The organism is Haemophilus sp. UMB1048 (genome assembly GCF_030218125.1).
GTDB lineage: Bacteria > Pseudomonadota > Gammaproteobacteria > Enterobacterales > Pasteurellaceae > Haemophilus_D.
Genome location: NZ_JASOPB010000001.1, coordinates 115343 through 173013, shown reverse-complemented (window position 1 = coordinate 173013; position 57671 = coordinate 115343). Strand labels below are relative to the sequence as shown.

The following is a 57671-nucleotide window of genomic DNA, read 5'->3' as shown; positions in this document are numbered from 1 at the left end:
GAAAGTAGGGATTCAATGTGTTATCCATCCGGGTGGATCAATGCGCGATCAAGAAGTCATTGATGCAGCAGATGAACATAATATGGTGATGGTATTAACTGGAATGCGTCATTTTAGACATTAATTTATATCGTAACTTCGCTCAATGAGCGAATTACTTTTTTACTTATTCCTCCCCCCCTCTTTCGCAAAGAGGGGGCTGGGGGGAGATTTAAACGATGCTAAATATACTATGAGGTTAAAATAACTTCTGCCAAATCTCCCCTCCCCCTCTTTGCTAAAGAGGGGGGTTAAATTCAAAAAGATACAAGGAGCATTATGAACATCCTCATCATCGGAAATGGCGGGCGTGAACACGCCTTGGCTTGGAAAGCAGCTCAATCTTCACTAGCAGATAAAGTTTTTGTCGCACCAGGCAACGCGGGTACCGCATTAGAGCAAAAAGTAGAAAACGTGAATATTTCTGCAACAGATATTCCCGCATTAGTGAAATTTGCTCAAGATAAGCAAATTGGATTAACCATTGTTGGCCCTGAAGCACCGCTAGTGATTGGGGTAGTTGATGCATTTCGTGAAGCTGGATTGAAGATTTTTGGTCCAACTAAAGCAGCTGCACAATTGGAAGGTTCAAAGGCATTCACTAAAGATTTCCTCGCTCGTCACAAAATCCCAACGGCAGAATATCAAAACTTCACCGAAGTAGAACCTGCCTTGGCGTACTTGCGTGAAAAAGGTGCGCCAATTGTCGTCAAAGCAGATGGTTTGGCGGCGGGCAAAGGCGTAATCGTTGCAATGACATTGCAGGATGCGGAAGAGGCTGTGCGTGATATGCTTTCAGGTAATGCCTTTGGCGAAGCGGGTAGCCGAGTGGTGATTGAAGAGTTTTTAGATGGCGAAGAAGCAAGTTTTATCGTCATGGTAGATGGTAAAAACGTCGAACCTATGGCGACTAGTCAAGATCATAAACGCGTGGGCGAAAATGATATAGGCTTAAATACTGGCGGTATGGGTGCGTATTCGCCTGCGCCAGTGGTGACACAAGAAATTCATGATCGCATTATGCGAGAAGTGATTTATCCAACAGTTAATGGCATGGCAGCGGAAGGCAATGTTTACACAGGTTTTCTGTATGCTGGATTAATGATTATGCCGAATGGTCAGCCGAAAGTGATTGAATTTAACTGCCGTTTTGGCGATCCAGAAACCCAGCCGATCATGCTACGTCTTGAATCAGATCTGGTAGGATTTTGTCTTAAAGCTTGCGATGGTAAATTGAACGAAGTGAAATCCCAATGGAATCCAAAATCTTCCTTAGGGATTGTTTTGGCGGCTGAAGGCTATCCAGGCGATTATCGCAAGGGCGATGAAATCACCGGTTTGCCACAAAGTGCGGTCGAAAATGAGAAAGTTTTCTTAGCGGGAGTTGCAGAACAAGAAGGCAAGTTAGTCACGAACGGCGGTCGCGTGCTTTGTGTTACTGCATTAGGCGAAAGTGTATTTGAAGCACAACAAAAAGCCTTAAAACTCGCTGAGCAAATTCAATGGTCTGGACGTTTTTATCGTCGAGATATTGGTTATCGTGCTGTTGAACGTGAGCAGCAAAAATAACTACATTTAATGTTAAGGAATCGCATGGATTATAAAAATAAAGAATTATGTCGTCTTCGCACAATCAGTTTTTTTCTAACATTACATAAAGATAAATCGCAATGGGAAAGCGCCCTTTATTCGGTGAAACGTGATGTGGATTTGTTATTACCCGCTGTGCAGAAAGCAGGTTATACCTTGCAATCGATTCGAGTGATTACCAATCCCTTTGGTGAATATTTGAATTTAACCAATTTGCAGACAGCAAAAGCTGATTTGCAGTATTTAACGGAATTATTGAATAAATTTAATGAAAGTGGAATTCGTCTTCGATTTGCAATAGGCGCGGCGAGAAATAAAGAGGAAATTGCTTTATTGCCAGAGTTAATCGCGGCTTATGGCGACTTGTGTAATGCTTGTGTCAACGTGCCATTAGATGAAAATGGTGTGTTAGATAATGAACTCATTGAGCAATCTGTTTATGCCGTACAAAAAATTGCAAACATCACACCACGTGGTGAAGGTAATTTTAACTTTACGGTGAATTTTAACTGCAAGCCATTTATTCCTTATTTCCCCGCCGGTTATCATCTAAGCCATTTACCAAATAGTTTTGTTATTGGGTTCGAAACACCCGATTTATTAGTCGAAGTATTAAAATCTGTACCCAAATCGCCTCATAATCAATTTTATGCTGATTGCTATCAAGCTATGTCGCAAGCCCTGCAATATCATGTAGATCAAGTATTAGAGATGTTAAGTGCGGTCAAATTATCAGGTGAATTTGAATTTGCAGGCATTGATAGTTCGGCGGCACCATCGAAAAATTGTGCATCCATGACAAAAATTTATGAATTAATGGGATTGCCCTATTTTGGTGCGGCTGGTTCAGTAGAGGTTTCAGCTTTACTGACAAAAGTGTTTAAATCAATCCAACGTGTGCCATTGGTTGGGTTTTCTGGATTGATGTTGGCGGTGACAGAAGATTTAGGTTTAGCCGAAGGTACACAAAAACACTATTTTGATATCCGTGCTTTACTGACTTATAGTGCAGTATGTGGTATCGGTTTAGACACGGTTCCAGTGGCGGGAAATGTTAAGGCAGAAAGCATAGCGGCTATTATGCGCGACACTGGAACGATGGCATTTCGCTTAAATAAACCCCTCACTGTGCGTTTATTTCCCATTCCGAATAAGGTTGCAGGTGAAATATCTGAATTTGAGAGTGATGATTTATGTAACTGCCGCCTTTTACATATTCCTGATTAAACGAAAATTTCCCTATTTTGTTGTGATCAATGTTATCCCTACTGTCAATAAAAGGAGTATCTCATGAGAAAATTAATATTAGGTAGCCTTGTTGCTGCATTATTAACAGGTTGCTCGGGGGCTTCAAATGTCTCACAAAGTTCAACATTAGATGGCGAGTGGATTTGTCATACTATCCCGACACAAGATAAACAAACTTACGAGCGCTTAGATCACTTTGTCTTAAAGCCAGATGGAACAGGCGCCTTGCGAGGCATTTCCTACATTGAATTGGATAAAGAGACGACTATTCGTTATTTAACAAAAGGCAAGGTGAAATGGCAGAACCAAAATAATGTCTTGAGTTTTGATTTTGTTAATCGCGCGATGGTGCCTGCGCACAGTAACAATGTGGCGAAAGCTATCAAGCAAGATAAGAAATTACAAAAACAAGAAAAAGAGCAATTGGCTGCGTTTTATAGCAAATCAGGCGATCACGTGAATATGCCAATTGAACTTAAACAGAATGGCAATCAACTTATTTTAGATAAGGATTTTGCGACTTGCCGACGAGTCACAGAGAATGACAAAGATATTCAGTTATTGAATCAGTGGTTTGTGAAGAAATAAATGCAATTATTTTAAGCTTGATAAAAAAACAAGCGCGATTTTAACCTCACTTTATTTTTGTAAGTGCGGAAATCAACTTAATAAAAGGAGTATTACTATGAGAAAATTAGTATTAGGTAGTCTTGTCGCTGTATTGCTATCGGGATGTGCAACAGCGCATCAGCAAACTGAACAGGAAAAAGCATTGGTGGGTGATTGGATTTGTCATGTGAAACCAGCCGCCAAGGCACCTTTGCCAGTTGAGCATTTTGATTATGTCACTTATCGAGCGGATCAAACTGTGCTTCTACGCGGTATTTCACAGATTGATACAAAAGAAGGTTGGATGCGTTATTTATTGCAAGCCAAAGCCAAATGGCAGGCAAGTGATGGTAAATTGAGTTATGACTTTACCGATCGTCTATTTAAAACTGCCCATTCACCGCAAGTTGCGAAAATCATAGAGCAAGTTCCAGAGTTTAAAGACTATGAGAAGGAATTTGTTTCACCTTGCGATCGTTGTGGTGATCATTTGGATATGAAGATTAAAATGAAAAGTCCAACAAGGATGACAAATTTTAATACTTACACGAAAGAAACCAGCCAATGCCGTAAACTTAGTGCGGGCGAGAAAACAAAAGAAGTTAAATTAATTGAAAAATTAGTGAAAGAAAAAGGCTCGATTTAGATAAATGAATGTTTTTCATTGTAATAATGAAAAATATGGTCGAAATTTTTGGTTAAGTTTTTGCCTGGAAACAGGTAAACTATACACAAATAATTCAAACAACGAGGAAAACACAATGTTTAAAAAAAGTATGAACATCGCTGATTACGATCCGGTTCTATGGCAAGCCATTCAGGACGAAAATCGTCGTCAAGAAGAGCATATCGAGCTTATCGCGTCTGAAAACTATGCAAGCCCACGCGTAATGGAAGCGCAAGGTTCACAGTTTACGAACAAATATGCAGAAGGCTATCCAGGTAAACGTTACTACGGCGGTTGTGAGTACGCAGACATTGTGGAGCAGTTGGCGATTGATCGCGCGAAAGAGTTATTTGGTGCTGATTATGTGAACGTACAACCACACTCAGGTTCACAAGCGAATGCGGCAGTATATGGTGCATTAATCAATGCGGGTGATACTATTTTAGGGATGGATTTAGCACACGGTGGTCACTTAACTCATGGGGCGAAAGTGAGCTTCTCCGGTAAAATCTATAATTCTGTACTTTATGGTATCACCGCTGACGGTTTAATCGACTATGAAGATGTGCGTCAAAAAGCGTTAGAACATAAACCAAAAATGATCGTGGCAGGTTTCTCTGCTTATTCTCAAGTAGTAGATTGGAAAAAAATGCGCGAAATCGCGGATGAAGTGGGCGCGTATTTATTCGTTGATATGGCTCACGTTGCGGGCTTAATCGCAGCAGGTTTATATCCAAACCCATTACCATACGCACATGTTGTAACAACGACTACCCATAAAACTTTAGGTGGTCCACGTGGTGGTTTAATCCTTTCTTCTTGTGGTGATGAAGAGCTTTATAAACGCTTACAATCTTCAGTTTTCCCTGCAAACCAAGGTGGTCCATTGGTTCACATTATTGCGGCGAAAGCGGTATGTTTCAAAGAAGCATTAGAGCCTGCTTATAAAGAATACCAAGCAAACGTGATTAAAAATGCGAAAGCAATGGTAGAAGTGTTTAAACAACGTGGTTATGACGTGGTTTCAAATGGCACAGAAAACCATTTATTCTTAGTCAGTTTCATCAAACAAGGCTTAACAGGTAAAGCAGCAGATGCAGCACTAGGTAAAGCGAATATCACCGTTAATAAAAACTCCGTACCAAATGATCCACAAAAACCATTTGTGACCTCTGGTATTCGTGTTGGTACACCAGCTGTGACTCGTCGAGGCTTTAACGAGCAAGACTGTCGTGAACTAGCCGGTTGGATGTGTGATGTATTAGATGCATTAGGCAAAGAAAACGAAGAGCAAGTGATTGCAGCAACCAAAGAAAAAGTATTGGCAATCTGCAAACGTCTTCCTGTTTACGCAAGCTAATTTTTAATCATTGTTAAAAGAAACGGTAACATCAGTAAAGGATGTTGCCGTTTTTTATTTCAATTTTTCTATTCTCCACTGAGAGATGGAGAGCTAATCGCTTGATATTATAGTAACTATTTTTCTGAGCAATTGAATAGTTGAATAAAATACTATATTATTTGGTAGCTCAACTAAACGATAAATATATTAATTCTTCAGCCTAAAGAGCCTGGGTAAAAACCAGTCTCCATTATGCTTACTTAAATTGCCACGATAGTGGTTTAACGGTGCTGAGCCTATTATCCAATTTAGTTGAAAATCTGACCGCACTTTTGTACTCAACTGAAATACATTTATCTCTCCAAAGGAAATCCATGCTTAAAACATTATTTAATTTATTTCGAAAAACTGATAAAAACAGCCTTGAAACATTACAGCAACGTGTAGAACAAGGGGATGCTGAGGCAATGTATCAGTTAGGACGTTTTTATCATATTGGAGAGGTGGTAGAAGCTGATTACGATAAAGCGATGACGTTATATCACCGCGCGAATGCATTGGGTTATCCATTGGCGGCAAGTAATATTGGCGCACTTTATGATGATATGGGGGAGCCTGAAAAATCAGTGGAATGGTTTGAGCAAGGCATTCGTCAGGGCGATAAACGAGCGACAATCAATTTGGGACGATTCTATCTTTTAGGCATTGGCGTGGAGCAAGACACATTTAAAGGCATGCAAATGCTAGAGAAATATGACAATAATGGGCTTGCTTCATACCTCTTAGCACAGGTATATGATGGCGTTATAGGATATGACGTTCCAATTAATTATCCTAAAGCATTGGAATATTACTTGCTTGCTGAGAAGAATAAACAAGATTTAACCAATGAAGATTTAATGACGCTTTATAATAACCTTGGGATACTCTACAACGCTCACGAGGATATTCCAACCAATTATGTTGAAGCGCAAAAATACCTAACCAAAGCTGCTGAAATGGGGTTTCCTAATGCAATGTATGGTTTAGCAAATTTACACGATTTTAAAGGGGATAAAAAGCAAGCCTTCAAATGGTATTTAAAAGCTGCTGAAAATGGCTTAATTGATGCCTATTACTATGTTGGTAATGCTTATAAAAGAGGTGAGGGGGTTCAACAAGATAGCCAGAAAGCCTTGAAATGGTTAGAGCTAGCAGCAGAATACCAAATGAGGGATGCGGCTTGGGAATTGGCTGAGATTTACCAGGAAGGGCTAGGTAATGTGCCACAAAATTTAGAAAAAGCTCAAGAGTTTTATCTACTTGCAAAAGAATCAGGAGAGAATGTCGAACGTTCAGTGCAACAGCTGCAAAGTCGTCTTGCTGTGCGTGATGATTTTGATGCATTACTTGAACGAGCGAAAGAAGGCAATCTTGAGGCGCAAAAGGATTTAGCGATGGCTTACGTTCGAGGTGATGAAATTGAACAGAATTATGAAGAAGCCTTTAAATGGTATAAAGCTGCCGCCGAACAAGGCGATGCAGATGCACAAAATAGCCTTTATAACCGCTATGCAAAAGGCGAAGGAGTTGAACAAAATAGCGAAGAAGCGATGAAGTGGCTACATCGTAGTGCCGATCAAGGTCATGGGCTGGCTTATTATAATTTAGGGTTTGAATATAGTTCAGGTGTTTTAGTCAAAAAAAATGAACTAGAAGCGATCAAATGGTATAAAAAAGCAGTAAAAAAAGACGTCACAGAAGCTTATTATCAACTCGGATTTCTTTATACTTATGGCGATACTATTAAAGAGGATTATAAGTCTGCACGGGAATATTATGAATTGGCGGGCGGAAGCTGGAACGGTGAAGCACAAAATGAATTAGGTATCCTTCACTTTAATGGGCTAGGGACACCAAAAGATGATGCAAAAGCCTTTCTTTATTTCCAACTTGCTGCTGAAAACGGCAGTCCGGAGGGAATGTACAATTTAGGTGCGATGTATGACAATGGCTTTGGCACAAAACGCAACCGCAAATTCGCCACCCAATGGTTTAAAAAATCCTGTGAAGCTGGATATGAAAAAGCATGCGAGATGCTATAAAAATAGAGCTTACTTTATGTTTATCCGTACAAAAGGATAGGCGTAATATATGGTCAATGTGTTAGAATTAACTATTATTTTTATTGTTTTTTGATCTTCTAGTTTACGCATAATGCTGATTCAGCTTTTATTTGTAATGTTAGCGGCGGTAAATATCGTCGCTTATTTTTTAATGTGGAAAGATAAAGTCCGCGCGGTTCGTCACGGCTGGCGAATTTCTGAAAATACCTTTTTTCTATTAAGTCTTCTTGGTGGGTTTATTGGTGTTTATTGCGGGATGAAGCGCTTTCGCCATAAAACCAAACATTTCAGTTTCAAATTTGTTGTTATTCTCAGTGCCTTTATTTGGCTAGTCTTAATGCCTTATTGGTATTTCTTTCTTGAGTAGTTTTAAATTCAGAATGACTTTCGTTATTGAGAATAAAAAAGCCTAGAGAATATCTCTAGGCTTTTTAGCATGTAATTAGATTATTTAAAAATGAGGCGTCTTTTTCTGCTTTTCTTCACTTGTGAAATAGTGATTAATCCCAACACAAGGACATAAACAGCAAAAATAAACACGAGCCATTGCACCATAGTAATACCGAAGAGTGACCATTGACTTTCATTACAGCTACCTGTCGGATTGAAGACTGCGGGTAGCCATTTATGGAATGGTAACGTTTCCGGAAAGTTAGGTATAAATTCACATTGTTTCCACGGTGCAGGGTTCATTTGTAAATCAAGGTGACGGATAGATATCATTAATCCTTTAATTGCACTAAATAAACCCACAATAAGAGCAAGAATGCGGATAATAAGCGAACTTGGGGCTAAGGCGCCGATAAGACCAGCGACGAATAAACCCACAACAGCTAAACGTTCATAAACACAAAGTACGCAAGGTTGCAAACCCATGCCGTATTGAAAATAAAGTGCGGTCGATTCTAAGGCAAATGCGGTAAATGCCAAAAAGATCCACGCTGAACGTTTAAGGGATAATTGCTTAAAAAAGTCGAGCATTCTTTCTCCTTATGCTTCACTAAATAGGAAGAATTAAGCCAAGGTTCGCAAGCAAAATCGTCATTTCAGGTAGGATAAATTCGATTGCAAGGAAACCGACTAGCGTTAATACGATAGTGTAAGGCAATGCCATGTAGACCATTCTACCATAAGAAAGTTTAATTAACGGTGCAAGCGATGATGTTAATAGGAACAAGAATGCGGCTTGACCGTTTGGTGTCGCAACAGAAGGTAAGTTTGTCCCTGTATTGATTGCGACCGCAAGTAATTCAAATTGGTGTGGTGCAATTGCTCCAGCTGTAAGCGCATTTTTCGCCTCATTAATGTAAACCGTTGCAACGAATACGTTATCAGAAATTGCAGAAAGTAAACCGTTGAAACCATAGAATAGGGCTAACTGGGTTTTCTCTTCTGCACTTAATACGAAGTGGATAATTGGACCAAAGAGTTTTTGATCGATAATCACCGCAACGATAGAGAAAAAGACCACTAATAACGCAGTGAAAGGTAAGCTTTCTTGGAATGATTTACCAATAGCGTGCTCATCGGTTACACCAGTAAAGGTAGTCGCAAGAATAATCACACTTAAACCGATTAGACCTACCGCAGCCAAATGGAAGGCTAGACCTAAGATTAACCAAATCGCGATAAGACCTTGAACAGAAAGACGTACTTTATCTTGTTTAGACATTTTTTGTGTATTTTCACGATCTAAATCAGCCAAGATTTTCCATACTTCTTCTGGTAATTTTTCGCCATAGCCGAACACTTTAAATTTTTCCACTAAAACACAAGTGAGTAATCCACAGATAAATACAGGGATGGTTACTGGCGCCATACGGAAGAAGAATTCAATGAAGTTCCATTTTGCTTGTTCTGCAATAATCAGGTTTTGTGGTTCACCCACCATAGTCATTACACCACCGAGCGCGGTACCTACACCTGCATGCATCATTAAGCTACGTAAGAAAGAACGGAATTTTTCGAGCGTTTCGTGATTTTTAATTTTGTTATCATCGGAAATATCAACTGCATCTTGTAGTGTCTTACCTGATGCGACTTTGTGATAAACCCCATAGAAACCCATGGCAACACTGATGATTACAGCCACAACGGTAAGCGCATCTAAGAACGCTGAAAGAAATGCTGCACTGAAACAGAATGCTAAAGAGAGGACGATTTTAGAACGGATACGGACTAATAATTTGGTGAATACATAAAGCAAAAGTTGCTTTATAAAGTAAATGCCAGCCACCATGAAGATTAAAAGTAAAACGACTTCAAAGTTTGCCATGATCTCGGCTTTAACGTGTTCAGCATTCGTCATGCCGATAGCAATAGCCTCAAAGGCTAATAAACCACCTGGCTGAAGGGGATAGCATTTTAATGCCATCGCAAGGGTGAAAATAAACTCAGCAACGAGTACCCAGCCCGCCACAAATGGGCTTACCCAAAAGAATAAAATTGGGTTAATTACCAAGAAGGCAATAATAGTTAATTTATACCAATCAGGGCTCGAGCCCAGAAAGTTTTTCATAAAAGCTTGTGTGTAAGTCATATTGAACTCCGTTTTTTTATAGTCCTATCATTGTAATATATACTGCTTTAAAGGATAATAGACCAGTTAAAGATTTATTCAATAAATCACATTTTTTTGATCTTTTTAGGATTTTTTATATTTATTTCATACTCATGCAAACTGATAATACCCTTTTACGGGCTCAAAGCCCAGCCGCTCTTGCCGAAGAATATATTGTTAGAAGTATTTGGGATAATGTATTTCCCGCAGGCACTAACCTTCCTTCTGAGCGTGATTTAGCTGATAAAATCGGCGTAACACGCACCACATTACGTGAAGTATTACAGCGTTTGGCTCGTGATGGCTGGCTTACCATTCAACACGGCAAGCCGACAAAAGTCAATGATATTTGGGATACAGCTGGTCCAAGCATCATTGAAACCTTAATTACCTTAGATCGCCAAAGCGCGCCGTTAATTATTGAAAATATGTTGTCATTGCGTAGTCGCATGTCGGAATCTTATATTTATGAGGCAGTAAAAAATTCACCTAAAGCCTCTGTCGCCTTGTTCAAAGGAATGGATGCTTTAGAGAATACCGCTGAAAGCTACATGGAATTTGACTATGCTTTATTTCGTCAATTTACGGTTATGGCTAATAAACCTTTCTATCGTTTAATTTTCAATAGCTTGCGTGGGGTTTATCATAAAATTGGTTTGCTATTCTTTAGTGACGAAAAACATCGTCAAGTGACACATGATTTTTATGTAGAATTGCGTGATATTTGTGAAAGAGGTCAATCCGATTTAGTGGTGGAATGTATTCGTAAACACAAGCAAGTGACTTCCGCTTACTGGCGAGCCATTTTAGAAAGCTTGCCAAAAGATTTAGCAACAGAATAATATTAAAAGTGCGGTTGAAAATGACCGCACTTTTTCCTTATATCAAAGACTCAATATTATGCGTATTCCAAGAATTTATCACCCAGAATCCCTTAAAAATCAATCTACTTGCCAACTTTCAGAGGATGCAGCTAATCACGTAGGGCGTGTACTGCGTATGACTGAAGGTGAGCAAGTTGAATTATTTGATGGAAGTAATCATATTTATCCAGCAAAAATTATTGAAGCAAGCAAAAAAGCCGTTAAAGTAGAAATTCTTGGGTGTGAATTAAGTGATAAAGAGTCTAATTTACCGATTCATTTAGGGCAGGTTATTTCCCGCGGTGATCGAATGGAATTTACCATTCAAAAGTCCGTAGAGTTGGGCGTGAACGTGATTACACCATTATGGTCAGAACGCTGTGGCGTGAAGTTGGATGGTGAACGTATGGATAAGAAAATCCAACAATGGCAAAAAATTGCCATTGCGGCTTGTGAACAATGTGGCCGTAACGTTGTGCCAGAAATTCGCCCGTTAATGAAATTACAAGATTGGTGTGCAGAAAATGATGGCGCGTTGAAATTGAATTTACATCCAAGAGCCCAATATTCAATTAAAACCTTGCCTTCTATTCCAAAAGAAGGTGTTCGTTTGCTTATTGGTTCAGAAGGCGGTTTATCACCTCAAGAAATCGCTCAAACTGAACAACAAGGATTTACTGAAATTTTATTAGGAAAGCGTGTGTTACGTACAGAAACAGCCTCTTTAGCGGCGATTAGTGCGTTGCAAATTTGTTTTGGAGATTTGGGATAATGATGGATTTACAAGGGCAATTTTTAATTGCGATGCCACAGTTGGAAGATTATTTCCAAAATACCGTGGTGTATATGTGTGAGCATAATGAGCAAGGTTCGATGGGTTTAGTGATTAATCAACCCACCGATTTAAGCATTGCTGAACTGTATTCAAAAATGAATTTTATGATGAAAAATGACCGCACTTTTAGCAATGAACTTGTGCTTGCAGGGGGACCGGTACATTCTGAGCGTGGTTTTATTTTGCATAAGAAAACTACGAAAGAATTTGAGCATAGTTATAAAATTACCGATGAGATGTTTCTGACCACTTCGGCAGATATTGTGGAAACCTTTGGTTCAGAGGGTGCACCCGAAAAATATCTTGTTGCGCTCGGTTGTGCAAGTTGGACAGCAGGACAGTTAGAACAAGAGATTGCAGATAATGCCTGGTTAGTGGCACCAGCTTCAGACACCATTTTATTTGAAACGATTTATGAAGATCGTTATCCTGCCGCGAATCAATTATTAGGGATTAATCCTCATAATTTTGTCTTTTCACAAGTGGGGCACAGTTAATGGCCATCACAGCAATCGCGTTTGATTTTGGCACAAAAAGCATTGGTTGTGCAGTCGGGCAAAGTATCACGGGTACGGCGCAAGCCTTACCTGCATTTAAAGCGCAAGATGGCATTCCAAACTGGGATGCTATTGAAAAATGCTTAAAAGACTGGAAGCCTGATGTTATTGTGGTGGGATTGCCTTTAAATATGGATGGTACCGAGCAAGATTTAACACTTCGTGCGAAAAAATTTGCCAACCGCTTAAATGGTCGTTTCGGTATCAAAGTAGAACTGCAAGATGAGCGCTTAACGACGGTTTCTGCGCGAGATGAAATTTTCCAGCGTGGCGGTTATCGCGCTCTCAATAAAGGCAAAGTAGATGGGATCTCTGCTTGCTTGATTTTAGAAAGTTGGTTCGAAAACTATTCAGAATAAGCTAAAAACAAACCGCACTTTAAGGTGCGGTTTGTTGTATTTATGAGATCCAAATTAGACTCGCCATTCGACCTGTTTTGCCATCTCGACGATAGGAAAAGAAGGTCTCTTTTTCAGTAAAGGTACAATGTTCACCACCGTAAATTTGGGTAATCCCTAATTTGTTGAGGCGTTGTGTGGCGATTTGATAAAGATTGCCGAGGTATTTTCCTGATTCATTCGGATCGGGTCGAAAAGCCGTTTCTGCAATCGGGTCAAACGCCATAAATTGCTCAATCACTTCTTTGCCAACCTGGAATGCATTTGGTCCAATAGCAGGCCCAAACCACGCAATAATCTCTTCGGGGGCAGATTGGAAACATTTCACGGTTTCTTCTAATACACCATCGCAGAGTCCGCGCCAGCCTGCGTGTGCCGCAGCCACTTCAGTCCCTTGCTTATTGGTAAATAAAACCGGTAAGCAATCAGCTGTCATCACCAAACATACTTGGTTAGGTTGATTGGTGTAAACCGCATCAGCCTCTAAATCATTGCCCTCATAAGGCACCGTAATCACACGAGTGCTATGTGTTTGAGTTAAAAACAACGGGAAATGTGGCAGATTAAATTTTTCGACCAATAAAGTGCGGTTAGTTTTGATCGCACTTTTATTGTCTTCGACATGATCACCCAAATTGAAGCTATCGAAAGGCGGCAGGCTTACGCCACCTTCTCTTGTGGTTGTAAAAGCTTGGATATGTGGTGGAACATTCCAGTTTGGAACAATAGTTTTCATCTTAATAATCCAATTCGTCTTTATGTTCGAGGTAATCCGCTTTTAAGGCATGAAGTAATTCGACAAAGTCATCCGGCAATGGCGCATACCACTCCATCATTTCTCCCGTAATCGGGTGAGCTAAACGCAGCATAACCGCATGTAAGGCTTGGCGTTTAAAATTGCGTAGCACTTCAGTAAAGGCTTCGCTTGCATTTTTAGGTGGGCGAGGGCGGCCTCCGTAAGTTTGATCACCCAATAGTGGATGCGCAATATGTGCCATGTGTACACGAATTTGGTGAGTACGACCCGTTTCTAAACGTAAGCGTAAACGGGTGTAATTACGGAAGTTTTCCATAATGCGATAGTGCGTAACCGCCGGTTTACCCATTGGGTGAACCGCCATCAATGTGCGTTTGGTGGCGTGACGAGCCATTGGCTGATCTACTGTGCCACCTTTGGTCATAATACCACTTGCGACGGCTTCGTATTCACGAGTGATCTTACGTTTTTGTAAGTCACGTACGAGTTTGGTTTGTGCAGGAATGGTTTTAGCGACAACCATGAGACCCGTTGTGTCTTTATCTAAACGATGCACAATCCCTGCACGTGGTACTTCGGCAATAGGTGGATAGTGATAGAGTAGCGCATTAAGCACGGTACCATCTGGATTACCCGCACCAGGGTGAACCACGAGATCTTTAGGTTTATTAATCACGATAATATCGTCATCTTCATAAACGATATTGAGTGGAATATTTTGTGGCTCAAAACGGTTTTCATCTTCCACTTCTACCGAAATTTCAATTTGCTCTCCGCCATAAACTTTTGCACGGGGAATATCGGCAATTTCACTGTTCATTTTTACCTGTTTTGCTTCAATCCAGGTTTTTAAACGCGAACGGGAATATTCTGGGAACAACTCTGCGAGGGTTTGGTCTAAACGCTGTCCCATTTGTTCGGGCTGAACTTCAGCCGTTAAGGTAATTTGTGGCATAAAAAATCCATCTAAAAATTTAAAAAGTTGGCTTATTGTGTAATGTTCTATACAATATTCGTTAATTGTAACTTATTTATTGATTTTCGTAAAAATTAAGGAAAAAAGAATGCGTAAAATAAAATCTCTCGCGCTTATTGCACTTACCTCATTTGCTATTGCAGCTTGTAGCAGTGGTAATAAAGAAGTGGAGCAAGCTTCTGTTGATGAGCTTTATGCAAAAGGCGCGGCTGCATTACAAGAAGGAAGCTATTCTGATTCGATTCGTTATTTAAAAGCAGCGACAGAGCGTTTCCCTGGTAGTACTTACCAAGAACAAGCAATGCTTGATTTAATTTATGCAAACTATAAAACACAAGATTACACAGCAACGTTGGTAACCGTAGATAACTATTTACACCAATTCCCACAAAGTCCAAACCGTGACTATGCAGTGTATATGGCGGGTTTAACAAACTTAGCAACGGCTGATAACATGATCCAAGATTTCTTTGGCATCGATCGTGCAACGCGTGAAACGACTTCAATGAAAACTGCGTTTTCTAACTTCCAAAGCTTAGTGCGTGCGTTCCCAAATAGCCCATATTCACAAGATGCAGTAGCACGTATGGCGTATATTAAAGACTCATTAGCACGTCATGAATTAGAAATTGCGAAATTCTATGCAAAACGTGATGCATGGGTCGCGGTATCAAACCGTGTAGTGGGTATGTTGCAACAATATCCGGATGCAAAAGCGACTTACGAAGGTTTATTCTTAATGAAAGAAGCATACGAGAAAATGGGTTTACAACAATTAGCGAACCAAACTCAGCAAGTTATCGATGCGAATAAAGATAAACAATTTGCGGAAGTGAAAAAACCGGAAGAATCTGATTTAACTCAACCGGTTAAAAAATAATTCTCGTCCCTTGTGGGACGAGCTTGAATAAGCAAAATTATTCAAATAAAGGCTAGTCAAACTAATCAAATTGAGCTAGTATAAATTTAAAAGATTTCCTGGGGTGTTCGTGGATGGGTTATGTCCCTGAGCCGATACTTAGAACTTTATAAATCGGTTTCCCGCCATTGGTGTGTAGGCTTGACCTTTGACTTTGTCATTGGACTAAAGAAACCTAAAAATGGCCTTACCGGTTTCCTTGGACCGTCGGGTTCAAGGACTACTACTCGTAGCGGCACTCTGGGACCTTCCTTTAAAATCCATTCTTTCCAATCGAATGAAATCAACACAGCAAACGCTTCGCAATCAACTCCGTCAACAAATTCGTAAAACACGAGCAAATTTGACCGCACTTCAGCAACAACAGGCGGAAGATTCCATCACTCAACAAGCGCTTGCATTAATTGAAGAACGAAATGCGCAGCATATTGCCTTGTATGTTTCCTTTGATGGTGAAATCTCCACGGAGAAACTTATCAAAACCCTTTGGGCACAAGATAAACACGTTTATTTGCCGGTATTGCACCCTTTCAATCCTAATCATCTTTTGTTCTTACGTTATTTGCCAGATACACCAATGCTGAAAAATAAATTTGGCATTTGGGAGCCAAAACTCAATGTGCAAAACGTATTGCCTTTGGATGAATTAGATATTCTTTTTACACCACTTGTCGCTTTTGATAAACAAGGGAATCGTCTTGGCATGGGTGGTGGTTTTTATGACCGAACCTTACAAAATTGGCAAAATTCTTCTTTTATTCCTGTGGGATTAGCCCATCAATGTCAGCAAGTCGAACAGCTTCCAACTGAAGCGTGGGACGTGCCTCTTCACCGAATTTTAGTTGCTTAAACCTATCAAGAAATAAAATTTGATAGAAAAAATTAAAAATTGTTGATTTTTTCTCTTGAAATACCAAAAAAAGGTCTTATTTAATAACTCGTAAAGGGGATGACCCAAGAATTTAATCAGGAGAAGATAAGCATATGAATATTGAAAAATTTACCACAAAATTTCAACAAGCACTCAGTGAAGCACAGTCATTAGCGCTTGGTAAAGATAATCAGTTTATCGAACCAGTGCATTTATTGACCGCACTTTTAAATCAACAAGACGGTTCAATTGCACCAATTTTAACGACCAGTGGTGTGAATGTGGCGTTATTGCGTAATGAATTAAATGCCGAATTGAATAAATTGCCACAAGTGTCGGGTAATGGCGGTGATGTGCAGATTTCCCGTCAATTACTTAACTTATTGAATTTATGTGACAAATTAGCTCAACAAAAACAAGATAAATTTATTTCTAGTGAATTGTTCTTATTAGCAGCGCTTGAAGAGCGAGGCACATTAAATGACATTTTGAAAAAATGTGGTGCGAAAAAAGAACAAATTCTACAAGCGATCCAACATATTCGTGGAGGACAAAGCGTGAACGATCAAAATGCAGAAGAAAGCAGACAAGCTCTTGAAAAATATACAATTGATTTAACCGCTCGTGCCGAAAGCGGCAAACTTGACCCCGTTATTGGTCGTGATGAAGAAATTCGTCGAGCCATTCAAGTATTACAACGTCGTACCAAAAACAACCCAGTATTAATCGGTGAGCCAGGTGTAGGTAAAACCGCCATCGTGGAAGGTTTGGCACAACGTATTGTTAATGGTGAAGTACCTGAAGGCTTAAAAAACAAACGTGTACTTTCTTTAGATATGGGTGCGCTGATTGCTGGTGCGAAATACCGCGGTGAATTTGAAGAGCGCTTAAAAGCTGTTTTAAATGAATTATCAAAAGAAGAAGGTCGCGTGATCCTCTTTATTGATGAAATCCATACCATGGTTGGTGCAGGTAAAACTGACGGTGCAATGGATGCGGGTAACTTATTAAAACCAAGTTTAGCGCGCGGTGAATTGCACTGTGTGGGTGCAACAACACTAGACGAATATCGTCAATATATCGAGAAAGATGCCGCACTTGAGCGTCGTTTCCAAAAAGTCTTTGTGGATGAGCCAAGTGTCGAAGATACCATTGCGATCTTACGTGGTTTGAAAGAGCGTTATGAGATCCATCACCATGTAGATATTACTGACCCGGCAATCGTGGCGGCAGCAACGCTTTCACATCGTTATATTTCCGATCGTCAATTGCCGGATAAAGCCATCGACTTAATCGATGAAGCCGCTTCGAGCATCCGTATGGAAATTGACTCTAAACCAGAGCCGCTTGATCGTCTTGAACGCCGTATTATCCAATTAAAATTGGAAGAACAAGCATTACAAAAAGAAGAAGACGAAGCAAGCCGTAAACGTTTAGAGATGTTAGAAAAAGAGCTTGCTGATAAAGAACGTGAATATGCTGAACTTGAAGAAGTTTGGAAATCAGAAAAAGCGACCCTTTCAGGTTCACAACACATCAAACAAGAGTTAGATGCGGCGAAAACTGAAATGGAACAAGCGCGTCGTGCAGGTGATTTAAGCAAGATGTCTGAGCTTCAATACGGTCGCATTCCTGAATTGGAAAAACAACTTGCTGCCGCTGAAACCAGCGAAGGCAAAGAAATGACCTTATTGCGCTATCGTGTGACTGATGAAGAAATTGCCGAAGTGCTTTCTAAAGCAACAGGTATTCCTGTTTCTAAAATGATGGAAGGTGAGAAAGAAAAACTCTTACGCATGGAAGAAGAATTACACAAACGTGTGATCGGTCAAGAAGAAGCGGTAGATGCTGTAGCAAACGCAATTCGTCGTAGCCGTGCAGGACTTTCTGATCCTAACCGCCCAATTGGTTCATTCTTATTCTTAGGACCAACTGGTGTAGGTAAAACAGAGCTTTGCAAAACTTTGGCGAAATTCCTCTTTGACAGTGAAGATGCGATGGTACGTATTGATATGTCAGAGTTTATGGAAAAACACAGCGTATCTCGTTTAGTGGGTGCGCCTCCAGGCTATGTTGGCTATGAAGAGGGTGGTTACTTAACTGAAGCTGTGCGTCGTCGTCCATATTCGGTGATTTTGCTCGATGAAGTGGAAAAAGCACACGCAGATGTATTCAATATCTTATTACAAGTATTGGATGATGGTCGTTTAACTGATGGTCAAGGTCGTACAGTGGACTTCCGTAACACCGTGGTGATTATGACCTCTAACTTGGGTTCTGATTTAATCCAAGGCAGCAAAGACGAAAGCTATGGTGAAATGAAAGCCTTAGTGATGTCAGTGGTGAGCCAACATTTCCGTCCGGAATTCATTAACCGTATTGACGAAACCGTGGTATTCCATCCACTTGGTAAAGAAAATATCCGTGCGATTGCAAGCATCCAATTAGAGCGCTTAGCAAAACGTATGGAAACTCGTGGTTACGAATTAGTGTTTACCGAAGCGTTATTAGATTTCATTGGTGAAGTCGGTTACGACCCAATTTATGGGGCGCGTCCATTAAAACGTGCAATCCAACAAGAGATCGAAAACAGCTTGGCACAACAAGTTCTATCTGGTCAATTATTACCAGGTAAAGTGGTCACAGTGGATTATGTGGATGGCAAAGTTCAAGCCAGACAATAATTTATAAAATGAAAAGCCATTTAGTGAAAGCTAAATGGCTTTTTTATGCTTTGGTAAAAGATAAAATAGGGTAGAATGACGCTGTTTATTGCGTATAAAAATGAGGAAAAAAATGACCGCACTTTTAAAAATAGGTTTGGTTTCAGTATCAGATCGCGCATCAAGTGGTGTGTATCAAGATCAAGGGATTCCCGAATTACAACAATGGTTAGAACAAGCGTTGGTGGACCCTTTTGAAGTGGAAACGCGATTAATTCCAGACGAGCAGCCATTAATTGAACAAACGTTAAAAGAATTAGTAGATGAGCACCATTGTCATTTAGTGCTTACAACAGGTGGTACAGGGCCGGCAAAACGTGATGTGACACCTGACGCAACATTAGCGGTAGCCGATCGTGAAATGCCTGGATTTGGCGAGCAAATGCGTCAAGTTAGTTTACATTTTGTGCCGACAGCGATTTTATCTCGTCAAGTTGGTGTGATTCGTAAAAACAGTCTAATCTTGAACTTACCTGGGCAGCCAAAAGCTATCAAAGAGACTTTAGAAGGTGTGAAAGATGAGCAAGGCAAGGTCTTAGTAAAAGGGATTTTTAGTGCGGTGCCTTACTGCTTGCAATTAATCGATGGTATTTATATTGATACCAAGCCTGAAGTGATTACAAGCTTCCGACCGAAAGCCGCACGTCGCGAAAATTTGGAGAAATAAGATGAAAAAAATCGAAGCCATTATTAAGCCATTTAAATTAGATGATGTGCGTGAAAATCTATCTGATATCGGCATTAGCGGAATGACCGTGACTGAAGTCCGTGGTTTTGGTCGTCAAAAAGGGCATACAGAGCTTTATCGTGGTGCAGAATATATGGTGGATTTCCTGCCTAAAGTGAAAATCGAAATTGTCGTGCCAGATGATTTGCTTGAACAATGCCTTGAAACCATTGTTGAAACCTGCCAAACAGGCAAAATTGGTGACGGTAAGATCTTTGTTTATGATGTAGAACGCGTGATCCGCGTTCGTACAGGCGAAGAAAATGAGGAAGCCATTTAGTGGAAAAAAACTTAAATTTTAACCGCACTGTAGTCGCTATGGCAGCTTTAGTGATTGTGTTTGCGGGAATTAAACTGGCGGCAGAGATTGTCGTGCCTTTTTTATTGGCATTATTTATTGCCATTATTTGTTCGCCAGTGATTAAAGCAATGACACAACGCAAAGTACCACATGGTATTGCTATTGCCTTGTTGTTTATTTTGATTTTAATTGTATTCTTTTTCCTGGCGGGATTAATTAACAGCAGTGTGCAGGAATTTACACGCTCGATCCCTCAATATAAAGTGCTGCTTTCGGAGCGTATAAATGACGTCATGGCATTAGCTCAAAAACTGAAATTGCCGATTGTGATTTCTCGCGAAGCCATTATGGAGCATTTTGATCCGAGCGTGATCATGAACTTTGTGAGCCGTTTGTTATTAAACTTTTCTGGCGTGGTGACGAATGTTTTTGTGTTGATTTTAGCGGTAATTTTTATGCTGCTTGAAGCACCAACTATGAAGCATAAACTTGCTTTAGTTTTAAGTGACAATGAACATGATGTTGTCGCGGAAGAACATCATATTGATCGTATTTTAGATGGTGTGATTAGTTATCTTGGTGTGAAAACGGTGATTAGTTTGTTAACTGGTGTCACGACTTGGATTTTATTGGACGTAGCGGGTGTGCAATATGCGATTTTATGGGCAACCTTAAGCTTCCTATTAAATTATATTCCGAATATTGGTTCGATTATTGCAGCCGTACCGATTATTGTTCAAGCATTATTGCTAAATGGATTTGGTGTAGGGATGGGCGTAACCGTCGGTATTATTGCATCGAATATTGTGATCGGTAATATAATTGAACCGAAAATGATGGGGAAAACTTTAGGGCTTTCTACCTTGGTCGTATTCTTTTCATTGCTTTTCTGGGGATGGTTGCTCGGCACGGTTGGCATGTTACTTTCTGTACCGCTAACAATGGCGTTTAAAATTACGTTGGAAAGCTCAGAATCAACGAAGAAATATGCGGCTTTATTAGGTGATGTAAACGAATAAAGTGCGGTCAAAAATCACGTAATTTTAGCAATAAAAAAGCCACCGTTATGGTGGCTTTCTTTTTATCTGATGTTTGATAGATTAAGGTAAATCATCGACTTCTTTATCCACTTTTGGTGGAATCATATGTTCACGGCGTAGGCCGATATCATAAGCAATAGCAATCGCGATAAAGATTGATGAGTAAGTACCAAAACCTATACCAATTAATAACGCTAATGAGAAGTTATGAATTGATGGACCACCAAAGAAGAACAAGGCAATCACAACAAGAAGCGTTGTGAGAGATGTCATGATGGTTCTCGATAAGGTTTGCGTTAAGGAAATATCAATAATATCGATGGTTTCTACACGGCGAATTTTACGGAAGTTTTCACGCACACGGTCGAATACTACGATACTATCGTTGATGGAATAACCTACAACGGAAAGAATTGCTGCCACGAAGGTTAAATCCATTTCGACTTGTAATGCAGAGAATACACCGAGCGTAATCACCACGTCATGCGCAAGTGAGGCAATACCGCCAAAACCTAAACGCCATTCAAAACGTGAGCCAACATAAATTAACATCATTGCCAAGGTAGCAAGAGTCGCATAAACCGCACCTTGAGCTAGTTCTTCACCGACGTTCGGACCGACGAATTCGATACTGTTAATATGAATATTCGGATCAATCGTTTGGAGCATGCTTTTAACGTGATCACCAATAGCAGAATCGTTATTGTCAGCCGGCAAACGAATCATCACGTCTTGTACAGAACCGGTTGTTTGTACAATCGGGCTTGCAATACCATTTTGATTTAATGTGCCACGGATTTTCTCTAAATCAGCGGGTTGTGAGAAGTGAGTATCAAATACCACACCACCCGTAAAATCTAAGCCCCAGTTAAAGCCTTTTGTCACAATGAAGAAGAGGGAAATCGCCATCAAAATCACAGAAAATGCATATCCCACAAATCTCACTTTCATAAATTCAGTGAGAGGGAATGGCAATTTAATCCCATTCACTTCACGGATAAAATGTCCGTTTTTATCTTTTGCAAATAATCTCATCTTATCCTACCTAAATTGATAATTTTTCAAGACGTTTACCGCCGTATAGGAAGTTCACGATAGCACGTGTTCCGGTAATTGCCGTAAACATTGAAATTGCCACACCTAATGCAAGCGTTACCGCAAAGCCTTGAATAGGACCGGTACCCACAGCATAAAGAATGATTGCCGTTAAAATTGTGGTTAAGTTCGCATCGAAGATAGAGGTAAAAGCACCGTTATAACCTTCGTTAATGGCTTGCTGGATTGGACGACCATTACGAATCTCTTCTTTGATACGCTCAAAAATAAGTACGTTGGCATCCACCGACATCCCTAGGGTTAATACGATACCCGCAATCCCCGGCATAGTGAGTGTTGCACCTGGTAGGATAGACATCAAACCAACTAATAAAACGATATTAATAACCAATGCAAAGCTTGCGATAATACCGAAGATTTTATAGTAAATCAGCATGAAGACAATGACGGCAATTAAGCCCCAGAAGCTTGCATTGATACCTTGTTCTACGTTTTGTGCACCAAGAGAAGGACCGATTGTACGTTCTTCAACAATTTGCACTGGCGCGATTAATGCACCTGATTTTAATAACATAGAAAGGTTTTGTGCTTCTGCAGAACTGCTTACACCCGTAATTTGGAAGTTAGAACTAAAGCGACCTTGAATGGTAGCAACGTTAATCACTTCTTCGTTTTTTTCTAAAATGGTTTTGCCATTTTCGTCTTTTTTACCGTTGTCTTTGTATTCTACGTACAAGGTTGCCATTGGTTTTTTGTAGTATTTCTTGGTGGTTTGCGACATGATTTCGCCGCCTTCGCTATCCAAGGTTACACTTACTTGTGGCGTGCTGGTGTTTTGGTCTAAGCCCGAGCTTGAGTTGATGATGTGTTCACCACCCAATACCGCACGTTTGTAAAGTGCAACAGGTCTACCTTGACGGTCATATTTGATTTCTGTGTCAGAAGGTAACATACCACGCGCTGCTGATTCTGGGTTCACCAACGAATTCACAATACGGAATTCAAGTGTTGCAGTTGCACCTAAGATTTCTTTTGCACGCGCAGTATCTTGAACCCCCGGTAATTCGATTACGATACGTTCTGCACCTTGACGTTGGATAACCGCTTCAGCTACGCCTAATTCAGCAACACGTTTACGTAAAATCGTTAAGTTTTGCTCGATCGCTAAGTTACGTGATTCTGTTAATGCCGCTTCAGAAAGGGCAAGGTTTAAGGTGTTGTCACCAATATCAGACACTTCTAATGTTGGGTGTAACTGACGAATAATACGCGCTGCTTTTGACATTTGGTCAGCGTTTTCTAATGTGACCGTTGTACCAAATTTGTCGCTATTTTTAATTGCCGTAAACTGAATTTTTTCTTTACGTAATTCGTTGCGTAATGTGTCTTGTAACTGTTCTTGACGTTTAGCAAGCGCAGAATTCATGTCCACTTCCATCAAGAAGCGTACACCACCACGTAAGTCTAAACCCCATTTCATCGGATTAGCACCAATGCTGCTTAACCAAGCCGGTGTTGCAGGTGCAAGGTTTAATGCCGTGGTGTAGTTGTTGCCAAGTTTTTCTGCAATTTTATCTTTGGCAAGAAGTTGGTCATCTGTGTTGGTGAAACGGGCAAGAATGGAGCCATTTTCAAGAACGATAGATTTGGTTGAAAGGTTATTTTCTTTTAGTACGTTTTGTACTTCAGTTAATGCGGTGGTGTCTGCTTGTTGTCCGCGAGTACCAGAAATTTGCACCGCAGGATCTTCACCATAGATATTTGGAAGAGAGTATAAAGCACCAATGGCGACCACAAGGATCACCATTAGATTCTTCCATAATGGGTAACGATTTAACATAGTTTTCCCTTTAGGAATTTAAATTAGAGAGATTTTACAGAACCTTTCGGTAATACTGAAACGATGTAGTTACGGTTAATCGTGATTTCAGTAGTATCGTTTAAAGCGATAACAATTTCAGCACCTTCGGTTACTTTAGTGATTTTACCAATCAAACCACCAGCGGTTAATACTTCAGTGCCTTTCGCTAATTCAGACATTAATTTTTTGTGTTCTTTGTTACGTTTCGCTTGTGGGCGGTAAATCATAAAATAAAAAATTAAACCGAAGATCACGAAAATAAATAACGTGGACATTGGGCTTTGTGCTTCCATTGTGTTTTCCTTATAAAATGAAAAGTTAAAAGTGTGCGTAAAATACCATAAAACGGCATTCAGTAAAAGCCGATGAAGGCAATAACAACTAGAATTTTGGAATTAATTGATTTTTTTCAAGCAAACTTCGAAGATTTGCTCGGAAAGCCAATGTTGATCCACTAATTCACATTGATTTTCTTCACAAAAAACAACAAAATTTTCGACCGCACTTTGACGATTTAATTGCAAAACTAATTCATCATTTGGCGCTAAATTAGCCAAAGCCTTCTTCGCGGTTAAAAGCGGAATCGGGCAGGAAAGTGCGGTCAAATTTAATTGATATTTCATGATTTAAGCTTGGCGACGAGCAAACATAATTTTGCCCATAGCCGTGAGTTGTTCTGCAGATAAATATTGCTTACCAAGCTCAAATAGCGGTTCTTCAAGGGCAATGTGTCTATCATAGCTCGCCACAAATAGCGTAATAAGTCTTTCATCTACATCGGTACGTTTCTCTGCAATCAATTCTTCTAGCTTCTCCGAAAGCTTTGCCCAATTTTCATGCAAAGTAACATGCTGGCGTTCTAATTCATCCACCGACTCTTTCGCTTGAGGTGCTTTTTCAATTAAAGCGGGGAAAAAATCTTTTTCTTCATCATCATGATGAAGAGGTGCAGCATGATTAAAATACTGCAAAATGGTTTTTACATCATTTAATACGGCTTGATTCACGCCATTTTTTTCTAAGTAGCCAGGAAGAATCGTAAGTTGCTTGCAAAAGCGTTTCACCTTGCTATGACAGGCATAAAGCATATCAATCGGTTCATTCCAAGTGGCAAATTGTTGAGGTTCGAGGATTTGCATAAGGTTTCCTTTGTTAAAAAGTGCAGTCAAAAAACATTTCATTTTTCTACCGCACTTTCATCAATTATGATTTATCCGCTAATTGTAATGGGGGAACAGGTTTGCCCATGCGAGCATAGAATTCCACCACAAAATCATCAAAACGATCGTCTTCGATAGCTTGGCGAATTTCCGCCATTAAACGTTGATAATAGCGTAAATTGTGAATGGTATTTAAGCGTGCACCTAAAATTTCACCGCATTTATCTAAATGATATAAATAGGCTTTGGTGTAGTTTTTACAGGTGTAGCAATCACATTCTGGATCTAATGGACTCGTATCATCGCGGTATTTTGCATTACGGATTTTGACAATACCATCTGTCACGAATAAATGACCGTTACGAGCGTTACGGGTTGGCATTACACAGTCAAACATATCAATACCACGACGCACGCCTTCCACTAAATCTTCAGGTTTACCCACGCCCATTAAATAACGCGGTTTGTCTGCAGGGATTTGAGGGCAGATATATTCTAAAATACGGTGCATGTCTTCTTTTGGTTCGCCTACCGCTAAACCGCCCACCGCATAACCGTCAAAGCCAATATTCACTAAGCCTTCTAATGATACTTTGCGTAATTCTTCAAATACGCCGCCTTGGATAATACCGAATAGGGCATTCTTATTGCCTAATTCATCAAAGCGATCGCGGCTGCGTTTTGCCCAACGAAGAGACATTTCCATGGATTTTTTCGCATAATCGAAAGTCGCGGGATAAGGCGTACATTCATCGAAAATCATCACGATGTCAGACCCTAAATCATATTGAATTTCCATGGATTTTTCAGGCGAAAGGAAAATACGCTCACCGTTAATTGGGTTTTGGAATTTCACCCCTTCTTCGGTAATTTTGCGTAATTTACCTAAACTAAATACTTGGAAACCGCCACTATCAGTCAAAATTGGACGATGCCATTGCATAAAGTCGTGTAAATCACCGTGTTTACGCATCACTTCCTGTCCAGGACGAAGCCATAAATGGAAGGTGTTACCCAATAAAATTTCAGCACCTGTCGCACGCACTTCTTCTGGTGTCATGCCTTTTACCGTGCCATAAGTACCCACTGGCATAAATGCTGGGGTTTCTACGCTGAACGTGCCTTGTGGACGTTCAAACACCAAGCGACCACGACGTGCACTGCCGCTGGTTTTATCTAATTCATATTTCATTTTCTTTCCTCAACGAATAAACAGTTCGTAGGTTGTTATTCAATAAAAAAGCCTGTTAGTACAGGCTTCTTGATAGGTATTTTATGAGTTGGTTGAAAATAAGTCAAACCACTTATTCTAACCCTTTCACATTGGGATTTTTGGTAATGAACATCGCATCGCCATAACTGAAAAAACGATAGCGATTTTCGACCGCACTTTTATAGGCGTTCATGGTGTGGCTAAAGCCTGCAAAGGCAGACACCAACATAATTAATGTACTTTCTGGTAAGTGGAAGTTGGTAATTAATGCATCCACCACACGGAATGATTTGCCCGGGTAAATAAAAATAGACGTATCAGAAAAATAAGGTTCAATTAAATCTGGGTTGCCATTTTCTTCTGCAGATAGAGCAGCGGTTTCTACAGAACGTACTGATGTTGTACCTACCGCAATCACACGTTTGCCCGCTTTCTTCGTTTCGATAATGGCATTGCAGACTTCTTGAGAAAGCTCTACATATTCCGCGTGCATAATATGATCTTCAATATTTTCAACACGTACAGGTTGGAATGTACCTGCGCCCACGTGCAAAGTCACAAATTCAAAATTGACACCTTTTTCGTGTAATTTTTGTAAAAGCTCATCATCAAAATGCAAGCCTGCCGTTGGTGCCGCCACAGCACCTGGCACTTTGTTATACACGGTTTGATAGCATTCTTGATCCGCTTCTTCATCAGGTCGATCAATATAAGGCGGCAAAGGCATATGACCGATTTCTTGTAACACATCAAGTACATTGCGGTTTTTATCGGCTAATTCCACTTCAAAAAGCGTATCTTGACGCCCCACCATAATGGCTTTTACGCCCTTATTTTCACCGAGCTTATCTTCACCTAAAAATAATTCTGCACCTTCTTTCGGGGCTTTTGACGAACGAATATGCGCTAAGAAATGATGTTCACTTAAAACACGTTCCACCAACACTTCAATTTTTCCGCCACTGGCTTTACGACCAAACATACGAGCAGGGATTACGCGCGTATTGTTAAAAATCAACAAATCGCCTTCGTCGATTAAATCCAATACATCGGTAAAAGTGCGGTGAGAAATTTCACCGTTTTCGCCATTAAGTTGTAGCAAGCGGCAAGAAGAGCGATCTTCTTTAGGATAACGAGCAATGAGCTCATCAGGTAAGTCAAAATGAAAGTCAGAAACACGCATAATTGTAAATAATGAAAGCTAAAAATGGGGCATAGTCTAGAGCTAATAAGGGGGAAAAACAAGGGGGAATGTTGATGAAGTTAAATTGGTTTGAAAGTGGAGGAAAACTAATCTTGTTAATTACATCTAGCCAAGTTGAAATAAGTAGTCGCTAAAAAACGACTACTTATTAAAGTAAATATTGAATGGTTTTAATTATTTTCAAAGTTCCTTTTTCTCAAATCTTAAAAAATCCGCCAATTTTTTTGATTCGGCAACTTCATCATGCGGAATCATCACATAACGCCAATGCTTACCATTGTGCTGCAACGCATAATCCGTAGCATGTTTGCACCATTCAAAAGCTGCATCAGCTTTTGCCAAAACTTCAGGATCTTTTAAATCTTTGCCTGCTTTGGTTTCGACAAGCCAGATAGAATCTTCGGTTTCTACAACAAAATCAGGAATATATTCTTTAGAATCCAAACCAGATTTCCAGTAGATTTGGAATTGTCCTTGGGCAGGCTTGAACCATTTTTGCGCGTCTCGTTCCAGAATCACAGCAAAACGGCGTTCAGTATCAGAGTCGAATTTTTGTAAGGGATACAGACACTTGGAAAAGCAGCCAAACAGCATTTGCTTAATACGGCTGACATCTTTTGGTGTTTGTCGCACAGAATGAATCGCTTCATCAGCTGAAATAGTATAGTTACATGGTTTGAGCGTACTAAATCCTTGGCTAACACGAGCTTCATAGCTCGCCGCTTTTTCCCAAAAATGTGCCATCATTTGGGCATGGATTTCACGGGCAATCAGACGACGTTCTTTATCCAGCACACTCAAAACTTCCTCTTCGGATAAATAAGCGCGCAGGTGTGCTACCATCTGTCCCGCCAAATCGTAAAGCAAGTCGGCTTGGGTAAAATAGTCAATATCGTCGAAATCCATCAGCGAAAAAACAATATAGTCTTCAGGGCGTTTTTCCTTCATACCCAATTCAGCAGACAGGCTACTTTGCTCGTTGGTGTGCAGGTTGTGAATAGTGATTTCACGTTCACTCGGTTGTAGATGCAGGCTGCTTAAATCGAGTTTGAACGGATGGAATCCCGTGCTGACTTCCCCGCTGGGTACAACTGTAATTCTAGGAATATCGATGGTTTGATTCACCATTGTTTCTGTGGTTTTAGCAACAATCTCGGCTATATCCAGCTCATCTATCGGCAATTCCCCTTGAACCGGTTGTAATGCCATCTGAACTTCTTGAACGATTTTTTCGCGGATTTCCACTGTCAATAATGCTTGGGAAGTTGGCGCTTCACTTGGGCGGGTAGCATATTTTGCCGCAGCTTCCATTACCTTTCGGGCAATGCGCTTTTCGGTTTCAGTTTTAAAAACAGGCTGATAATCAACTGAAGAATTGGCTTCTGAAATACCTTGTTTTGTATTTTCAGACGACATTTCTACCAATCCCAATTTCGTTTCCACACCACTATACACCTGCACGCTAACTTTTTTATCGTCCTCACTCGGCGCATCCAAAATTACCTGTTTCAATTTCAATACCGAATCACCTTTATTAGCTTCATCAATGATTTCCTGAAAGCGGTCGTGAGCGATAATGTTCAATCTATCCACCACTTCCACTCCCGTACGTTTGCCGTAAGGCAGACGCAAACCGCGTCCGATAGATTGCTCGATCAGCGTTCTAGCATTGGCAGCGCGCAGCGGTACGATGGTATAAAGATTGGTAACGTCCCAGCCCTCTTTGAGCATATTGACATGAATCACGATTTCCGTCGGCTCATCCACACTTTCCACCGCCAAAAGTCGTTCAATCATTTCTTCTTCGTCTTTGCCTGATTTACTCGAATCCACCTGAATCACTTTGCCCTGATAACGCCCGTTATAAAAGTTGTCCGACTCCAGTAAAGACAATAATTGCGCCGCGTGCGTAGTATCGCGGGCAATCACCAGCATAAAAGGCTTCACCACGGCAACATTATTTTCCCGAGCATAAGTTATAAGCTCGACCTTGGTGTTTTCATGTACACGCACGCCGTCTTCTAACTTGATTTTCTCAATTTCTTCGGGCGTATAATTTTTCGCATCAAAATTGCGCTGCGTAACCACCGCAGGCATTTTGACAAAACCATCGTCCATTGCCCGAGCCAAAGGATAATCTACAATCACGTTTTTGAATGGAATAGGCGCTTTAGTGGATTCCACAAATGGCGTGGCAGTTAACTCCAAGCCAAAAAGCGGATTTAATTCATTAATTGCCCGCATCCCCGCCTGCGCCCGATAGCGATGTGATTCATCCATCAGCAACACCAAATCGGGCAGATTCGCCAGATAATTGAAATAACTATCGCCTAGCACTTCACGCATCCGCTTGATTTTTGGTTCTTTACCGCCGCGCACTTCGCTATTTATCTTGGAAATATTGAATACATTAATGGTAATCTCACCAAAAAGATTATCCATCCCCATAGTCAAATTCTGCTGCTCATAGTTGTCTCCACTAATCAGCTTGGGTGGATTTACTGCAAATTCACTGATGCCTTTAAATACATATTTCGGTGTATTCGGTGTAAAGTCGGTAATCAGCTTGTTATAAATCGTCAGGTTCGGTGCAAGTACAAAAAAATTATTGATGCCGTGTGCCAAATGCAGATAGGCGATAAAAGCCCCCATTAGGCGGGTTTTCCCCACCCCCGTTGCCAAAGCAAAGCACAATGACGGAAATTCACGCTCAAAATCCTGCAAGGTTGGGAATTTGGCTTTCAAGGTATTCAACACCGCCGTTACATCACGATCTTTCTGCGCCATTTCCGGTGTAGCATCTAACGCCTGCTTTAACTTCGCCAAACTTTCTGCTTGCGGTGCACGCAAAGATAAACGTCCGTTAATGTAATTTTGAGTTTTGATGCTCATAATTTAATCTCTTGTTTTAATCTTTTATATTAATCGTTACTCAAACTTTTCAAGTAACTTAAACGCTTGTTGGGCTGAGTTACCGATTAGGGTAGTAGCATAATAAAGACTCAGGATTTAAGAGGTTTCTGAGATATTGCCTGCACAGGTATTATTCATCACTATCCATTCCTTCAAACAATCCGCCCTGATTTTCGACCGCACTTTTGCGTTTCACGGGTTTGGTTTTGGCAGCGGGTTGGTTTTCAGACGGCCTTTGTTCTGTTGCTTCTTCCGCCATCGGAAGATTGGCGACGTTCAAACTGTAATCGTCGTGCCCCCATTCGCAGCGTTTCAAAATCATTTTGGGGATTTTTTTTAAGGAAAGATTAGGAAAACGCTCCGCTGCCTGATCTGCCGTAATCCCACGCCAAGCAGAGCAGCAGATTAGCAGGCTGCGGCCTGCTCCAACCTCGTCTGAAAGCACTTGCAACTGTTCGACAGATAAGCTTTGGGTGGTAACGTAGATAAAATCGTTTTCGCTCGAATAGCCGTGCTGCCACCAAAGGTTTTCAGACGGAATATAGGTAAATCCCTCCAGCTTCGCCAAGGCTTCCGCCAGCATTTCAGGGTTGTAGTCGGGATTGATGATTTGATTGCCCCATTTGTCGTTGACAATTAATGTCGGCGCAAGGCGGAAATAGCGGAATCCGCCGCCTCCCTGCCAGTTCACCGCTTTGGAAATGCCGCCCTGATCTTCGCCGTCTATCACTTTTTGCAGGCGCGGGATAATGTGGGTATGGCAATGCTCGCCCAGCTCCACCATAATCCAACGCCGCCCCATTTTATGGGCAACTGCACCGGTAGTACCTGAGCCTGCGAAAGAATCTAGGACGAGGTCGCCGGGGTTGGTAGAAATCTCTAAAATTCGTTTAATCAATCGTTCTGGTTTTTTACCATTCTTAAATTCAACATTTCCTTCATTAGCAATTCCATTCCAAGGAATATCAGTCCATAAATTTGTTAATGGTTTCGCGGGAACAAGTTCACCATCAATTTCTTTCACTTTAGAAGAATAAAAATAGATTTGCCTTCCGTTCAAAATATATATATCGTCAAAATCGTCTCTTTCTATATGAATTACTTGATCCTTTAAATTCTTAGACTTATCTCTTGCTTCAACAATAGTTCTCCCTGCAGCATTGCTAATTGCTGTAGATTGGAATACGCAGTCTCTATGTTCCAAAGCATATCCAGCAACAAGTGCATCAAATGTCATTCTTCCCATTTTTTTTCGTGCTACACGTGTATTCTCAAAACCCAGAGATGAAGCAACAACCTCATTTAAACCTCCAATCTTCCAATTTGAGTAATGTTCTTCTTTATTTAGAATAATTTTTCCATATCCCGAGTCATAGCCACTTTCAACATAAATTTGATCATATTTATATGAAGATCTATCCTTGGCATACATTAAAATATATTCTGTCTGAGAATATGGAGATGGATTTACAGTTTTATGTCCTGAAGGATCAGATGTTTTTACAACAACCATATTCAAAAATTGATTTCGGCCAAAAATTTCATCACAAAGAATTTTTAAATAAGCCATTTCCTTGTCATCAATATGGATAAATATAACTCCATCTTTAGTCAGTAGTTTTCTTAATATTTCTAATCTTTCTTTAATTAAGCCAAGCCAAATGGAATGCTCTAATCCATCATCATAGTGTTCAAATGCAGCACCTGTATTATATGGGGGATCTATATAAATACACTTCACCTTACCCGTAAATTCCTGTTCCAATGCCTTAAGCGCAAGCAGGTTATCACCGAAAATCAATCGGTTGTCAAACGCTGCCGCCTCCGACCGCACTTTGGCATGATAGGATTTGTCAGGGGCTTCCAGTAATATCCGCGCTTCTAACTTCGGACGTTTATGTTTGCCTATCCAGGTGAGTTCTAGTTTTTGTTTGGTCATACTATTTCCTAACTCGGTTTCTTTAGTGGGTGTAGCCGGCGTGTATCTCCACCATTTTTCCAATAACTTCCAGTATCTTTATTTGGCCATCCATAATCCGGACAAATTAAAGCATCACATAATTGCTCAACTAATTTTGCAAATCTTAATCCATCTTGAGGATAAAGATTAAACGAAAGTTCATTGAAATGTGCGCCAATAACATTTCGTGTTTGAGCAATTTGTTGTATCTCTTTTAAAATTTCACCAATTTGAATTTCTTCATTATTTTGTTCGCTTATTTTTTCAACCTTCAGCTCTCTTAGTAATTTACCATTTACAGCTCCCAATAAATCACTTAGTACATAAGTATTTCCTACTTTTCTTGGAACTGCACAAGCATATTTTATAGTTAGGAAATCCAGCAAAGCCTCTAAAATAACACCAGCTTTCCCAGTAATAGATTGTATGTCTGGATCAGAATCATCGAGTAAATTTTTTAGCCGAACAATCTCTGTGATTGATCCAGTTAAAGCCATTCCACTATCCAACGACCAGTGTTTTAACTCTACAAATTGGCAACCTTGTTCAGGTTTTAAAATACCCCAGCGAAATTTCTCTCGCCAAGGTCGATAGTGTGTTGTAACGATAGTATGTTGGAATTTCTGGATTACGTCGTAAATCATGCCGATAACACGCTCTACATGGGGTTCGTCTACACTACCTAATACGTCATCTAAAACCAATATTTTTTGTTCTGGATTTTCACGTTCAGCTAAAGCTAAAAATACACAAAGTCCCAAAGTATCCAAATGAGAATCACTAAAATATGCTTGCGGAGGAGTATCTTGTTTTCCGCCAAATTCCATTGAAATATCTAAAGAACCTCTTTTGGCTGCATCTAATGCTAGGGTAATTTTATCTAAACCTTCATTAGGATGAATTAACTCATAAAGTTCGCCGACTCTTATTGAGATTGCCTCAAGAATATTGTCTGTATATTCCTTACGCTTACTCTCAATAATATCTAGTACTCTTTTCAATTTAGGTAATGTTACAGATAATTCGTTAACAATATTTTCATTATTTGCAAGATCATTTAATGAACGTCGTAATGTCTCTATAAAATTCTTACTATCTATGCATCTATCTGCTTCTTTTCTCCAAGATTCTTTCTTATTGTGTACCGTAGTCCATTCTAACCATTGCGTTGGATTTTCGGGTGCTGGAAAAAATGGAAGATCTAGGTCTTGAATCTCAGATGTATTCAAACAGTAGTTTTCTAATTTTTTAAAATCATCTCTTGTATTTTTTAAAAAATCCTCTAACTGTTGTTTCTTACTTCTTAGGGAAATTTCACTTCTCGAAACGGTTTGTTTTACACTATTCAATTTCCCAACCAGTCCATTTTCTTCAATCTGCTTATTTACATTCTCAACTAAATTACTTATATTTTCAGAACTTCCACAAAGTGGACATTTTTCCAAGGTATCATGTTTATGAAAATATTTTTGTGCAGCTTGAAGAATATCTATGATTTCTAAATAATTATTGGAAGCTGCTTCGCTTAGCTTGGTTAGTGTAACCTGATCGTTAGCTAGTTTGGTTTCAGCATTCTCTATTTCATTACAGATTTGCAGGTACTTTTCGTATCCTCCTTCAATTTTGTTCCAATAAGAAATTAAGACATCAATATTATTTTTCTTTTTTTCAAGATGAGCTACGTCTTTTTTTACTTCATCTTTTGCCCACGAAATAACATCATGTACTGGACAATTTACTTGTTTCCAAAAATGTTCGATAGTATTTCTATTTTCACTTACACGTGTTATTGCAGTATCAAAATCTCGCTCCTTATTATTGATTAGTTTTCTTAATGTATTTTCTGATGCTTCAATTCCAGATACATCAATAAATTGACGAATTTCCTTATAGCGTTCTGCTGGTTGTACAGCTATTAATCTTAATATCTCACTGCGGCGCAATACTGATACCTGTGGTCTTAATACTTCAAAATCAACAGATACATTTTTCTTGTCTAAAGATAATATGCAGGTACCACTTGAAGTTTCTAATGAAACTTTGACATCTGAATGAGATTTCCCAACAGACGGCCAATATGTTTTTGTAGAAGATCCAACGCCCCTATTTTCCAAAGAACCAATTTTGCTATTCCCCAGTAAATCAAAAGCATCTGAAATTGTGGATTTCCCCGTACCATTTTCTCCATAAATGATCGTCAGTTTTTTGCCTTTTTCAAAATTCAGAACAAAAGGCGTTACAGAACCTCTAAGATTTTCAATAGATAAACTTTTTAATGAAATAGTCGACATTTTTATTCTCCAATTCCCATATTTGTTTTATCTATAGCTTTTTCTATAGCCAATAACCAATCTTCCTCTTTCATTGAACCTGTAGCAATTTTCTCTTGATAGCGATCTAAATCAGTAGCTAAAAATAACTTTTCTTCAATTAAAGAAGGAAAAATTAATTCGATTAATTCTTCATCTGGTGATTTCATCTTACCATTTCCTCGCATAATTAGTTTTTACTACAGATGAAATATAGGAATTAAGACCTATCCCTTGTACTGCTAAATTCTTCATCTGTTCTACTGCATATCTACCTGGTTTAACATATGTATATAAATAGTTTCTATAACGCCCACTCTTAAATACAACATGAATAGAATCTTCAAAAATTTGATACGAAACGATATTAGAGTTTCTAGAAAGATTTTGATAAAGCTCCATTAAACCATCTCCCACTCAATAAAAAACAATTCTTCCTCTTCCACCTTCTGTTTCAAACTTTCTTCCAAATCTTCAATCAGTTTGTTACGCTGCGCTTCGATTTCATCTTGTTTATCAAAAAGTTCTCGGCGTTGGCGGCTGCGTTTGTTTTCTAATTCGCGCTGTTTTTTCTGCCAGCTTAGTTTTTCTTCCAACGTAGCGGAAGTGGCGGCGGTGCGGCGGACTTCTTTGATTTCACGATCGGTTTCTTTAATCTCCTGTTCCAAACCTTGTTTTAAATCATCTGCCCAGTCGTCTAGTTTTTGCACTTCCTCCTCAAAAAAACCTAAATTCCGTTCAGTGGCTTGCTTTAATAGCGTTTGGCGGCGTTCAGCTATATTATTGAGTAAGGTCGTCTGAAATTCGGTTTTTATTGTGGCTTCAGCAATACGTGCAGGCAGACGCAAAAGTTTTTCAGGATCGTCAGCTTGTAGAATTTCACCGTTTTCGGTTACAGCGGCAATCAGTATGTGCTGTTCCGTATCACCCAGTGCGCTAATGCTGATGAGTTTGGCAATCAGTTGTCCGCTTCGTCCGCGATAGGGTTCGAGTGTACTGATCCTGCCGTTATGCCCTTGATAATCAAGAATTAGCCGTACTGGTGGACAATCGCGTTTTTTGGCGCGATCGATGATGGCTTGTGCCAAGGGATGGGTGATGCGGTAGAGATAGGCTTCGCCACTTTTTCGCGGCAGTTCGTATCGTCCTATTAGAATATCAAGGTCGTCTGAAAGATTTTCAGGTAGCCTATTGAGTATAAAACCACCGTCATAGAAGTCTGAACTGTCACCAAGTTCGCTTCGGGTTAACTCCATTAAGATTTTTTCGTATTTGTTGAGTGCTTCTTGGCTTTCTTCGGCACGGATGCGTAGCCTTTCGCGGACTTCTTCATCAAAATTTTCCAGCAGGGTTTGACGGGCTTTCATCATGTTTTGGTTAATTTCGTCCGATAGCTCACTTTGTAGGCTATCAAAGGCAGATTTGATCTCGTCGGACTGGCGGCATTGGCGATAGATTTCAGCAATGCGGCGTTCGATATCTACACCACTACCGATTGCTCCCAATACTTCGTCGCTGGCACCAAATACACCATTAAAAAGCTTAAATTTTTGTTCAAGCAATTCGTAAACACGTTGGTCGGCTTCATTGGTTTCATCAACAAAATTCACTACAACGACATCATGTTTTTGCCCATAGCGGTGACAGCGTCCGATGCGCTGTTCTACGCGCTGCGGATTCCAAGGCAGATCGTAATTGATAATGAGTGAGCAGAATTGTAGGTTAATGCCTTCTGCACCCGCTTCAGTGGCAATCATGATGGTGCCACGCTCTTTGAAATGCTCTACCAAAGCGGCACGGGTATCGGCAGTTTTGGAGCCAGTAATTTTATCGCTGCCTTCATGTCGTTTGAGCCAGTCTTTATAGATTTTTTGTGCTTCTGGGTCACTGTTTGTACCGTTGAATAACACGATACCGTCACCATTCTCGCCTGCGTAGTCAGTTTGAGCAAGACATTCTAAGAGATAGGCTTGGGTGCGTTTGGATTCGGTAAAAATAATGGCTTTTTGCGCTGCACCAAGTTCTTTCAATTTAGCAAAGGCCGTGGAAAGTGCGGTCAATAATGCACGGCTTTTTGCGTCTTCTCGGATGTTTTCAGCAAGTTGTTTAAAATGTTTAAGCTCTTCAATTTCATCGGCAATCGCTTGATATTCATCAGCAGTCAGAATGTTCGATTCGTTTTCTTCCTCCCATTCTTCTGCAGTTTCATCTAAGCTTTCATAATCTTCGTCCAGAGTTTCGACCAGGTCTTGTGCGGTTGATTCTGCCAATACACCTTGCAGGCGTTTGGTCATAGTATCCAGTGCACCAGCAATAGCACGGCTACTAGAGGCTAAAAGTTTCCACAACACTAGGGAAATAAGCTGCCGTTGCCCTTCTGGCATTGCTTGCAGATTCGGACGGCGCAGATATTCGGCAACCAAATGAGAAAATTCTCGTTCTTGGTCGGATGGAGTAAATTTTTGCAGGATGGCAAGGCGCTGAGTGTAGGGAACATAAGCCTGTACTTGGCGGCGTAAGGTACGTTGACAAACAGGGCTGAGTCGCTGGCGCAGATGGAATAAGGTCTGTTCTGTGGCTTTTGCACCAAATTGAGCACGAAAACTATCTAAGTCGCCAAAAACACGGTCATCTATCATGCTGACCAAGCCGTAAAGTTCAAGCAGAGAATTTTGCAAAGGGGTAGCAGTTAATAGAACCTTGCTGGATACGTTTTCCAATGCTTCTTTTAAAGTTTTACCGATAACATTGTTTTTCTTATAAACATTGCGCAGACGGTGAGCTTCATCTAATACAACCAAATCCCATCCAATTTGCTTAATATCATCTGCTTTAGATTTAGCAAATTGATAGGAGCAGATAACGGGATTTTCTTGACGAAAAGGGTTTCTGCCTGTTTTTTTTATGGCATTGTAACTTTTAGCCTCCAAAATCATGCCCTGCAAGCCAAATTTTTCTTGTAGCTCCTGATGCCATTGTTTGCGCAAGTTAGCAGGAGTGATAATCAGAATTTTACGTTTGCGTTCTGCCCAATGCTGCAATATCACCAAGCCCGCTTCGATGGTTTTTCCTAAACCCACTTCATCTGCCAAAATTACACCTTTTGACAAAGGATTTTTGCAGGCAAACAAGGCAGCATCAACTTGATGTGGGTTTAAATCGACTTGGGCATCAACCAATGTTGTTGCTAACGAATCCATACTGCCGCCCTCGGCTTGACGGGTTAAAAGCCAGGCGTAATATTTGGATTGATGAGGAGTCAGTTGATGTAGACACATATATTTAGGATGCTCCAAATGTATTTTTTAAAGTGTGAGTATGATGTATCTCTTAGACGAAATTTGAACTTCATCTTGAGTTGAGTAGGTACAGTATAGGAGGGAAGTGGTAAACATAAAATCATCCTTTATATTTATGAACACTTTAATTACTTTTGTTTAATTTACCCCTAATCTTATTTTAATGTCAAGAATGATTTCTTATATATTTTTTCATAAATAATATGAAGTTAATCGATTTTAAAATGGAGTATTTTATATGATTTGGAGTGCTTTTTAGGACATAAAAAAAGCCCTTTCAAAAAGGTGAAAGGGCAAAATATTTGGAGTCATACTATGAGTTGTTGAATTAACAAATCAGGTATGAAGTGTATTATAGTGCATTCATTAACAAATGCAACAATTTTTTAACAAATTAATTATGTGGGTTGCGTGTGTTGGTGTTGACCAAATTACGCATCAACAATGCATAATCAAGTTGGATGTCTTGTGGCACATCTAAAAAGACAAAATGACCATCGCCAAGTGCGGCTTCCACATTTTCATTTTTGCGATTGAGCATTTTTTCAATTTTAAAGACGATATTGCCTTGTGGGGTCATCATTTCCATTTCATCACCAAGCAAGAATTTGTTTTTCACTGCCACTTCAGCCATACCTTGCTCGTTACGTTTACCGGTAAATTCACCGACAAATTGTTGGCGTTCAGAGATAGAGTAGCCGTATTCGTAATTTTGGTATTCATCGTGCGTATGACGACGTAAGAAACCTTCGGTATAACCACGATGGGCAAGGGATTCCAAGGTATCCATTAAGCTTTCATCAAATGGTTTACCTGCAGCCGCATCATCAATAGCTTTGCGGTAAACTTGTGCGGTTCTTGCGCAGTAATAGAATGATTTAGTACGACCTTCGATTTTTAAAGAATGCACACCAAGTGCGGTCAATTTTTCCACGTGTTGTACGGCACGCAGATCTTTTGAGTTCATAAAGTAGGTGCCGTGCTCATCTTCAAATGCCGTCATTTGTTCATCTGGTTTTTGTGATTCGGTATAAAGGAAAACCTTATCCGTTACTGCACCTTCACCTAAGGTTGGTGCGACATTTTTCACTTCGATTTGTTGAGCAGGATCGATTTTTGGCACGATGTTGCCCACTTCATCCGTGGTGCCTTCTTCCATTTTGTATTCCCAACGGCAAGCATTCGTGCAAGTTCCTTGGTTTGGGTCGCGTTTGTTGATATAGCCAGAAAGTAAGCAACGGCCAGAATATGCCATGCACAACGCACCGTGTACGAAAATTTCGAGTTCGATATCGGGCACGTGTTGGCGAATTTCAGCGATTTCTTCAATGGACAATTCGCGCGATAAAATCACACGAGTTAATCCCATTTGTTTCCAGAATTTTACCGTTGCCCAGTTTACCGCATTCGCTTGTACAGAAAGGTGAATATCAATATCCGGGAAGTTTTCACGCACCAACATGATTAAGCCTGGGTCAGACATAATTAAGGCATCAGGGCCCATGTCGATCACAGGTTGTAAATCTTTAATAAAGGTTTTGAGCTTGGAGTTATGCGGTGCAATGTTCACCACTACATAGAATTTTTTGCCAAGCGCATGGGCTTCATCGATCCCGATTTTTAAATTGGCATGATTAAATTCATTGTTGCGTACACGTAAGCTATAACGGGGTTGGCCTGCATAAACGGCATCCGCGCCATAAGCAAAGGCGTAGCGCATGTTTTTAAGGGAGCCCGCAGGGGAGAGTAATTCAGGTTTAAATGGGGTTGTCATAATATTCTCTTGTCTGATTTCAGGTCAGTAGCTTGCTTTTGGCAAACCGTATTAAAGGCCTGTATTTTAGGCGGATTTAGGGATTTGTAAAGTAAAAGTGCGGTTGGTTTTTCGATTGTTTTTTGAGACGAGAAATAAAAAAGGCGAACTATTCGTTCGCCTTATCAAAATTGTATTTAATTAAATCGCCCAGCCGCCAGCATAGAATGCGACAAGTACAATGGCGATGATAATTGTGCCGATGTTGAGTTTTTTCACATCGCCACTCACGATACGACCAATCACTAATGCCGCAAAGCCAAGCATGATACCGGTCACGATGTTTGCCGTGAGTACGATGAATACCGCGCAAACTAAGCCGCTCATTGCGCCTACGAAATCATCGAAGTCTAATTTGCTCACATTGCTTAACATTAATAAGCCCACATACATTAACGCCGGTGCAGTTGCATAACCAGGCACTAAGAAGGCAAGTGGTTGGAAGAATAACATTAATAAGAATAATACGCCGACCACGATAGCGGTGATTCCCGTTTTACCGCCTGCGGCTGTCCCTGCTGCTGATTCGATATAAACAGCGGCTGGCGCAGTACCGAATAAACCTGAGAATAAGCTACTTACAGAGTCAGAGGTTAAGGCTTTGCCACCGTTGATGATTTGTCCGTCTTTATCTAATAAGTCAGCTTGACCTGCAACGGCACGAATAGTACCAGTTGCATCAAATACGGCAGTCATCACTAAAGCAAAGACAATGGGTAAAATGGCTGGTTGTAATGCACCTTGTAAATCTAATTGTAAGAAAAGTGAGTTTTCACCAAAGGTTGGCATTTTGAAGATTTGGCCATTGAATGTTACGTTTGGATCGAAGATTAAACCTACGATAGTAATCGCGATGATAACCCATAAAATTCCGCCTTTCACTTTCATTTTTTCTAAGCCGATAATGAATGCAAGACCGATTAAAGACATCATTACTGGGAACGAGGTGAAATCACCTAATTTAACCGGTAAACCCGCTTGGTTGCCAACCACTAATCCTACGCCGTTTGCGGCGATTAAAAGTAAGAATAAGCCGATCCCGATCCCTGCACCGTGCGCGATACTTGATGGCAGGTTACGTAAAATCCATGAACGAATACCTGTTGCCGAAATTAAGGTGAACACCAAACCCATAAGGAATACAGCACCTAATGCCACAGGAATAGAAACATGTTGACCAATCACTAAGCTAAATGCGGTGAAGGCAGTTAATGAAATGGCACAACCGATCGCCATTGGCGCATTTGCCCAAAAGCCGATTAAAATCGAACCAAGCCCCGCGACTAAACAGGTTGCGATAAACACTGATTCAGCCGGAAAGCCTGCATCACCAAGCATTTTAGGCACAACAATCACGGAATACACCATGGCTAAGAAGGTGGTTAAACCCGCAATGATTTCTTGACGAACCGTTGAACCGCGTTTGGTGAGTTCAAAGGTTTTTTCTAAACTTGACATAAAGTCCCCTAGGTTAATAATCAAAAAAAAGACGTGCTATTTTATAGCAAATTACTTAAAAGTAAACGTTTGCGCAATCGTTTTTTTGTCAGTCTGACGGGAAAGTGCGGTTGGTTTTGAGGATGTTTTTCGCATATTTTTTTATCGACTAAAAACTGCTATACTCTGTAAGTTTTTAACGTAATCAAAAAAGGAAAAACAATGGCTGATTTTAATCAAATTTTAACGCCAGGCGATGTAGATGCTGGCATTATCAATGTGGTAAATGAAATTCCAGAAGGTAGCTGCCACAAAATCGAATGGAACCGTAAAGTTGCAGCGTTCCAATTAGACCGTGTTGAGCCAGCGATCTTCGCAAAACCAACTAACTATGGTTTCATTCCGCAAACTTTAGACGAAGATGGCGATGAGTTAGACGTTTTATTATTAACTCGCCAACCACTTGCGACAGGTGTATTCCTTGAAGCAAAAGTAATCGGTGTAATGAAATTCGTTGATGATGGCGAAGTGGACGATAAAATCGTTTGTGTGCCAGCAGATGATCGCGATACCGGCAATGCATACAACAGCCTTGCAGATGTGCCAGCGCAATTAATCAAACAAATTGAATTCCACTTCAACAACTACAAAGCATTGAAAAAACCAGGTTCAACAAAAGTGACTCACTGGGGCGATGTAGAAGAAGCGAAAGAAGTGATTCGTGAATCAATCAAACGTTGGAATGAACGTTAATTTTTCATGTTAATGAATTGAAAAGGCATCAAGTTGATACCTTTTTATTTATCTATGGGCAAAAGTGCGGTCAATTTTGACCGCACTTTTTGTCTTATTGAATATCGTTAAAATGAGAAACGTAGTTCTGCATTCACATTATTCGCTTTGGTATCGTGGTTGTAAGCACCTTGATAGCCAACTTTTACCCCGAATGCCGGAGTAAATTGCGCTTGTAATGCCACACCTGTCGTGACGACATTTTTCAATTCTTTACCATAAAGATTCGCTACGCCTTGGTTATTGAGCACCAAGCTGCCTTCAGCGGCTTTATCTTTATGGAAACGATGATAAGCCACATCACCTAATAGATTTAATTGAACGCCACCAATTGCAAATGGAATGGATGGACGTAAACCTACAGAGGTGACGATTAAATCACGATTGTTGTCTTTTAACTGCACTTCGTCTTTTGTCACACCTTTGTTTTTGATGTGCATATAGCTTAAGCCAGCATAAGGTTCAATCGCAAAATGTTCGCCTTTTAAGCCTGTGTAGGCAAGTTCAGCAAAGACATTTTGTGTTTGGCTATGGCTTTTCACGCCTTGTGCAAATTCAGCACGTTGTTCATGTTTCCCCCAGCTTTGAATAAAGCCAATTTTCGGTGTTAACACGTTGAAACGATGTTCAGCTGTTAAGCCTAAATGTACGGCACGATCTTTCGAAGTGCGGTCAAATTTGTGGCTATTTTGTGTTGAGCCGACAAATACACCTAAATGTTTGTTTGTATCAATGGTCGTATCAATACCCACAAGTTGATTGTACGCATGGCTGCTTAAGCTATCTGTGCTGAAGTGGGTGAAGGTGCCACTTGTCCAAATTTGTGTGCCTGCATCAAGCTGAGCTCTGACCGCACTTGGTTGGGCAAGTTGCTGACGAAGCAATAAGCCATTTAACACATTGTGTTGTTGAGCCGCGAGATCCTCATCATAGCTTAAACGAGCAAAAGCTTGGCGAGCATTCTCTTCAGTTCCCAAAACAAGGTTTTGGTAAGCAGGGCTGTTTGTTGCTGCATCTAAGGTGTTGGCGATAGCCGCTTCATTTTCAGTGGTTGCTGCAGATGCAAGGGCTTTTTTCTGAACGGTCACTTTCAATGTATTCGCATTACTTTCATTTTTCACCGTAAGGAAATCATAAGTGCGAGGTGTTTCAACTACTGCATTTTCAGCTCCTACAAATGAGCCAGTACCTTGTACTGAAACCACTTTTTGTGGATCTTGTTGTAATTGAGGCAGAATTTCTTCGTCAAATTTATTTGGCACTAAAATAGAGCCGTCAGCAAAGGTTGCATTGACGTTAGCAATACCATTATTCAGTAAGAAACGACCACCTTTTTCCACTGTTGCAGTGACAGTTTTCGCGGTGCTGGTTAAGGTTTCGGTGACAAATCCATTCTCACTTGGTTTAGTGACTTCCGCTTTCGGTAATACTTCCAATGTTGCACCTTGTTTTACGATGACTTGTTGTGCCGAACCAAGGGATTGATTTAACCCTGAAAGCTGACCTTCATTCACAGTAATTTCACCAGTGAAGCTGTTATTACCGGTGAGGGTTAAGGTGCCAGCACCATTTTTAGTTAAGGCGCCAACATAGCCTTGTGCGGCACGTTCATTACGAGCCACTTCACGCGCTAAACCTACTTGATATTCCGCTTTTTCTTCTGCTGTCGCACCTGTACGGTTTTGCATTAACGCTTGTAATTCTGCTTTGCGTGTTGCCCAAGTTACGGCTTCAGCTTGATCTTCGACTTGACGTGCTTTGATGGCTTTATCGCTAATATCATTTGACCAAACATCATTTTGGTTGAGGTTGATTTTCACGTTTCCTAAGAATTGACCAGGACCAAACATGGCTTTGCCAAGATCTAAAATCCCCCAACCCCAAACGTTACTCGGTACACCTTGTTCGGTTTCCCAACGTTCTAATGGTTTACCTTCAAGCCCTTTACGAAGCGTGGTTTGTCGTGCTGTGGTCAGCATGACATCACGTGCTTGATCGGTTGTCATGTATGGATAGCGAGAAAGAATGACACCTAACGCGCCACTTACGTGAGGTGCAGCCATTGAAGTACCACCAGCTGATTTGTAGATAGGCTCACCATAAGTATTGTTGTCTTGTAATTGAATGTAGGAGGAATAGATGTTGGCAGATGGCGCCGCAATCGTCCACCATTTTGAATGGCCGGCTAGGTTAAATTCTTGAATATCTGCGCCTGCTTTTTCATCACTTACATCGTCATTTGAATCATTAGGATAGCCTTCACCACCGACTTGCCCCGTGACGTTTACCCAGTATTTTTCCGCATCAGGTCTGAAATGAGGCAACATCGCACGCGTAAAGGATTCCGCCATCATACTGCGGTTACCCGCTGTAAAAACTTGAATCACTTGTTTATTTTTTGCCACTTCATAAGCCGCATCAACAAAGTTTTTCTCACCACTCGTGACAAATTGATAATAAGCTTTTTCAGCCTCGCCTAAGTTACTTAAATAAATATGTGCCACAGGACTAGATATTGGCTCAGGTGCTTTTGGTACATCGTAATATTGCACGCCATATTCAGGCACATCACGCCAATCATATTTTGGTTTATAGCCTAAGGCACCGGCAAAGGATGAATTGACACGACGGTTTGAACCCCAACTGTTATTAATTACTTTGGCACCGGCATCTGCTAGGGCAGAGTAGCCTTGTAAGAAGAAATCATAGTCTTGGTTTGGACCATAGGTCATGTTGTCGTTACCACCAGTATTGGCAGAATAGAGGTTAGCGCCGAAAGCCACACCGTGCATTTCATTGCCGTCACGGCTTGCCGCCATTGTCCCGCCAACGTGCGTACCGTGTGCATCATTGGTATATTTATGCCATGCACCGTCAATATTGAAGGCTTCACCTTTAGTGAAGATGCCATTATCTGTTTTATCAAAATTGCGTTTGCCGTTTTTTACGGGTTCATTTTTATTAATTGGACCATTTCCTACCGATGCATCGGGATAACGCATACCATCTTTACTATAAGTCCCTTCCGTTTTTACAACGTGGATTCGACCATCTTGAAATTCAGGGTGGTTTAATAGCACACCTGAATCCATCACGCCGATTTTTACACCTGAACCATTAAAGCCAAGAGCATAAGCCGTGGAGGCATTCATTGAGGTTAAGCCCCAGTCTTTGAGGTATTCAGCGCTTTCCCAACTTTTTGTATTACCGGCTTGGCCTTGTTCAGAATAAGCGGCTGCATTAGCAGCATACCAACCAACAAGTAGTGCGAGTGCGGTTTTTTGAAGTGTTTGAGGTTTCATGTTGTCTTCCTTTATCTTTTTGATTTTCGCAGGCTATTATTCGCTTCATCGTCAGGCGCTTCAATGACCCAAATCAAATTCCTACAGAAAAATGTTTATTCTGTGACAACGATCACACCAAAGTGCGGTCAAAAGAGGGGATAAATTTATGTATCGTCGAAATCAATGTTATAATTCGAGAACAAAATGATTAAGGAGTAACCTATGGCGATTTTAGTAACAGGTGGGGCCGGCTATATCGGTTCACACACCGTAGTGGAATTATTAAATGCAAATAAAGAAGTGGTGGTATTGGATAATTTATGCAATTCCTCCGCAAAATCTTTAGAACGAGTCAAAGAAATTACCGGTAAAGACGTGAAATTTTATGAAGGCGATATTTTAGATCGAGCTTTATTACAAAAAATCTTTGCTGAAAACAGCATTCAATCGGTCATCCATTTTGCGGGTTTAAAAGCTGTGGGTGAAAGTGTTCAAAAGCCAGCTGAATACTATATGAATAACGTATCAGGCACGATTGTTTTGATTCAAGAAATGAAAAAAGCAGGCGTGTGGAACTTTGTATTTAGTTCATCTGCAACGGTTTATGGTGATCCAGAAATTATTCCAATTACGGAAGATTGTAAAGTGGGTGGCACAACCAACCCTTACGGTACATCTAAATACATGGTGGAACAAATTCTGACTGATGTTGCGAAAGCTGAACCGCAATTTAGTATGACGATCTTACGTTATTTCAACCCTGTGGGCGCTCACGCAAGCGGCTTGATTGGTGAAGATCCAAATGGTATTCCAAATAATTTATTGCCTTACATCAGCCAAGTTGCGATCGGTAAATTACCACAACTTTCGGTGTTTGGTAGCGATTATGATACTCATGATGGTACAGGTGTTCGTGATTATATCCATGTGGTAGATTTAGCGATTGGTCACTTAAAAGCATTAAATCGCCATGAAAATGACGCAGGTTTACACATTTATAACTTAGGTACTGGTACGGGTTATTCTGTGCTTGATATGGTGAAAGCGTTTGAACAAGCAAACAATATCGAAATTCCATATCGTCTTGTCGCACGTCGCCCTGGTGATATTGCAACATGCTATTCCGATCCAAGTCTTGCAGCAAAAGAGTTAAATTGGACAGCTGAACGTGGTCTTGAGCAAATGATGAAAGACACTTGGAATTGGCAAAAAAATAATCCGAAAGGATACAGAGATTAATCTCACTCTTGTTGGGCGGAGTATCATTCCGCCCTTACTATTTTAATCAGATAAAACACGCTCAAAAATAACCGCACTTTATGTCAGAACAATCCCTTTCTAGTCAAATATTTACCCGCAAAATGCTGATCTGTGTCTTCACTGGATTTAGTTCGGGTTTACCACTTTTCGTGTTATCGCAAATGTTGCCAGTGTGGCTGACAGATAAAGGGCTTTCCGTTGAATTAATCGGTGCATTGACAGGGGTGATGGTGCCATATGGTTTGAAGTTTTTATGGGCGCCGTTATTAGATCGCTATTTCCCACATTTTTTAGGGCGTCGTCGTAGTTGGTTATTGATTTCTCAAGTGATTTTGCTGATTTCCCTTTATGCGATTAGTCAGTTTGATCCCGTGGCAGAGTTAAGTACGGTGGCTAAAATTGCCACATTTATTGCCTTTTTCTCTGCGACACAAGATATTGTGCTTGATGCTTATCGCCGTGAAATTTTGACCGATAATGAATTAGGATTGGGAAACACCATCCATATCAATGCTTATCGTGTCGCAGGTTTAATTCCTGGGGGGCTGTCGCTTTATTTAGCGACGATTCATCCATGGGAAACCGTCTTTTTACGGACTGCACTTTGTATGCTAGCGGGTATATTTATGACGCTCTTTTTAGCGAAAGAACCAAACATTGCACAGGTTGATCGTGATCAACCTTTCTATATGGTGTTTTGGATACCCTTGAGAGAGTTCTTCCAACGTAAAGGCGTCGCGCAAGCCATCGGTTTTTTACTCTTTTTGTTTTTGTATAAATTTGGCGATTCATTTGCTACTACGTTACAAACTAAATTCGTCTATGACATGGGCTTTGAAAAAGAGCATATTGCGTTGGTGGTAAAAAGTACCTCTCTTTGGGCAAGTATCTCTGCCGGTCTCGTGGGTGGCGTGATCATGCTGCGTTTAGGGATTAATCGCGCATTATGGGTGTTTGGTTTTATCCAATTGATTACTATTGGTGGATTTATTTGGTTAGCTGCATTTGGGCATTTTGACCATATCGGTGCAGCAGAACTTTGGAAATTAGGTTTCGTGATTGCGGGTGAATATATCGGTGTTGGTCTTGGTACCGCCGCCTTTGTCGCCTTTATGGCTCGCGAAACGAATCCGCTTTATACAGCCACTCAATTAGCTTTATTTACCAGCCTTTCTGCTTTACCAAGTAAAGGGCTTGGTATGTTATCGGGTTACTTGGTTAAAGCAGTGGGCTACTATCATTTTTTCTGGATTTGTTTATTCCTCGCTATCCCAGGAATGATTTGTTTATTCTGGGTGGCACCATGGAATGAAAAAGGAAATGAAAAAGCTTAAAATAAAATAAAGTGCGGTCAAAATTAACAGCAAAATCATTTGACCAAACAAGGCTTTAACGGTATTTTAAACAGGTCTATTATTTATTGGAGATTTGTATGAAAATTATTCTTTTAGGTGCACCTGGTGCAGGAAAAGGCACACAAGCGCAATTTATTATGAACAAGTTTGGTATCCCACAAATTTCAACAGGGGATATGTTCCGTGCAGCGATTAAAGCAGGGACTGAATTAGGCAAACAAGCAAAAGCATTAATGGATGAAGGGAAATTAGTACCGGATGAATTAACCGTGGCGTTAGTAAAAGATCGTATTTCTCAACCAGATTGTGCAAATGGTTTCTTATTAGATGGTTTCCCACGTACGATTCCACAAGCGGATGCATTAAAAGAGTCAGGCGTGAAAATTGACTACGTTTTAGAGTTTGATGTACCAGATGAAGTGATCGTTGAACGTATGAGTGGTCGTCGTGTACACCAAGCATCTGGACGTTCTTACCACATCGTTTACAACCCACCAAAAGTGGAAGGTAAAGATGATGTGACGGGTGAAGATTTAATTATCCGTGCAGATGATAAACCAGAAACGGTATTAGATCGTTTAGCGGTTTACCACAAACAAACCAGTCCATTAATTGATTATTACCAAGCTGAAGCGAAAGCAGGTAATACGCAATATTTCCGTTTAGATGGTACTCAAAAAGTGGAAGCTGTAAGCCAAGAATTAGATAAAATCTTAGGCTAAAAAAGATTGAAAACTGACCGTACTTTGAAGAGAAAAGTGCGGTTAATTTTTCAAAAGGATTTTGAGATCATAAATTGAGATCGCATCTGGGGACGTTATGAGCAAGAAAAAAACAATAACATTGACGATTTCGGCTATCGCAGTGGCACTTGGGATCGGCGCACAATTTTATACCAATCACAAAATCGATCAGGTATTAAAAAATTTCCCTTACTCTTTGGATAATCAAGCAACATTGAATGTGACGCAAACTGCGAAAAACTTTTTTATTCGTGAGTTAATCTTTAGCGTAAAAAATAGCGAGTCGAAAAATACGAGTGTGATTTCAACCAAGCTTACCGCGTTGCCTTTCTTTATTACGGCTGAGTCACAGTTATCCGATCAATTAGTTCGTCAATTAAATAAAACATTAAATATCACGATTGATAAAAATACAATTAACAGTAAATTTTCTCCAGTAGGGGATTATTTACAGTCTGATATTTTGACGGAATTCCGTGATTTTGCGAATAAGTCCCAAAACCTTTCTATCGGTCTTAATTTCTTAAAAAATAAAGAAGTTGAGCTGAAAACAACCTTAAGTGGATTTAATTACGATAAGGACACTAAACTGGAACAAATTGAAGGTGAAGCTCATCTAGTACCTGTCGGTGCAAATCAGTATGACCTATCAAGTATAGAATTAACCGCGAAAAATGCCGAATTAGCGTTGTTAAATGGTGAAAATACACATATTTATCTTAAAAATGCGACTTACCATTTTGATGTAAAACCAGGCGAGGCAGATAAACGTGATCTGAGCACAAAATTCAGCAGTGATATTTTGCGCGTAGCCAATAAAAGCCGCACGACGGAAGAAAGTCAAGCAACAGCGGGTGGTTTAAATTTATTAGTTAAGCAAAACGGCGTACCAAGTTCGATCAATTTTCATCATGAATTTAAAAAATTAAGTGATGGTTCATTAAGCATTAAAGATGGCGTCAATTTGTTAACAAAAATTTTTACACAAAACGATCGTTTTGATAGCTCGTTATCTGTGCTTTCTGTTAATGTGCCTAAAAATAATCAACCTTACTTTAACTTACAAAATGCCGGTCTTGAACTTAAGTTGGCGAATACGGATTTAACTAAAGCCAATGTGGATTTTAAACTGAATGTTGAAAGTGTGAATCAAACGCCTGCCGATGAAGACCGTAAATGGGAAGCCAAAGGTGGTAAGGTTAATATTCAGTTAGATGATTACAATGTGGCAAATGAACTGGCGTTTGTACCATTTTTATTAGATACCATTGCAGAGAAAGAAGCGCCGTCAAAAGACAATAAAGATTTCTTAAATGCCAAAGATAAATGGGTAAAAGAATTTAGAGGCAAAACCAATATTGAAGCCGCATTAAAATCATTTAATATGGCAGATTTAGTGCTTGATAACGTATCAGCCAGTGATAAGACAGAAACATTAGATAATGACCAATATAATGAACATATCATATTGTCTGCGAATAAAGCTAGTTACCCAAGTGCAGGGTTCCAATTTGAAAAATTAGCGGTTGATGCACCATTTAAAATTAATCATAGCAAAGCGCATTTATCAGCAAGATTTTGCTCGGCACCGTTTTATGGGGCTTTATGCAGCACGCATTTAACGTCAGCCACATTTGATAAATACATCAAAAACTCCTGGAAAGAGCTCGATTTAATCGTTGATAATGCAACGTTAAATTTCAATTTAAATACTTATCCTGAAACCACTGCTTATCCAGTTAAATTGGAAGTCAGTGGTATTGTGCCACAAGTACCAGAAGATGATTCATCGGATATGATTCCAGATAATATTGAAGGAACATTTAATCTGACATTAAATAAAATGTTGTTTGATGACCAAAATGAAAAAGCCTTAGCGATTAAGGAAAATTCATACTTTTGGCAATACTTAAGTAGCTTTGTGAAATATGATGGAAAACTTCACCGAGAATTTGTGGAAGAAGGTGATAATTACGTTTCTAGAGTGGAAAAAACGGAAAATGGTTATTTAATTAATGGTCGTACCTTTGAAGATCTTCGTCAAGAAAGCATGATGGAAACTGACGAGGAGGAAGAAGGAAAGCCTGCCGCAACTGACTAGTTGAAAGGATGACATAAAAAATGACCGCACTTGAAATTCAATGTGCGGTCATTTTTTTAGCTGTTTTGGATTACTTCACTAATCCACCACTTGCTTGTAAATCGGCATGGTAGGAGGAGCGAACAAATGGGCCACAAGCCGCGTGTTCAAAGCCCATTGCGTTGGCTTTATCACGGAACTCATCAAACTCTGCTGGAGGCACATAGCGAGCAACCGGTAAGTGATGGCGACTTGGTTGGAGATATTGGCCAAGTGTAAGCATGGTTACGCCATTTACACGTAAGTCTTTCATCACTTCAAGAATTTCTTCATTGGTTTCACCTAATCCAACCATTAAGCCGGATTTCGTTGGGATATTTGGGAACATTTCTTTGAAATCATGAAGTAATTTTAAAGACCATTGATAATCAGCACCAGGACGAATTTCTTTATATAAACGAGGCACATTTTCCAAGTTGTGGTTGAATACATCTGGTGGATTGTCTTTTAACTTTTCTAAGGCTTGAGTAATACGTCCACGGAAATCAGGCACTAAAATCTCAATTTTAATACCAGGATTTAATGCACGTACTTCTTTTACACATTCAGCAAAATGGCCAGCTCCACGATCAGGTAAATCATCGCGGTCAACAGAGGTAATCACCACATATTTCAACTTCATATCTTGGATGGTTTCAGCTAATTTACGTGGTTCATCCGGATCGGGTGGTAAGGGTTTACCATGTGCAACGTCACAGAAAGGGCAGCGACGAGTACAAATTGCGCCTAGAATCATAAAGGTTGCCGTGCCATGATTAAAGCACTCGTGTAAATTTGGACAAGAAGCTTCTTCGCATACAGAATGTAGGCCATGACGACGCATCCCGTTTTTAATCGTTTCGATCTTTAATGAGCTAGACGGCAATTTGATCTTCATCCATTCCGGCTTTTTCAATAATTCTTGGTCAGGATCGATATTTTTAACAGGGATAATTGATGTTTTGGCTGCATCGCGGTATTTTACACCGCGTTCCATTTTAAAAGGCGTTGACATTGTTCTTTCCTAAAGAAAAATGCCTGATTCAGGCATTTTTAAATGTGTTATAAAAGTGAATGTTATAAATTTGTAACATTATAGCCCAAAAGTTCGGCAAAGTGTTTAATTAATTTGGGGGAAACCTTGTCAAGAGTAGCCTCTTCTTTACCAATAAAGTCAGCAAGCTGACACATTTCAAGCCCTGCATAGCCGCAAGGATTAATATAATGGAAAGGATTGAGATCCATATTGATATTAAATGCCAAACCGTGGAAAGAGCACCCTTTACGGATACGTAAGCCTAATGAACAGATTTTTTTGCCGTCAATATATACGCCTGGTGCATCGGGTTTTGGATAACCTTCAATGCCATAGTCTGCGAGTGTTTTCACAACAGATTGTTCAAGTGCGGTCACTAATTGACGAACATTTAAATGTTCATGACGTTTAATATCAATGAGCACATACATCACCTGCTGACCTGGGCCATGATAAGTAATTTGACCACCGCGATCTGATTGAACCACAGGAATACTACTACTGTGTAATAAGTGTTCTGGTTTGCCGGCTTGGCCTTGCGTGAAGACAGGGTGATGCTCGACAAGCCAAATTTCATCAGTTGTTTCTGCATCTCGATTATCGGTGAATTCCTGCATTTTATGCCAGATCTCTTGATAATCTTGTAATCCTAATTGACGGACAATTAAATCTGTTTTGTTCATCTTAGATAACCATTTTGACACCTTCCACTTTAGCAAGCTCTTTGTAAAGGGTTTCTACTTGCTCAAAGTTTTGTGCCACGATATCAATTGAAACAGAATTATAAGTGCCTTTACTACTGCGTTTTTCCTTTGGAATATAATCACCCGGTAAATATTTTTGTATCACTGCTACGATGTCTTGCGCTAAACCTTCACGGTTAACACCTGCGACTTTAAATGTCATTGCAGCGGGGAATTCCATTACTTCTTTTAGCTTTTCATAATTGTTTTCGGTTGTCATGTTGTTTCCTTAATTTAAGAATAAGGTGCGTGAATCAGCTAAATTTACACACCTTACGAATTTATTGATGTGATATAAATGGGGAAGTGCGGTTAATTTTCAAGGCCTTTAATCAAATAATCCTTTGATTGTTAACACTAACCAGTCCCAACCTTTACCGAAGAAACCACCTTCTTGCACGTCTTCTAATGCTTGAAGATTAACAATTGCCACATCCTTGCCATCTAGTTGATAAACGATTTTACCAACAACCTGACCTTTTGTTAAAGGTGCTTGTAAGTATTTGTTATCTAATTCGTAACGTGCTTTTAAATCTGCTTGTTTGCCTTTTGGCACAGTAATAAAGCCATCTTGTAATAAACCAAGTTGAACTTCACCTTTATCACCGTAGTAAACCGATTGTGTTGAAATTTTTTCATTGGCTTTGTGGGCTTTTAATGTTTCAAAGTTAGCAAAACCCCATTGTAAGAGCTTTTTGCTTTCTACTTCACGACCTTTATAGGTTGGCACGCCCATCACAACAGAAATCAAACGCATATTATTTGGACTTGTCGCCGATGCAACAAGGTTATAACCTGCTTGGCTAGTGTGACCTGTTTTCATGCCGTCTACATTAATGGTTTTGTCCCATAGTAAGCCGTTACGGTTAGGTTGTTTGATTTTGTTAAAGGTGAAGTCTTTTTCTGCGTAGATTTTATATTCTTCAGGTAAATCACGAATAATATGTGCACCAATAATCGCCATATCACGAGCAGTTGAATATTGGTTTGGATCGTCTAAACCGTGTGGAGTCGTGAAGTTGGTATTTTTTAAGCCAAATTGTTGAACGTATTTATTCATGGTATCAACGAAGTTAGCCACGGTACCAGAAATATGTTCTGCCACTGCGACACAAGCATCATTACCTGAAACAATGATAATCCCTTTGTTTAAATCACCTACGGATACTTGTTGATTTAAATTTAAGAACATTTTTGAAGAATCTGGGAAGTTTCTTCCCCAAGCACTTTCGCCAATGGTGACCATATCTTCATTATGAATTTTGCCTTGTTTTAATGCAGCACCCACTACATAGCTAGTCATCATTTTAGTTAATGAAGCAGGGTATTGGCGTTGATCTGGATTAAGTGATGCAAGTACCGCACCAGAATTATAATCCATTAACACATAGGTTTGCGCATTTACTTCCGGTACAGCAATACCGTATTGAAGATCTTCAGCTGCAGCGAATGTTGAGGCAGCCATTAATCCCGAGAATAGAACAATTTTTTTCAATTTTGCAGATTGTTTTAACATAGTTTTTCCTTTAATAGCGTATTAGTTTTTATAAGTATAAACGATTACTGGTTGTCCATTGGTCGTTTTTTGTAATTTTGTTTTTAATTGATTAACATCAGCTTGATCAGCTAACGGACCAAAATGAATTTCGTAGTTTTGTCCATTTTGGTTAATTTCTGCCTTTATGCCGTCTAGATCGAGTCTGTTTATGATGCTTTCGGCTTGATTTTTTGACGACACTGCGAGAAGTTTTAGCTTGAAGACAGTTTTTGCATCGTTTGTGGTGGTGTCTAAGTTTTGATTTTTTTTTTCGTTATTTTTATCGGTGACTAAACGATCACTGGCTTCTTGTGTTTTAGCATGCTTAGCTAATGTTTTTACGCCTGCACCTGAAATTTGACCTTTATGATCCACATGTAACGCTTCAATTCTTACTTGTCCTGTACCACGAGCAATAAGACCCAATTCTTTCGCAGCAGAATGGGATAAGTCAATGATACGTTTCTCACTGAATGGACCGCGATCATTAATCCGCACGATCACTTTGCGATTATTATGCAAGTTTGTGACAACTGCATAAGAGTTTAAAGGCAACGTTTTATGGGCAGCGGTGAACAGTGCCGAATTATAGCGTTCACCATTAGCTGTTTTACGACCATTAAATTTATGGTGGTAATAGCTTGCTGTCCCTTCTTTTGAATAGGATTTCGCTTCATTACCTTGCGTGGTGTATGTTTTACCATTCACTTCATAGCTCTGTGGCGCTTGAACGGTCGTGGTAATAGACAGTGAATCCCCTTGAATGCCATACATCTTCTGTGTATTAGCAAAAGCGGCAATACTTGTACCAATTGTTAAGGTGAAAAGTGCGGTCGTTTTTAAGATGTTTTTTAATGTCATACTTATTACTTTCAAGATTATCGGTGTTCTCTATAAGAAAGCCAAAAGGGAAATTAGTTCCCTTTCATAAAGCGAGGCTTGTGAGTATGAATGGACATCACTAAACCAAAGCTTGCCATAATGGCTACATATGAAGTACCGCCGTAGCTAAAGAGGGGTAAAGGTACCCCTACAACAGGCAAAATACCGCTCACCATACCGATATTCACGAAGACATAAACAAAGAAAATCAGTGTGGTGGCACCGGCAAGAATGCGTCCAAAAGAGGTTTCTGCATTCACTGCAATTATTAAGCCACGGATAATAATAAACAAATAAATTGCCATCAGAATAAGAAAGCCGACCATTCCATGTTCTTCACTCATCACGGCAAAAATAAAATCAGTGTGTGGTTCAGGCAAAAACTCTAATTGGGATTGTGTCCCTTGCATCCATCCTTTGCCTGACATACCGCCTGAACCGATGGCAATTTTGGATTGCAAAATGTGGTAACCCGCCCCAAGCGGATCTTTCTCTGGGTCAAGTAAAGTTAATACACGCATGCGTTGGTAGTCATGCATTAAATACATCCACATGATAGGAATAAATGCCGCTAAGCCAACTACCGCAGCAAGAATAAGCCACCAACTCATCCCTGCTAAGAATACCACGAATAAGCCCGATGCACTAACCAGAATTGATGTTCCTAAGTCTGGTTGAATGGCTACAAGTAAAGTTGGTACCATAATCATGGCGATAGCAATAAAGGTTTCGCTCATTTTAGGGGGTAATGGACGATTACCTAAATACACGGCGACCATTAATGGCACCGCGAGTTTGACAATTTCAGACGGCTGAAAGCGAATAAAACCAAGATCTAACCAACGCTGTGCTCCTTTACTGGTTGTACCGAAGGCATCAACTAAAATCAGCATAATAAAACCAACCAAATATAAATAAGGAGCCAGTCGCTGATAAAATTTAGGGGGGAGCTGTGCCATAATCATCATGACAACAAAACCTAATATGACCTGAATGATACGGTTTTGGAACATGACTTCACTGGCACCAGATGCACTATAAAGCACAAGCATACCATAGGCAGTAATGGCAGCTAAACCAATAAATAATAAGAAATCAATATGTAAGCGTTGCCATAATCGCAAGCATAAAGGCACTTTTTCTTCCATTATTCATTCTCACTTGGTTGGGGTTCTTGCGTTGGTACGTCTAACTCAGTTTGGTCCGTCATCTTTTCTTTTTCAGCATTTTGTTGACGTTCAATTTGCGGCAAGCGTTTATTTAGGTAGAAATCCATAATTTGACGTACAATTGGCGCGGCATTACTTGAGCCGCCCCCCGCATTTTCTAAAATAATCGTGACAACTAATTTCGGATCTTCGTAAGGTGCATAAGCAGTGAACCAAGCATGGTCATGCAATTCTTTTTTCAATCCTGCAGCATTATATTTTTGGTTTTCTTTTAAGCTGAATACCTGTGCAGTACCGGATTTCCCAGCTACATGGTAATTGGTGCCGACAAAGGCTTTTCGTCCTGTTCCTGCACCAGAATTCACCACGTTAAACATCCCTCGTTTAGCGGCATCCCAATAAGCTTGTTTCGGATCAGTAATATCCTCATATAAAAGCGGGTCTTGATAGGGCTCAATGATAGAGCCTTCTACTGATTTCATTAAATGAGGCGTATGTATTTTCCCGTTATTAACCACGATAGAGGTGGCTTTTGCTACTTGTAATGGCGTAGCCGTCCAATAACCTTGTCCAATCCCTACAGAGATTGTATCGCCTTGTACCCAAGGTTTTTTATAACGTTTTTGTTTCCATTCTTTACTCGGCATATTGGCCGTGGCTTCTTCTTGGATTTCAATACCTGTCGGCATACCAAAGCCAAAGCGTTTCATCCACATGGAGAAACGATCAATACCTAAATTAAAGGCAGTTTGATAGAAGAAGGTATCCGATGATTCTGTAATGGCTTTATTTAAATCTGTATAGCCGTGCCCTGATTTTTTCCAATCTCGGAAACGCTTTGTAGAGTTTGGAAGCATCCAGTAACCAGGGTCAAAAATGGTAGTATGAGGCGTAATCACCCCTTCCGTTAATGCTGCAACAGCAACAAATGGTTTTACTGTAGAGGCTGGTGGATAGACCCCTTGTGTTGCACGACTGTAAAGTGGGCGAGCAGGGTCGTTTAATAAGCGTTTGTAATCGCTAGCGGAAATCCCATCCACGAATAAATTATTGTCATAACTCGGTGTGGAAACCATCGCTAACACGCTGTTATCTTTCGGATCAAGCACGACAACAGCACCTTTTTGCCCTGAAAGTAATGACATAATATAGCGTTGCAAGGCTAAATCGATAGTCAGATGAATACTTTTACCCGCTGTGGCTGGTTGCTCACGTAATTTACGGATAACTTTCCCGCGGTTATTGATTTCCACTTCTTCAAAACCCGTCGTACCGTGGAGTTGTTCTTCGTAATAGCGTTCAATACCCAGTTTTCCCATATCAGTGGACCCTGAGTAGTTAGCAAATTTTTCTTCTTTTTTTAGGCGTTCAACATCTCGGTCATTAATACGCCCAACAT

Annotated in this window: 49 protein-coding genes and 1 other RNA gene (2 of these 50 running past the window's edge); 24 read left to right on the top strand and 26 right to left on the bottom strand. The window is 40.1% G+C overall.

Annotated elements, in window-relative coordinates; translation table 11 throughout:
- The 8 genes from purH to QP437_RS00800 form a co-directional block, all read left to right on the top strand.
- A protein-coding gene (purH, locus tag QP437_RS00835) for a bifunctional phosphoribosylaminoimidazolecarboxamide formyltransferase/IMP cyclohydrolase (protein WP_285266625.1) crosses the window boundary here: on the top strand, nt 1-124 show its end. The gene continues 1475 nt to the left of window position 1, outside the view; the window shows 124 of its 1599 coding nt (coding positions 1476-1599); the start codon falls outside the window, past its left edge; the stop codon is at nt 122-124.
- A 194-nt stretch (nt 125-318) separates the two neighbouring features.
- Nucleotides 319-1608, top strand: a complete 1290-nt coding sequence (purD, locus tag QP437_RS00830) for a phosphoribosylamine--glycine ligase (protein WP_285266624.1) — start codon at nt 319-321, stop codon at nt 1606-1608.
- A gap of 24 nt (nt 1609-1632) precedes the next feature.
- The gene (locus QP437_RS00825) at nt 1633-2856 is read left to right on the top strand and encodes a DUF711 family protein (RefSeq protein ID WP_285266623.1); all 1224 of its coding nucleotides are present in this window, start codon (nt 1633-1635) and stop codon (nt 2854-2856) included.
- 63 nt (nt 2857-2919) lie between these two features.
- Nucleotides 2920-3465 (top strand): hypothetical protein, encoded by a 546-nt coding sequence (locus QP437_RS00820; RefSeq protein ID WP_285266622.1) that lies wholly within the window; start codon nt 2920-2922, stop codon nt 3463-3465.
- A gap of 97 nt (nt 3466-3562) precedes the next feature.
- A complete protein-coding gene (locus QP437_RS00815; RefSeq protein WP_197546983.1) occupies nt 3563-4132 on the top strand; it encodes a hypothetical protein in 570 nt (189 codons plus the stop codon).
- Nucleotides 4133-4247: 115 nt separating this feature from the next.
- Complete coding sequence (gene glyA, locus QP437_RS00810; protein WP_054419842.1) at nt 4248-5513, top strand: serine hydroxymethyltransferase; 1266 nt, start codon at nt 4248-4250, stop codon at nt 5511-5513.
- A gap of 356 nt (nt 5514-5869) precedes the next feature.
- Entirely contained in the window at nt 5870-7579 is a 1710-nt protein-coding gene (locus QP437_RS00805) for a tetratricopeptide repeat protein (RefSeq protein ID WP_285266621.1), read from the top strand.
- A gap of 112 nt (nt 7580-7691) precedes the next feature.
- Nucleotides 7692-7967, top strand: a complete 276-nt coding sequence (locus QP437_RS00800) for a DUF1294 domain-containing protein (protein ID WP_285266620.1) — start codon at nt 7692-7694, stop codon at nt 7965-7967.
- Nucleotides 7968-8047: 80 nt separating this feature from the next.
- On the opposite strand, the gene dsbB is transcribed toward QP437_RS00800, so the two are convergent.
- Together dsbB and nhaB are read right to left on the bottom strand one after the other, a co-directional pair.
- Nucleotides 8048-8581 carry a disulfide bond formation protein DsbB gene (dsbB, locus tag QP437_RS00795; RefSeq protein ID WP_070776116.1) on the bottom strand — a complete coding sequence of 178 codons (534 nt, stop codon included), beginning with the start codon at nt 8579-8581 and terminating at the stop codon, nt 8048-8050.
- Nucleotides 8582-8600: 19 nt separating this feature from the next.
- The gene (nhaB, locus tag QP437_RS00790; RefSeq protein ID WP_285266619.1) at nt 8601-10139 is read right to left on the bottom strand and encodes a Na(+)/H(+) antiporter NhaB; all 1539 of its coding nucleotides are present in this window, start codon (nt 10137-10139) and stop codon (nt 8601-8603) included.
- A 134-nt stretch (nt 10140-10273) separates the two neighbouring features.
- Here nhaB and fadR point away from each other — a divergent pair, with 134 nt between their 5' ends.
- The 4 genes from fadR to ruvX are packed head-to-tail and all read left to right on the top strand — an operon-like array spanning nt 10274 to nt 12774.
- Nucleotides 10274-11002 carry a fatty acid metabolism transcriptional regulator FadR gene (fadR, locus tag QP437_RS00785; protein ID WP_285266618.1) on the top strand — a complete coding sequence of 243 codons (729 nt, stop codon included), beginning with the start codon at nt 10274-10276 and terminating at the stop codon, nt 11000-11002.
- A 58-nt stretch (nt 11003-11060) separates the two neighbouring features.
- Nucleotides 11061-11795, top strand: coding sequence for a 16S rRNA (uracil(1498)-N(3))-methyltransferase (rsmE, locus tag QP437_RS00780; protein ID WP_285266617.1), 735 nt, complete (start codon nt 11061-11063; stop codon nt 11793-11795).
- Nucleotides 11795-12355, top strand: a complete 561-nt coding sequence (locus QP437_RS00775) for a YqgE/AlgH family protein (RefSeq protein ID WP_285266616.1) — start codon at nt 11795-11797, stop codon at nt 12353-12355. Before rsmE ends, QP437_RS00775 begins: the two co-directional genes overlap by 1 nt.
- Complete coding sequence (gene ruvX, locus QP437_RS00770; RefSeq protein ID WP_285266615.1) at nt 12355-12774, top strand: Holliday junction resolvase RuvX; 420 nt, start codon at nt 12355-12357, stop codon at nt 12772-12774. Before QP437_RS00775 ends, ruvX begins: the two co-directional genes overlap by 1 nt.
- Before the next feature lie 40 nt (nt 12775-12814).
- Here the strand turns inward: ruvX and pgeF are convergent, their stop codons facing one another.
- Together pgeF and rluD are read right to left on the bottom strand one after the other, a co-directional pair.
- Nucleotides 12815-13549: a peptidoglycan editing factor PgeF gene (gene pgeF, locus QP437_RS00765; protein ID WP_285266614.1), complete on the bottom strand. Its 735-nt coding sequence runs from the start codon at nt 13547-13549 to the stop codon at nt 12815-12817.
- 1 nt (nt 13550) lies between these two features.
- Nucleotides 13551-14525 (bottom strand): 23S rRNA pseudouridine(1911/1915/1917) synthase RluD, encoded by a 975-nt coding sequence (rluD, locus tag QP437_RS00760; RefSeq protein ID WP_285266613.1) that lies wholly within the window; start codon nt 14523-14525, stop codon nt 13551-13553.
- A 109-nt stretch (nt 14526-14634) separates the two neighbouring features.
- On the opposite strand from rluD, the gene QP437_RS00755 reads away from it, so the two are divergent.
- The 7 genes from QP437_RS00755 (at nt 14635) to QP437_RS00725 (ending at nt 21106) form a co-directional block, all read left to right on the top strand.
- Nucleotides 14635-15426 carry an outer membrane protein assembly factor BamD gene (locus QP437_RS00755; RefSeq protein WP_285266612.1) on the top strand — a complete coding sequence of 264 codons (792 nt, stop codon included), beginning with the start codon at nt 14635-14637 and terminating at the stop codon, nt 15424-15426.
- A gap of 92 nt (nt 15427-15518) precedes the next feature.
- A non-coding RNA gene (gene ssrS / locus QP437_RS00750) (6S RNA) lies at nt 15519-15716 on the top strand.
- Between the two features lie 26 nt (nt 15717-15742).
- Complete coding sequence (locus QP437_RS00745; RefSeq protein WP_285266611.1) at nt 15743-16315, top strand: 5-formyltetrahydrofolate cyclo-ligase; 573 nt, start codon at nt 15743-15745, stop codon at nt 16313-16315.
- Nucleotides 16316-16449: 134 nt separating this feature from the next.
- Nucleotides 16450-19020, top strand: coding sequence for an ATP-dependent chaperone ClpB (gene clpB / locus QP437_RS00740; RefSeq protein ID WP_285266610.1), 2571 nt, complete (start codon nt 16450-16452; stop codon nt 19018-19020).
- Between the two features lie 112 nt (nt 19021-19132).
- Complete coding sequence (gene mog, locus QP437_RS00735) at nt 19133-19726, top strand: molybdopterin adenylyltransferase (RefSeq protein WP_049362318.1); 594 nt, start codon at nt 19133-19135, stop codon at nt 19724-19726.
- A 1-nt stretch (nt 19727) separates the two neighbouring features.
- On the top strand, nt 19728-20066 hold the full coding sequence (gene glnB / locus QP437_RS00730; RefSeq protein ID WP_049362317.1) for a nitrogen regulatory protein P-II: 339 nt from the start codon (nt 19728-19730) through the stop codon (nt 20064-20066).
- Nucleotides 20066-21106, top strand: a complete 1041-nt coding sequence (locus tag QP437_RS00725; protein WP_285266609.1) for an AI-2E family transporter — start codon at nt 20066-20068, stop codon at nt 21104-21106. The genes glnB and QP437_RS00725 overlap by 1 nt, the downstream gene beginning before the upstream one ends.
- A gap of 81 nt (nt 21107-21187) precedes the next feature.
- Here the strand turns inward: QP437_RS00725 and secF are convergent, their stop codons facing one another.
- The 14 genes from secF to QP437_RS00655 form a co-directional block, all read right to left on the bottom strand.
- Entirely contained in the window at nt 21188-22162 is a 975-nt protein-coding gene (gene secF, locus QP437_RS00720; protein ID WP_054419816.1) for a protein translocase subunit SecF, read from the bottom strand.
- 10 nt (nt 22163-22172) lie between these two features.
- Nucleotides 22173-24023, bottom strand: coding sequence for a protein translocase subunit SecD (secD, locus tag QP437_RS00715; RefSeq protein WP_285266608.1), 1851 nt, complete (start codon nt 24021-24023; stop codon nt 22173-22175).
- A 23-nt stretch (nt 24024-24046) separates the two neighbouring features.
- Nucleotides 24047-24337: a preprotein translocase subunit YajC gene (yajC, locus tag QP437_RS00710; RefSeq protein ID WP_005695468.1), complete on the bottom strand. Its 291-nt coding sequence runs from the start codon at nt 24335-24337 to the stop codon at nt 24047-24049.
- A 102-nt stretch (nt 24338-24439) separates the two neighbouring features.
- Complete coding sequence (locus QP437_RS00705) at nt 24440-24667, bottom strand: sulfurtransferase TusA family protein (protein WP_014064087.1); 228 nt, start codon at nt 24665-24667, stop codon at nt 24440-24442.
- Between the two features lie 3 nt (nt 24668-24670).
- A complete protein-coding gene (locus tag QP437_RS00700; RefSeq protein ID WP_285266607.1) occupies nt 24671-25183 on the bottom strand; it encodes a hemerythrin domain-containing protein in 513 nt (170 codons plus the stop codon).
- Nucleotides 25184-25247: 64 nt separating this feature from the next.
- Nucleotides 25248-26396: a tRNA guanosine(34) transglycosylase Tgt gene (gene tgt, locus QP437_RS00695; RefSeq protein ID WP_005695471.1), complete on the bottom strand. Its 1149-nt coding sequence runs from the start codon at nt 26394-26396 to the stop codon at nt 25248-25250.
- A gap of 112 nt (nt 26397-26508) precedes the next feature.
- On the bottom strand, nt 26509-27600 hold the full coding sequence (queA, locus tag QP437_RS00690; protein ID WP_285266606.1) for a tRNA preQ1(34) S-adenosylmethionine ribosyltransferase-isomerase QueA: 1092 nt from the start codon (nt 27598-27600) through the stop codon (nt 26509-26511).
- A 201-nt stretch (nt 27601-27801) separates the two neighbouring features.
- Entirely contained in the window at nt 27802-30513 is a 2712-nt protein-coding gene (locus QP437_RS00685; protein ID WP_285266605.1) for a DEAD/DEAH box helicase, read from the bottom strand.
- Between the two features lie 151 nt (nt 30514-30664).
- Entirely contained in the window at nt 30665-32473 is a 1809-nt protein-coding gene (locus QP437_RS00680; RefSeq protein ID WP_285266604.1) for a site-specific DNA-methyltransferase, read from the bottom strand.
- An 8-nt stretch (nt 32474-32481) separates the two neighbouring features.
- Nucleotides 32482-34785 (bottom strand): AAA family ATPase, encoded by a 2304-nt coding sequence (locus QP437_RS00675; protein ID WP_285266603.1) that lies wholly within the window; start codon nt 34783-34785, stop codon nt 32482-32484.
- 2 nt (nt 34786-34787) lie between these two features.
- Nucleotides 34788-34973, bottom strand: coding sequence for a hypothetical protein (locus QP437_RS00670; RefSeq protein ID WP_285266602.1), 186 nt, complete (start codon nt 34971-34973; stop codon nt 34788-34790).
- A gap of 231 nt (nt 34974-35204) precedes the next feature.
- Nucleotides 35205-38081, bottom strand: a complete 2877-nt coding sequence (locus QP437_RS00665) for an SNF2-related protein (RefSeq protein WP_336620755.1) — start codon at nt 38079-38081, stop codon at nt 35205-35207.
- A gap of 415 nt (nt 38082-38496) precedes the next feature.
- The gene (gene yegQ / locus QP437_RS00660) at nt 38497-39876 is read right to left on the bottom strand and encodes a tRNA 5-hydroxyuridine modification protein YegQ (protein ID WP_285266600.1); all 1380 of its coding nucleotides are present in this window, start codon (nt 39874-39876) and stop codon (nt 38497-38499) included.
- 180 nt (nt 39877-40056) lie between these two features.
- Nucleotides 40057-41373: an NCS2 family permease gene (locus tag QP437_RS00655; RefSeq protein ID WP_285266599.1), complete on the bottom strand. Its 1317-nt coding sequence runs from the start codon at nt 41371-41373 to the stop codon at nt 40057-40059.
- 201 nt (nt 41374-41574) lie between these two features.
- Between QP437_RS00655 and QP437_RS00650 the strand changes: the two genes are divergently transcribed.
- Complete coding sequence (locus QP437_RS00650) at nt 41575-42105, top strand: inorganic diphosphatase (protein ID WP_005695476.1); 531 nt, start codon at nt 41575-41577, stop codon at nt 42103-42105.
- A gap of 107 nt (nt 42106-42212) precedes the next feature.
- On the opposite strand, the gene QP437_RS00645 is transcribed toward QP437_RS00650, so the two are convergent.
- Nucleotides 42213-45446, bottom strand: a complete 3234-nt coding sequence (locus QP437_RS00645) for a S8 family serine peptidase (protein WP_285266598.1) — start codon at nt 45444-45446, stop codon at nt 42213-42215.
- Nucleotides 45447-45650: 204 nt separating this feature from the next.
- On the opposite strand from QP437_RS00645, the gene galE reads away from it, so the two are divergent.
- From galE to QP437_RS00625, 4 genes are all read left to right on the top strand, one after another.
- Nucleotides 45651-46667, top strand: a complete 1017-nt coding sequence (gene galE / locus QP437_RS00640) for a UDP-glucose 4-epimerase GalE (protein WP_285266597.1) — start codon at nt 45651-45653, stop codon at nt 46665-46667.
- A gap of 80 nt (nt 46668-46747) precedes the next feature.
- Nucleotides 46748-48022 carry an MFS transporter gene (locus QP437_RS00635; RefSeq protein ID WP_285266596.1) on the top strand — a complete coding sequence of 425 codons (1275 nt, stop codon included), beginning with the start codon at nt 46748-46750 and terminating at the stop codon, nt 48020-48022.
- A gap of 98 nt (nt 48023-48120) precedes the next feature.
- On the top strand, nt 48121-48765 hold the full coding sequence (gene adk, locus QP437_RS00630) for an adenylate kinase (RefSeq protein WP_049374331.1): 645 nt from the start codon (nt 48121-48123) through the stop codon (nt 48763-48765).
- 97 nt (nt 48766-48862) lie between these two features.
- The gene (locus QP437_RS00625) at nt 48863-50887 is read left to right on the top strand and encodes a hypothetical protein (RefSeq protein WP_285266595.1); all 2025 of its coding nucleotides are present in this window, start codon (nt 48863-48865) and stop codon (nt 50885-50887) included.
- A 70-nt stretch (nt 50888-50957) separates the two neighbouring features.
- On the opposite strand, the gene lipA is transcribed toward QP437_RS00625, so the two are convergent.
- The 7 genes from lipA to mrdA all read right to left on the bottom strand — a co-directional run.
- Nucleotides 50958-51920, bottom strand: a complete 963-nt coding sequence (gene lipA, locus QP437_RS00620; RefSeq protein ID WP_285266594.1) for a lipoyl synthase — start codon at nt 51918-51920, stop codon at nt 50958-50960.
- Between the two features lie 62 nt (nt 51921-51982).
- Entirely contained in the window at nt 51983-52624 is a 642-nt protein-coding gene (lipB, locus tag QP437_RS00615) for a lipoyl(octanoyl) transferase LipB (protein WP_285266593.1), read from the bottom strand.
- Between the two features lies 1 nt (nt 52625).
- Nucleotides 52626-52904, bottom strand: a complete 279-nt coding sequence (ybeD, locus tag QP437_RS00610) for a DUF493 family protein YbeD (RefSeq protein ID WP_285266592.1) — start codon at nt 52902-52904, stop codon at nt 52626-52628.
- Nucleotides 52905-53012: 108 nt separating this feature from the next.
- On the bottom strand, nt 53013-54200 hold the full coding sequence (locus QP437_RS00605; protein WP_285266591.1) for a D-alanyl-D-alanine carboxypeptidase family protein: 1188 nt from the start codon (nt 54198-54200) through the stop codon (nt 53013-53015).
- Nucleotides 54201-54221: 21 nt separating this feature from the next.
- Complete coding sequence (locus QP437_RS00600; RefSeq protein ID WP_285266590.1) at nt 54222-55082, bottom strand: septal ring lytic transglycosylase RlpA family protein; 861 nt, start codon at nt 55080-55082, stop codon at nt 54222-54224.
- Between the two features lie 53 nt (nt 55083-55135).
- Nucleotides 55136-56251, bottom strand: a complete 1116-nt coding sequence (gene rodA, locus QP437_RS00595) for a rod shape-determining protein RodA (protein ID WP_014064074.1) — start codon at nt 56249-56251, stop codon at nt 55136-55138.
- On the bottom strand, nt 56251-57671 hold the 3' portion of the coding sequence (gene mrdA, locus QP437_RS00590; protein WP_285266589.1) for a penicillin-binding protein 2. It continues 556 nt past the right edge of the window; the window shows 1421 of its 1977 coding nt (coding positions 557-1977); its start codon lies off the right edge, out of view; it ends in the stop codon at nt 56251-56253. The genes rodA and mrdA overlap by 1 nt, the downstream gene beginning before the upstream one ends.

What these genes read in the sequence shown, in the direction of transcription:
- rluD (WP_285266613.1), bottom strand. Translation starts at nt 14,525, where the DNA reads ATGCCACAAATTACCTTAACGGCTGAAGTTCAGCCCGAACAAATGGGA.
- QP437_RS00700 (WP_285266607.1), bottom strand. Translation starts at nt 25,183, where the DNA reads ATGCAAATCCTCGAACCTCAACAATTTGCCACTTGGAATGAACCGATT.
- clpB (WP_285266610.1), top strand. Translation starts at nt 16,450, where the DNA reads ATGAATATTGAAAAATTTACCACAAAATTTCAACAAGCACTCAGTGAA.
- glnB (WP_049362317.1), top strand. Translation starts at nt 19,728, where the DNA reads ATGAAAAAAATCGAAGCCATTATTAAGCCATTTAAATTAGATGATGTG.
- mog (WP_049362318.1), top strand. Translation starts at nt 19,133, where the DNA reads ATGACCGCACTTTTAAAAATAGGTTTGGTTTCAGTATCAGATCGCGCA.
- QP437_RS00825 (WP_285266623.1), top strand. Translation starts at nt 1,633, where the DNA reads ATGGATTATAAAAATAAAGAATTATGTCGTCTTCGCACAATCAGTTTT.
- QP437_RS00805 (WP_285266621.1), top strand. Translation starts at nt 5,870, where the DNA reads ATGCTTAAAACATTATTTAATTTATTTCGAAAAACTGATAAAAACAGC.
- QP437_RS00675 (WP_285266603.1), bottom strand. Translation starts at nt 34,785, where the DNA reads ATGTCGACTATTTCATTAAAAAGTTTATCTATTGAAAATCTTAGAGGT.
- glyA (WP_054419842.1), top strand. Translation starts at nt 4,248, where the DNA reads ATGTTTAAAAAAAGTATGAACATCGCTGATTACGATCCGGTTCTATGG.
- ruvX (WP_285266615.1), top strand. Translation starts at nt 12,355, where the DNA reads ATGGCCATCACAGCAATCGCGTTTGATTTTGGCACAAAAAGCATTGGT.
- nhaB (WP_285266619.1), bottom strand. Translation starts at nt 10,139, where the DNA reads ATGACTTACACACAAGCTTTTATGAAAAACTTTCTGGGCTCGAGCCCT.
- secF (WP_054419816.1), bottom strand. Translation starts at nt 22,162, where the DNA reads ATGAGATTATTTGCAAAAGATAAAAACGGACATTTTATCCGTGAAGTG.
- lipA (WP_285266594.1), bottom strand. Translation starts at nt 51,920, where the DNA reads ATGTCAACGCCTTTTAAAATGGAACGCGGTGTAAAATACCGCGATGCA.
- QP437_RS00680 (WP_285266604.1), bottom strand. Translation starts at nt 32,473, where the DNA reads ATGACCAAACAAAAACTAGAACTCACCTGGATAGGCAAACATAAACGT.
- QP437_RS00800 (WP_285266620.1), top strand. Translation starts at nt 7,692, where the DNA reads ATGCTGATTCAGCTTTTATTTGTAATGTTAGCGGCGGTAAATATCGTC.
- QP437_RS00705 (WP_014064087.1), bottom strand. Translation starts at nt 24,667, where the DNA reads ATGAAATATCAATTAAATTTGACCGCACTTTCCTGCCCGATTCCGCTT.
- adk (WP_049374331.1), top strand. Translation starts at nt 48,121, where the DNA reads ATGAAAATTATTCTTTTAGGTGCACCTGGTGCAGGAAAAGGCACACAA.
- QP437_RS00655 (WP_285266599.1), bottom strand. Translation starts at nt 41,373, where the DNA reads ATGTCAAGTTTAGAAAAAACCTTTGAACTCACCAAACGCGGTTCAACG.
- rsmE (WP_285266617.1), top strand. Translation starts at nt 11,061, where the DNA reads ATGCGTATTCCAAGAATTTATCACCCAGAATCCCTTAAAAATCAATCT.
- fadR (WP_285266618.1), top strand. Translation starts at nt 10,274, where the DNA reads ATGCAAACTGATAATACCCTTTTACGGGCTCAAAGCCCAGCCGCTCTT.
- QP437_RS00605 (WP_285266591.1), bottom strand. Translation starts at nt 54,200, where the DNA reads ATGTTAAAACAATCTGCAAAATTGAAAAAAATTGTTCTATTCTCGGGA.
- ybeD (WP_285266592.1), bottom strand. Translation starts at nt 52,904, where the DNA reads ATGACAACCGAAAACAATTATGAAAAGCTAAAAGAAGTAATGGAATTC.
- pgeF (WP_285266614.1), bottom strand. Translation starts at nt 13,549, where the DNA reads ATGAAAACTATTGTTCCAAACTGGAATGTTCCACCACATATCCAAGCT.
- QP437_RS00755 (WP_285266612.1), top strand. Translation starts at nt 14,635, where the DNA reads ATGCGTAAAATAAAATCTCTCGCGCTTATTGCACTTACCTCATTTGCT.
- yajC (WP_005695468.1), bottom strand. Translation starts at nt 24,337, where the DNA reads ATGGAAGCACAAAGCCCAATGTCCACGTTATTTATTTTCGTGATCTTC.
- QP437_RS00635 (WP_285266596.1), top strand. Translation starts at nt 46,748, where the DNA reads ATGTCAGAACAATCCCTTTCTAGTCAAATATTTACCCGCAAAATGCTG.
- purD (WP_285266624.1), top strand. Translation starts at nt 319, where the DNA reads ATGAACATCCTCATCATCGGAAATGGCGGGCGTGAACACGCCTTGGCT.
- QP437_RS00645 (WP_285266598.1), bottom strand. Translation starts at nt 45,446, where the DNA reads ATGAAACCTCAAACACTTCAAAAAACCGCACTCGCACTACTTGTTGGT.
- QP437_RS00820 (WP_285266622.1), top strand. Translation starts at nt 2,920, where the DNA reads ATGAGAAAATTAATATTAGGTAGCCTTGTTGCTGCATTATTAACAGGT.
- QP437_RS00670 (WP_285266602.1), bottom strand. Translation starts at nt 34,973, where the DNA reads ATGAAATCACCAGATGAAGAATTAATCGAATTAATTTTTCCTTCTTTA.
- QP437_RS00775 (WP_285266616.1), top strand. Translation starts at nt 11,795, where the DNA reads ATGATGGATTTACAAGGGCAATTTTTAATTGCGATGCCACAGTTGGAA.
- QP437_RS00600 (WP_285266590.1), bottom strand. Translation starts at nt 55,082, where the DNA reads ATGACATTAAAAAACATCTTAAAAACGACCGCACTTTTCACCTTAACA.
- dsbB (WP_070776116.1), bottom strand. Translation starts at nt 8,581, where the DNA reads ATGCTCGACTTTTTTAAGCAATTATCCCTTAAACGTTCAGCGTGGATC.
- QP437_RS00665 (WP_336620755.1), bottom strand. Translation starts at nt 38,081, where the DNA reads ATGTGTCTACATCAACTGACTCCTCATCAATCCAAATATTACGCCTGG.
- QP437_RS00650 (WP_005695476.1), top strand. Translation starts at nt 41,575, where the DNA reads ATGGCTGATTTTAATCAAATTTTAACGCCAGGCGATGTAGATGCTGGC.
- QP437_RS00745 (WP_285266611.1), top strand. Translation starts at nt 15,743, where the DNA reads ATGAAATCAACACAGCAAACGCTTCGCAATCAACTCCGTCAACAAATT.
- secD (WP_285266608.1), bottom strand. Translation starts at nt 24,023, where the DNA reads ATGTTAAATCGTTACCCATTATGGAAGAATCTAATGGTGATCCTTGTG.
- galE (WP_285266597.1), top strand. Translation starts at nt 45,651, where the DNA reads ATGGCGATTTTAGTAACAGGTGGGGCCGGCTATATCGGTTCACACACC.
- yegQ (WP_285266600.1), bottom strand. Translation starts at nt 39,876, where the DNA reads ATGACAACCCCATTTAAACCTGAATTACTCTCCCCTGCGGGCTCCCTT.
- QP437_RS00625 (WP_285266595.1), top strand. Translation starts at nt 48,863, where the DNA reads ATGAGCAAGAAAAAAACAATAACATTGACGATTTCGGCTATCGCAGTG.
- lipB (WP_285266593.1), bottom strand. Translation starts at nt 52,624, where the DNA reads ATGAACAAAACAGATTTAATTGTCCGTCAATTAGGATTACAAGATTAT.
- QP437_RS00685 (WP_285266605.1), bottom strand. Translation starts at nt 30,513, where the DNA reads ATGAGCATCAAAACTCAAAATTACATTAACGGACGTTTATCTTTGCGT.
- rodA (WP_014064074.1), bottom strand. Translation starts at nt 56,251, where the DNA reads ATGGAAGAAAAAGTGCCTTTATGCTTGCGATTATGGCAACGCTTACAT.
- QP437_RS00815 (WP_197546983.1), top strand. Translation starts at nt 3,563, where the DNA reads ATGAGAAAATTAGTATTAGGTAGTCTTGTCGCTGTATTGCTATCGGGA.
- queA (WP_285266606.1), bottom strand. Translation starts at nt 27,600, where the DNA reads ATGCGTGTTTCTGACTTTCATTTTGACTTACCTGATGAGCTCATTGCT.
- tgt (WP_005695471.1), bottom strand. Translation starts at nt 26,396, where the DNA reads ATGAAATATGAATTAGATAAAACCAGCGGCAGTGCACGTCGTGGTCGC.